Below are 56,716 nucleotides of genomic sequence, written 5' to 3' on the forward strand. Positions count from 1 at the left end.
ACGTTTGGTGGTTGGGGGCTTTGAACGGGTTTATGAAATTAACCGTAATTTCCGCAATGAGGGGATTTCAACTCGGCATAATCCTGAGTTCACCATGATTGAGTTTTATCAGGCTTATGCCGATTATAAAGACCTGATGGCATTAACCAATGCATTGTTTTCGGTTATTGCAGAGCAGCTAACGGATAATGGTATTGTTACGTATCTGGATCATGAGATTGACTTCTCTAAGCCCATTGCAGAAATGACGATGGATGAGGCCATACTGGAGCACCATCCTCAGCTGACAGCGGAGATATTGGCAGATGAGTCTGGGCTATTGGCGTATTTGAATACTCATAAAATTTCGTGTAAAGAAGGTTCAGTATTGGCACAGATGAAGTTGCAGCTGTTTGAGGATACGGTTGAAGAAAAGCTGATTCAGCCGGTGTTTATTACGGAGTATCCAGCGATTGTATCACCATTGGCCAGACGGAGTGATCATGATAATACGTTAACAGATCGCTTTGAGTTGTTCATTGCCGGGCAAGAGATTGCCAATGGCTTTTCTGAGTTAAATGATCCTGAGGATCAGGCGGAGCGATTTGCGCAGCAGATGGCTGAAAAAGAGAAGGGTGATCATGAGGCAATGCCTTATGATGAGGATTATATTCGCGCGCTTGAATATGGTTTGCCGCCAACAGCAGGGCAGGGGATCGGTATCGATCGTTTGGTGATGATTCTCACCAACACACCGACTATTCGAGATGTGATTTTATTCCCTACATTACGTCATAAGTCATTGGAAGAGTAATTAAATCTTTTCAATGGTTAATGTGTGGTAGGTGGTGCCATCAAAATGACAGTTGATGGCGCTAGAGATAGGGCTTTGATGGGTTTGGTATTGTATGATGCGTTTGCTACTGCCGCGAAACTGAGTGCGAGCAATGACTTCATAACCGATAAAACAACCTTTGTGAAATGATACCGCATCTATTAGATTTAGGATTTGAGGTGTGTAACGCCCTTTGATGTCAGCTGTTATGGTTGGTATGGTTTGTTGGATGAGAAACAGTGGCCAGCTATCATCGCCAGGTATGGGGGTGTTGCTGAATTGAAGTTGGGTATCTGCCCATATGGTCTGATCAGACTGTTGTAGGGTGAGTTCCTGAAAAGGGTCGTAGAATTGAATTGTTTTTAAGAGCTCAGGTATGTTTGTCTGTTCAATCCAAATATCAGTTTGCTGATTGTGGTGTTGGACCCAGAAGATGAGACAGACTTTGCCAGAAGCATTACAAATGGTGCTGAGCTTGGGGGTTGTGCATTGATGTAAGTCTTGAGTGATGAGGCGTTGTAGGGACGGGGTTGTATTGGGGTTGTGGATTGAGATCTTGCGCAGTGTTGTCTTCATATTGTCCTCGTAACGTGAGATACTACTGTAACAAATGATATAGGATGGGTGCAATAGGGGGTTGGGGTGTTTTGGTCTAAGAAAGCCGAGTTTTGTTCAGAAATAGCCAAGGCAGTGGGTGATCGTGTGCCATTGTTTTTTCCAGAAGGACGGGTAAATATTGTGGAGATATTACCAGAAGATTTGCACAAGAAATATATTATGGCATCATCAAAGCAGTATTGGGTTGATCAATTCATATCAATAAAGCCGGCAGATTGGTATGGTATTTATTTTGCCTCATTATGGGGTGCTGAAGAAGATCGGGTGATCAAAGCGTTGAAGCAAGCCATGCTATCAGGGAGTGTTTGTTGTTGGGTTGATGTCACGGATGATGCGAGTGGTGTGGCGATGTGCCATTGGGGTGATCGCTTAAAAGATAAGGTATTGATGCCTTGTGTGGTGGACCAGATTCCGTATCATGGATCTGTTGATTGGCTTCAGGGGAAGCAATTAATGTTTGCCTTGTTTTGGCATCAAGACAATAAGGTCAGGGTGCCTGTCGAACAGTGGGTGACCTACTAGTATTTTTTTCATGATCATGCTACTGTATTGTAAGGTTATATAGGAGTCAGATAGTGGCTAAAATCGATAAAGATCTAGAGGCCTTAAAAAGCCAGTTGAAAGAAAGCGGGAGTCAGTTGTTGGTATCTGAAGAAGCTAAGATGGCTTGGGATAATATGAACCCCTATTTGAAGATTTCTAATAAACCGAAGAATAAGCCTACAGGTGATGCTATTATGCCATGGGGTGATCAAGAGCCAACGAACTTTTCGACTGAGTCAGGCGGGCAGTTTGTGCATCACCCTGCTAAAGGTGGCATGGGAGCGTGGGCTGAAGTGAGTAATGCCGTAACAGCTAAGTTTGACCAGAGCGCCTCATTAACAAAATCTGCGATGGTGACAGTGGTTGAAGTTGTCGATGCGTTGTATGCTCAAGGATGGCGTGCATTTAAGATAGAGGCAGGTTCAAGCCACATGCAGCTTGCATGTTGGTCATACGTAAGTACGAAGAAGGATGTTAAGATAAGTGGTTTTAAACCTACTCAAGCGCATCAAGAGTGGCATGCGCGGGTTGAAGAGGAATGGTCTGAAGTGAAGCGTGATTTAGATGCATCCGTTGTTGATGTGAGTGCCAAATTGGACTCGTGATTGCATGGGGAATCAAGGCTGAGGTGTGGCTTTGGGAAAAAAAGTGCATTTTTTTAAAAAAAATCTTGTAACTCATCTATCTGTTGTATATTATACAGTAATTATGAAATCGTGTTTGATACAAAATAAGGGTGTAGATATGAGTAATCTCAAGACGTACCATGCAAAAAAGCAAGATGTAGAGTCTAAATGGTTGTTAGTTAGCGCTGAGGGCAAAAGCCTCGGTAGGTTGTCAACGTTGTTGGCGAGTAAATTGTTGGGTAAAGACAATCCTAGGTATACGCCAGGTGTTGATATCGCACCATGGATAGTGGTGATCAATTCTGACAAGGTAAAGCCTTCTCGTGATGATAAGAATTTTTATTGGCATACAGGCTACCCGGGTGGTATTAAGAGTGAAACAGTGGGGCAGCGTTTAGAAACAAAGTCTGATGAAGTCATATTGAAAGCTGTTGAACGCATGTTGCCAAAGAATTCGCATGGTAGAAAATTACTGACCAAGCTAAGAGTATTTAAAGGTAGCGAGCATACGCATGCTGCACAGCAACCTAAAGACATTAATGAAGAGAGTTAAAATGGCAGGTAAGAAACAAACGATTCAAAAAATTCATACAGTTGGTAGACGTAAGTCTGCTGTTGCTAGAGTCTACATGGCAGAAGGTAAAGGTTCTGTTGAGGTTAATGGTAAGGATATTAAAGATTATTTCGGACCAACCACATCATACCCAGCTGTTTCAGTTATGCCGTTAACCTTGGTTGAAATGGCATCTAATTTTGATGTAAGAGTCGTGGTAAAAGGCGGAGGATTGACAGGTCAGTCTGATGCTATTAGCTTGGCAATTGCTCGTGCGTTGTGTTTGTATGAGTTAAAGTTATTGCCTGCTGATGCTGTCGAGGTATCTGAAGAAGCTGATGAAGCAACTGGTGATGACGTTGTGGCGACTACACGACCTATTAAGGCTTTGTTAAAATTAAACAAGATGCTTACCCGTGATTCGCGTGCTGTTGAGCGTAAGAAGTATGGATTCCGTAAGGCTCGTAAGAAAGAGCAATACTCTAAGCGTTAATCGAGACATCAGGATCATTTATGATTTTATATTCACATCCAGATTGTATTAACAATCATAGGGTCAGGTTGGTTTTATGTGAAAAGGCGGTGTCCTCTTCTGTTGAGGTTGTCGATTTAAGTGATCCATCAGAAGCATTTTTGCAAGCAAACCCTTATGGGAATTTGCCAGCATTGGTGGACCGAGACTTGGTATTGAATCATCCAAACATTATTATGGAATATTTGGATGAGCGTTTTCCTCATCCGCCATTATTGCCTGTTTATCCCATTGCTAAAGCAAAGTCACGTTTGATGATTTATCGTATTGAGCAAGATTGGTACTCGTTGATTGACGAGATTGAAAAACCTGGTGCAGATAAAGAGAAACTTGCAAAGAAGATTATGAACTCCTTATTAAAGCTTGAGCCTGTTTTTGCTGAAATGGATTATTTCTTAAGCTCAGAGTTTTCTTTGGTAGATTGTTCAATTGCCCCTGTGTTGTGGAGGTTGCCAAAATATGGTGTTGATATTCCAGAAGATGCTGTGGCTATACAAGCGTATTGTAAGCGCATTTTCCGCAGAAATTCCTTTCAAGCGAGTCTCACAGATCAAGAGTGTTCCATCCGAGAAGACTATGACGATGAAGTCTACTAAGCCATATTTGTTTAGAGCCATGTACCAATGGATTGTTGATAGTCAGTGTACGCCATTGGTTTTAGCGCGTACCGATATTTTGGGTGCTGTTGTGCCTGAGGGTTATGCTAAAGATGGGCAAATTATGCTGGATATTGCTCAAGATTCCGTGAAAGACTTTTTGGTTGATGACCATGTGTTGTCGTTTAAAGCTGTATTTGGTGATGATGTGTGTCAAGTACGGTTCCCGATGGTTGCTATTTTAGCGATTTATGCTGCAGAAAATGGTAAAGGACTAGAGTTTGGTCCTGAAGAAGATGAGAACAGTGGCGATCAAGACCAGTCTGGTTCGCCAGAATTAAGAGTTTTATAAACGAGGCATATCTATGTTCGAGTATTTATTAGGAATCAGTGTTTTATCGGTAGCGTATGTTATCTATATTTACAATAGCTTGGTCAATTTGCGAGAAGCGGCGATTAATGACTCCAAAATGATAGGTGTTCAATTAGACCGTCGTTGGAAGGTATTGCAAAGTTTGATTAGTGCGGTGAGTAAGTATATGAGCTATGAAGAAACCGTATTGAAGGACGTGGTTTCATTAAGGTCACAGGCAGAATGTGCTGTAGAAGGTGGAGATCAGGTGAATCGTGTTGCTGCAGAGAATGCGATATCAAAAATCATTCCAGGGCTGAATGTGATGGTGGAAGCATATCCAGATCTTAAGGCCAATACAACGGTGATACAATTAATGGAAGAGATTGTTAGTACAGAGAATAAGTTGTCGTTTTCCAAACAGTCTTATAACGATAGTAGTGAGCGCTTTAATGCAAAAATACTTCAGTTTCCTGTTAATCTGGTTGTTGGGTTATTTGGGGAGCAGTTTAAAGCTTTTGCATACTGGCAGTTAGAAAAGGATGATGAAAAAGAAAAAGAGGACTTTATTGCAAAGCTTTAGTGCAATGCATGACCTTGAGTATTCATATCAGAGGTTTATATCATGAACTGGCGTCATCAACTTACCGTCAATAAAAGAAAGACAGTAATGATATTATTGTCTTTTTTTGTTTTGTATTTCTTGTTGGGCGCCTTTGTTGCGATTTTATTTCAGCCATATACCACACAATCATGGTGGACGATCCTGTTGACACCACAAAGCCGGTGGATTGTTATGATATTTTTGCTGGTATCATTAATGATTGTATTGACGGCGGTTTTTTTTGGTGGAAAGTTATCATTAGCTGGGACTAAGGCTGTTCGGGTCACCGAGGATAGTGAGGACCTTCGTGCAAAGCAGTTATACAATATTGTAGAAGAAATGAAGATTGCGGCGGGGCTACGGTATATGCCGGCCATTTATATCATGCCAGTGGGATATATGAATGCATTTGCATCAGGTTGGCATGAAAAAAATGCCGTACTTGCGGTAACACGGCCATTGTTGGAAGCATTAAATCGAGAAGAGCTGCAAGCAGTTATTGCGCATGAAATCAGCCATATACGACATCAAGATACCCGGGTGATGACACTGGTGTCTGTGTTGGCCAGTGTCTTGGTAATGATGATTGATATTATCTTTAGGAGTGTGCTTTATTCAAAACCAAGACGTGGGCGGCGAAATGATGCGAGTGGTTTATTGGTGATTGTGATTATGGTCATACGAATATTATTGCCAATTTTGACGGCTTTTATGGTCATGTATGTGAGTCGAAAGCGGGAGTTCTTAGCAGATGCAGGTTGTGTGGCTTTAACAAGAAATAATTTGGGATTGGCCAGTGCTTTAAGAAAAATTCATCAAGGGCATACAATGCATGAAAAGGACGTTCAGGAGGCGTATGAGCAAACCCCCAATGAAAGTGTGCGAAGCTTGGCATATATTTATTCACCTAGGAAATCTGGGATCAGAAACTTTTTGAATGTCCACGAGTGGTTTTCAACGCATCCACCGTTAAAAGAACGGTTAGAGGCTCTTGGAGTTAAAGATGGGGAAGATGCCTCTTAAGGCATGTTAAAATTCACTAGAGCCAAAAAGAAATCTGTGTTAAATTGCTCGAAGTTATAACTGAGAATATAGATGGAACGTGCTGTAGATACCCTCTGGGCTAAAAGTAAGTATTTAATGTCAAAAATAGGGAAGGGTTACAAGGCATCATATAATCACAAAAAAGATACAATTTTTGTGACTCTAGTGACAGCAACATCTTTTTTGTCTCTGCAAAAGTTTTTACCAGGGGTTCAGTTATTGAAACCCTTAAAGGCTGCAGGGGTGGGGTTCCATCCAACGAATAATGCTAAAGTACTGGATGGTTTGTATCATCAATATATTTTGTCTCATACACCTTTTAGTGAAGCGGTATATCTACCAGCAGATTATGAAGTAATCTCTCCAGGGGGCATATCACATTTAGAAACAGCCTCTGATCGAGTGGTGACTGAGGTGCTTAAAGGGAAGCACTATTTATCTTACGAACAGGTGAATGGGTGGGTCACACAGAATATCACGGATGTTGATCCCATATTGCTTTGCTTAAGTTCGGCATTGTATGAGATGGAAGGCAAAAAAGAGCAATCCTATGTGCGTTATGCATTGGCACAGCTTCGGTTTATTTTGGATGTACAAAAGTGTGAACACTTCAATGAGAATATTGATCTGTCTTTAGCTTGGTGTCGAGAAAAGGTACAGACCTTTTTGGGTGATCAATTTGAGGGTTGGTATATAAACATGCCAGAATTTGAGCCTTTGAAAAAGGCGGTGCTATTGAGTTCGAAGCTTTCAGGCAGCTATACGCCAACTTGGGTTTGTCAGCAAGGTTGGGCGCGGTCAGAGGGGTTTGTCGCACAGGAGCAATGGTCAGAGCAAGAAAGTGCATTGTTTGAAGCCTTAAAAGGAGCTAAAAGCCTGACTCAGTTAGAGGATGATGTTGCGGGCTGGGTGCGGCTGTAGATATGGCGCACAAAATTAAGATAAGGGATACGGTTATGAGTGGTTTTTTGAATAATTATGTAACTGAAAATGTTGTTATTTTTTTTCTCGCTATTGTGGTTCTTGTGGGGGATGTTGGTTATCTGCAAGAGGTTATGCATACAGTGTCTAACTATGCTTTTAGTCTGTTGCTGCTATTGAACGTTTCGGTATATCTTGATAATAACAAAAAGGCATTGGAGGTATTTAAATACAATGGGGTCTCTTATGTTCTCTATCGACTATTAACTGAGGTGAGTCATCATCATGTCATGGCTTGTTATCGGATAGTTGTCGTCACAACATTTTTGTATACAGCAACCATGTTGGGCAAGGTTTTTTGTGTTATAGAGAAAATGAGTAAGAGTCGTCATCAAGGCTTAAGGGAATCATTTTACCATTCGGGTGGCCCGGCTGTGAGCGAGGTGTCCATATACCCCAGTTACCGTTCATTGGTGGGAGCCATGACCTCTTTTCAAACAGGTCATTCAGGTAAATCTATTATCTGTCTTTTTGGTGTTGTTGTTGGTGTGGGGGATGTTTACTATCTGCAAGATCTGATGCATGTGCTGTCAAATATGGTTTTTTTCTCACTAATATTATCAAATATCTGGGTATATTTTGACGGTCACCAACCTGCTTTGGTTGTATTGCGAGACAATGGCACTTCTTATGTTGCATACCAAATATTCACAAAATTAAGCCATCATCACTACTTTATGCCGTTTTATCGGATGATGGTTGTCATGACATTTTTACATACAGCGACCATGGCAGGTAAGGTTTATTGTGCAATGGCGAAAATGTACAAGAATCATGATGGCAGTTTAGAGGTATCATTTCATCGTATAGGCGCTGGTCTTGCGAGTGTGGCGCCAATATTCCCTAGCTATCGCTTGTTGGTAAGTGCTAATGCATGTTATCAAAACGCTTATCTGTATAGAGGGCCACAGGAGCATATGGAAGAGGCTTTAAGTCATGGTTTTTGAAGGCGTTGAGGTATGTTATTTGTTGTTTTTATCATTTCTGATGATTTATCAGTGGGACTCAGTGGTTGATTGGTATTTTTTAATACACCAAACGTTACTGGTGAATGTGATGTACCAACAAGCAATATTTTTATATCCAGATATTGAACATAAATCCTTTCCTTGGAGCCTGGTTCTTTTATTCCGACCATTTACCATGAAACCCTATGTCATTGGTGCCAAAAGTATTCGTTTGGCGAGGCTTAAAAACGCAGTGTATTTATGTTACCGAGCCAATATTTTTTTTTGGTGTCTACTTGTGTTGTATGGAGGCTCAAGTGGTGGAGGAGTAAAGTTTAAAAAAGGGGCCTTATATTTTGTGAGTGGCTTGGGGTATTTAGAATCAGGATATGCGGCATCAAAGGTATTATATTTTAAGTCAATGGTTGCGGAAAATGAGTGCTTGTTTGAGTTTTTTACTCAGATTGGAAGTCATTCAAATGCATATGGTGACTTTATAGAAGACCCATCTGAGCGTCAATCTATAAGAAAATCGCTGTATTTGTCTGTAAAAATGTCCCCTAAAAGAAGTATTGAGCTGCCGATCAATTCGATGAAGTCAGCCTTTAGAACACTGAGTAGATCCATGGTTCTGGATATGTTATATTGAGCTTAATCAACAAAACCTTGGAGAAAATATGGATGATAGGTTGGCATCGATGATGTGGATGGTTGAGTACGTGGATACCAATAGAGTGAGTTTGTCACTAGTGATTATTGTATTCTATGGTATTTTAAAGCGGCTGATTGGTGTTGTTGTCCGTGGTATACACGCTAACTTTTCTGATCAGCAAGCGAGTGTTGTGGGTTTGCTGGGCAAGATAGCATCGGTGGTTTTATGGATCTTAACATTAATGTCATTACTGGGAACCTGGGGTGTTGATACGGCTCCATTAATTGCCAGTATTGGTCTTTCAGGGTTTGCATTAAGTTTTGCATTAAAGGATTTGATTGGTAATGTCCTTTCAGGTGTATTGCTGCTGTTACATCGGCCGTTTGCCCCTGGAGATATGATTGAAGTTGGTGGTATTACGGGCAAGATCCTAAGTATAGACTTGCGGTATACCATTTTATCGAATGAATCGGGAAAACACTTTTTTCCAAATTCACAGATGACGTCAATGCGCGTCACAGTGACAGAAGGTTAAGTTCTTTTTATCCCAAATCCAGGTTGTGAAAGTACTGGATTTTTGGGAGTGATAGCGCTAATGTTAAAGGAAGCAGATTAAGGAGTTATTCTATGTGGTTAAAGCAAGTTTCATGGTTTGATATGAGAAGCAATCTTTTATTGGAAGGAGAGGCGTTAGAAGAGGCTCTGTCTCAAAAGCAAGCCTACAAACCACATGCAACGCAAAGCAGATCTTTAGGTTGGGTGAGTCCTTTGGGAGAAGGTCATCCTCTGTGTGTAGAAAGCGGTTCTTATTTATGGTTGGCTGTTCGAATCGATCAAAAACTTTTGCCTGCGAATGTGGTTAAAGATGTTGTTGCTGAGAAGTTGGCTGAGCAAGAAGCGATGCAAGGTTACCCACCAACCAATAAACAACGTCGTGTTATGAAGGATGAAGTGACTTTAGATTTATTGCCGAAAGCCTTTGTGGTCAGTAAGAAGGTACAGGTTATTGTTGATCATGATAACAAATTATTGATGGTAGATAGTACGTCAGCTTCTGTGAAAGATGTGGTCATTGACCTACTTAGACAAACGGTTGGTAGCTTGCCTTTAACGCATTATATTGAACAAAGAACAGCCATAAGTCATGTGCTGAAAAACTGGGTAACAGAGCCCCCTGAAGGTATAGATATTGAGTCAGAGTATACATTGATTAACCCGAATGATGTGAATGCTAAGGCAAGGGTAACGGGGCTTGATGAGTCTGCTATACTAGGACATTTGTCTCAAGGGATGACAGTATCGCAACTGATGGTTCAGTACCATGCTCAGTTGAAGTTCCAAATGACTGACCAACTAGACTTTAGTCGAGTCAAGTTTCTAAACTTTGGTGAAGAAGAAAAGTTAGATGACCCAATCGCACAGGCTATGGCGGACTTTTCGTTGACAGTGCCGTATTTTACTCAGATAATCAAGGCATGTAAAACATGGTTCCCATTGGAACAGACAGAAGAAGAGGAGGCTGTGAATGTCATCGAGTAGTCTTGAGCAGTTACTATTAGGTACAGAGTCAAACTTACCAGAGGGTGAGCTTGAAAAATTATTGGCAGAAGCGCGTCCTTTAAAGGTAAAGGCGGGCTTTGATCCTACAGCTCAGGATTTGCATTTTGGTCACACGGTGCTGATTGAGAAACTTCGTCAATTTCAAGCTCATGGCCACGAAGTTATTTTCATTGTTGGTGATTATACGGCCATGATCGGGGATCCTTCTGGTCGTAACGCAACAAGGCCACCTTTAACAGAAGAACAAGTTCAAGCCCATGCTAAGACTTATACCGAGCAAGTCTTTAAGATCCTTGATCCTGAAAAAACAACGGTATGTTTTAATAATGATTGGTTGGGAAAGCTGACTAGTATGGATTTGGTCAAGCTGGCATCATCTCAAACAGTTGCAAGAATGCTTGAAAGGGATGACTTTGCAAAACGTTATAAAGACAATCAACCTATTAGTATTCATGAGTTTTTATATCCGCTATTACAAGGTTATGATTCCTATGCGATTGAAGCAGATATTGAGTTAGGTGGGACAGACCAGACTTTTAATTTGTTGATGGGGCGTGAAATTCAGAAAGCTCATGGGATGAAGCCACAAGCGATCTTGACGGTACCCTTATTGGAAGGTTTGGATGGGGTGAAAAAGATGTCAAAAAGCTATGGCAACTATATCGCACTGAATGATAGTCCTATCGATATGTATGGAAAAGTGATGTCAATTTCCGATGCCTTGATGTGGCGGTATTATGATTTGATATCAGGAAAGTCTATTCATGAGACCCAGGGGTTAAAGGACACGGTGAATGCTGGTGTGAATCCTAGAGATCTTAAGCGCCAGTTGGCGCATTTATTGGTGACTAGGTTCCATGATGCGTCTTTAGCAGACCAGGCTCAGGAAGCCTTTATACAGCAGTTTACCAAAGGCGGGGTTCCTGATGATATTGCCTCTGTTCGTTTATCCCAAGAACAATTGGCTATGCCATTGGGAGTCTTATTAAGAGACGTAGGTTTGGTGGCATCTTCCTCTGAAGGCAATCGTATGATAAAACAGGGGGCGGTCAGGCTAGATGCTCAGGTCATTGATGTGTTACCTGGTTTGACCGGTGAGCATGTCTTGCAGGTTGGGAAGCGTCGGTTAATAAAGATTATAGAAGCGTAGCCATTAGTAAATAATGATAATGTGAAAAATGAAGCGAGATGCTTTTGTAATTGTTAATATTTTTAATAAGATGTGTATTGGCTATAATAGGATTTTAATATCTTAGGCGTCAAGAGAAAATGATCTCTACAGGGGGGAATGGGCTTTCGGTATCATCGGTAACCATCTAGACCCCCAATTCTTAGCAAGGTTCTCCATGACTTCGAAAAAAGTATGGCGCAGTTATCAGCGGATGATACAGCAAAGAAAGGGTCTTTTGAGTTTGATGTCTGACGGGGTTGGGGTTTATCAACTCCCAGGGACTTTCCTGGTGCAAAATCAAGAAATGTTTTCTAATCCACCGCTGGCGACTTTGGGCTCGTGTCAATCAGCTGAGTCTATGCCGTAGCAGCCAGTAATATTAGGAAATCTCTTTAGTTAAGAGCGCTTGCATGCGTGGGGTCGTGTGCTGAGTGGCGATACTGTAGGATACGTACAAACATCAAAGAATCAGATACGCTGCTATCAACGGAATAGTCGACAGACACTGGCCAGTTGTTCAGTTTCTTTGCAAAATCTGCCTTATGCCTGCTATTTTATGAATAAAGGATTTTTGATCCGTTGCGGTAGGGCGCTTTATTGTTTCATAAGTCCCCACCAATATCATTGTAAATAGCCTAGGCATAGCGAATACCGACCTATATGAAGGCAATAAATTCCGTTTGTAACAGAAAGTTTTTGGGCCAGTCATGTTGCAAGAAATCCATTGGTTTTTTTATGGTGAGACGATCATGTCATTATGTGTGCACTAGTGTTCTATTGCGGAAAATCTATGCGGTAGTTTACGACTCATTCAGTTAGGATTTGGGTATTTACTGCGTGCTTATATTAAAAGACAGGGCCATGTTATGAGCGTGAAGAACTTTCATTTGCTGCGGGTTGAGAGTGATGGGGAGAGTATTCTCTTTAGAGAAGAAGTAAACGAAGTCCTTTCAAAAGGATTACAAGATATTTCAAAAAGGTATCTGGCCAGTGGCTAGGTTTTCGTTAGCGTCGTTGGTTAAAAAAAGTTTTGAGTTGCCTTTTGCAAATGTCTTGACAGATGTTTGCAACCACTTTAGGCTGGTGGTTAAATGAAAATTCGGCCAATTTATTTTGAGAAATAATGCCATTTTTCGGATCAGATGCACCAAATACGACATGTGTTATTCTGGCTTGGATAATGGCACCATAGCACATGATACAGGGCTCTAGGGTGATATATAGTGTTGTGTTTAATAGGCGATGGTTCCCCATTTTCTGCCCTGCATTTCGAATGCAACATATTTCAGCATGGGCAGATGGATCATTGTTTTGGATGGTTCGATTAAAACCTGTGGCAATTAATTGATCGTTTTGGATGATAATGGCCCCGATGGGTACTTCACCAGATTCTTCGGCGAGTTTTGCTTGCTCAATGGCTAGTAGCATCCACTTTTCGTGTGTCATTAATCTCTAAAGTTATTAAATTGTAAAGGCATATCAAAAGACTCTTCTTTAAGCATGTCCATAATGGTTCTCAAGTCATCAATCTTTTTGGCGGTGACTCTAACTTTGCTATCCATAATGCTACTTTGGGCTTTAATTTTGGCATCTTTGATCATTTTGTTGATCTTTTTACCTGTGGGTGTATCAATACCTTCAGTTAGCTTGTAGACCTTTTGGGCACTTCCTAAGGATGATGTTGCGTCACCGTCAGAGAGTACAGCCAGGTCAATGCCACGAGCGACAAGTCGTGTTTGCAGTACTTTCTCAACTTGGTCAACATGAAAAGATTCATTGGCATTGATGGTGATGCATTCTTTATCATGGGTAACTTTTGCGTTGCTGTCTTTTAAATCAAAACGATTACTAACTTCACGGTTTGCTTGGTCAACAGCATTGGTGACTTCATGGTGGTTTATTTCAGATACAGCGTCGAAGGATGGCATGGATTCTCTCGGTGGTTTTTATTGTTATAACGTCTATATGGTGATAAATCAAGAGAAAGTTAACTTGTAAATTTATATGATTAATATATACTTGATGCAGTTATAATGGGAATAAAGGTATGTCAGATCAAATGCTCACCCCGGGGAAAAATGCACCTCAAGAAGTCGATGTTATCATCGAGATATCACCTGCGCAAGGTCCGGTAAAATATGAAGTGTGTAAAGACAGTGGGCGTTTGCAGGTAGATCGGTTTTTACAAACATCAATGGTCTACCCATGTAATTATGGTTATATTCCATCAACACTGAGTGATGACGGTGACCCATGTGATGTATTGGTTATCAGTCCGTATGATATCATCCCTGGAGCTATCATTTCTGTACGACCTGTAGGCATGCTTGTTATGGAAGATGAAGCGGGTTTGGATAATAAGATCCTGGCTGTTCCAGTTGATGGTGTGGCGAAGCAGTACGCGTATATTCAGTCAATTGGTGACGTTGACTCAATGCTTAAAGATAAGATTGAGCATTTCTTCAAGCATTATAAAGATCTTGATAGTACGAAATGGGTAAAGCTCCAAGGTTGGCAAGACCGTGATGCTGCCATTGAGGAAATTACTAACAGCATCAATAGCTTCCAGTCCTAATTTAGGAACTTATCATCTTTGTCCAGCAGACCGCTTCTGATGGCTAGATGTAATAGTGCTACATCGCTCTCTATGTTGAGTTTTTCGAAAATTGATAGTCTGTGTTGTGTCACTGTATCTTCTGTTAGGTTCAACTTCTGTGAGATACTGGCTAGATTTCCCCCAAAGACCAATTGATAAGAGACTTTGAGTTCTTCAGGTGACAAACAATCAAATATTCTTTCACGGCCCAATAGGTGTTTATCTTTAATCTTTTGAGAGACTGAATGACAAATATACTGGTTGCCTTGGCTGACTTGTGTGATGGCTTCAATCATTTCTTGTGCGCTCACACCTTTGGTGATATAACCTTGTGCTCCTGCAGATAAGATTTGTGATGGATAGTGCTCATCACAATGGACTGACAACGCCAACACTTTAATGTTAGGATTCTTTGCTAGAATACGTCGGGTTGTTTCAATGCCGCCTTGCCCAGGCATTGAGATATCCATTAAAACCACATGAGGTTTTAAACTGGTTATCATTTCCTCAGATTCTTCGCCACTGCTGGCTTCACCAATGACATGCATTAATTGTTGCTCTGCAAGGATCTTGCTAAGTCCTGTACGGATGATGGCTTCATCATCAACAATTAATATATCGATTGGCTGTTGTTTAATTAGTGTTTTACATATTTCATCGGCTTTCACCGCATTGGTTTTTTGCTCAAAGTTTTCCATTTCCTGTCTCCATAACAATAACAATTGAGTTATATTAGCGGCATTTTTTATTTTGACAGAAATTTTTTACAATTATTAATTGTCGAAGAATAAATTGAGTGCAAAGTATTCTTGTGAGGTGTATTGGGCGCCAAGAGAAAACTTAGGGCTTACCTGAAATGAAAGACGTGAGGTAAAGCTATTTTTCTTCCCAAGGTTAGGGTGGACTGATACCCATATTTTATCATATAGCTGTTTGGATACATTGAATGTTGGGTTTTGCAAATTGGCAGACAAAGAGCGGCTACTGTCTAAGTTTGGCTCAAGCCGAATACCCGCTAAATTTAAATTATTAAGTGCTTGAAGTATTGTGAGAATGGTGGCATTTTTCTCTAGGCCAGAGATGATCTCAACCAAACGGTAATAAGGCTTTTTTGAATCGATGTGAGGACTGGTTAAGAATAGCTGGGTCAGTGCAGCAGCTTTATTTTGGTCACCAGGGTCAGTGTTTATATTAAAGGAGGGTAATTTAACGGGCCCATCGACGTTAATGATTATTTTGGTACTGCCTGACTGTGCTGACTCAGTGTAGCTGCTGATGTTTTTCTGTAGGCTTAGGTGAATAATACCATCCAGCCAACTTGATTGGTTAAAGGAGGCAGAGAGTTCATCAAGTTTAATTTGTCGCGTCAAAATATGAACCATCGGTTCTTTAAGAGACAGTTTGCCAGTGATGACTTCATCGCCATTTCTAGGTTGCATATAATGCAGGTTTCCTGAAATATTGCCGCTAAACCCTAATATGTTTGCAGGCGTGGCATTCATTCTGAGTAATAATTCTACTTCTTGATACGCGGTAGGATTCTCTGACATCATTCCGCCAGACATGTGTATGTCTCTTGGTAATACTTGATATGCCGATACTGGGTCAAACGAAAGTTGAAGGTCAAAGACATCAACTTCCCCGGTAGTTTTTGTAGGGCTATTTAGAATGCTGAAGGCGCATTGTATCTTATTGTCTTCATGTTCAAATGTTGTTGATTTACTGGTTAAAAAAGTGTCTGATCCATTGCTCGACAGCGTGATTTGTCCTTGGGGAGAGTTAAGAAGTCCTTGGATCTCACCGTCATGCCACACCAAATGACTCGCCTTGATGTGGTAATCAAGTGGGAAGTAAATATTTGTTAAGTTTGGTACGATATTGAGTAGCAATGCATCAATATCAGAAATCTGATAGTCCCCTAAGATTTTCAGTTCATTGTTCTTATAGTAGTGGTGGCTTTCTCCATTAACAACGCTATGATTCAAGATAATCTCAGTATCAGAGTCAACAATATTTTGACTATTGAGTCTCAATGTTAAATTATTGACCTTACTGTTGATCACCCAGGAGTGATCTAAGAAGTTATATTCTCCTGATAATGTCATAGATTCCTCAGAACTTTTTGATAGAGTGAGGCTAGGAACTTGGAGATGTTTTTTATTAAATATGGCAGGAGCCTTTTGTGATAAAGACCATTGTTGGTTCCGATTCTGGCCAATTAAGAATTTATTGGTCATGACTTCCCATTGCCCTGAACGATTGTTGATATTCAGCAAGAGTTGCTGCGGTATGTCATTTTGTAGACCCAGACCAGTTACATTATGCGTGGTACCGTTTTGTTGTATCTTTAAGCTGGGATTATCAATGGCCAGCAAAGGATTTCTTAGCTGTGTGGCGGACACATAAAGCCAGTCTTTAGCGTGGCTGTCATAGGACAGCTGCAGATCAGTGAGCTTCATAATGGGCAATGTCAGTTCAGGTGCGTAGGCATAAAGTTTATACTGTCCATCCTGAATCTGAAGATTGATATCACTATTGCCTTTTAAGTGAGGAGAAATTTTTTCCAAGTTGTCTAGGCTTGCTGAGATGATGGTGTTTCCTTCCGATATCGTTCGAGACTTTAACGTCGAATCAATATACTTGGCTTCAATATTATATTGTTGTTGTTCAGAGTTAAGTTTACCACTGAGTTGAAAAGGCCCTTGATAGGTCGATAGGTAAATGCTGCGAATGTCTGCTGAGACTGCAGGTGTGCTCAGGTTTGCCGATATGTCAAAGTCCAGAATCTCTGTTCCAATATGCTTAATGGAAGCGCTTAATAGTGCGCTAGTGGGGTTGTAGGAGGCTTCAATGTTTTTGATGTGAGAATCAGCCATCGATGAAATCTGGTAGTCATTACCGGTATTTCGAATGAACAAATTGGTTGCGATATCATTTAGCGTTATGGTGAGCTTATATGCTGGGTTCATGGGCTCATATTGTAGCCCAATGTGCTGGTTATGAGCCTGTAGGTTGAGCGTATAGAGGCTATTTTGTTGCAAGAGCTTAAGGTGTTGAATGGTGATCGGTGAGATACCTGTTGCGATATCAATGCTCACTTGATCGATTTGAAGGCTTCTGGGTAAGGTTGGTAGACTGCTATCGTCTTTCCTGGAGCTAAAGTTGAGGTTTTGTAAAGAGAGCTTTCCTATCTGTATGTGACTTTTATTGGCTGTTAGAGGGTGACGGATGTGAATATTTTCGATGAGGACTGGCTTGGTGTCCTGGGTTTTAATTGTTAATATATGAATTTGGTTAGACCACAGGCTGCCCGAGACACCTGTTATATCCAGTTCATAAAAATACCCTAGTATATAACATGAGGCTTTGGTTCCCCATGGAGATAGTATCACCAGTACCGATATAACAAGTATCGAGATGGTAGAAAGTATTATTCGGCTGATCTGAGAGGTCATAATAAGTCTTCTCCAGGTTCGGCGCTAATATGGAAGATCCATGTTTGGCTATCAGCTTCTCGGCCAATGGAGAGCTCGAAATTTCCTAGGCCAGTAATATATGAGAATAAAAGACCATTAGAGGGGTGAAATGAGTTGTGTGTCGCATTTTCATCATTAATGCATGAGCCAGCATCAAGAAATAAACCAACATACAGGCTTTTCAATGTTTGCACTTGGATGCTGTTGCGGTTTAAGATCAAACTATTGCCTTCATCGATTTGGTGGCGTTCCATGCCTCTATTGGAGTCTGGGCCGCCAAGGGTGTATTGCATCGATAATGGGTAGAGACTAAAGGAAGATGTCCATATCTTTCCAACCGAGAGTTGGCTTCTTAATATCAGGCGTTTAAAATTAAATTGTGAGTTAAAATCTAAGAAGCCTTGAAAAAAGTTTAGGTCAGACCCTAATGATTCTAAACCACCTTTAAAGGAAGATTGCAATTGGATAAAGTAAGATTTTTTATTGAGCCGGCCATTAATGTTGTATTCAGGATATGCCAATTGTGTTATATAAGTTCTATTATCGTTCAGTGTGGATTCTTCAATAGTGATATTGCCAGATAATTGGTGCTCAAGTGCAAACAATTGTCGCTGCATCATCGCGGATACCTGCCAAAGTTTACTATTGTCCTCATCTTTTGTAAGGTCGCTATTAAAGTTGAATCCAATACTGCTAAAGTCATTGGGGCCACTGGGAGATGGGATGATAAGTTCACTGGCTATTTGGCTGTTGTTGCTAGAAGACTTAATTAGGCTATTTAAGTAAATGCCACAGCCGCCAAGGTTGTTTAACCTGATATTCAGTTGCGCATTAGGGGAGAACTTATCATTATCTAAGTTGGATTCTATTCCAACACCAAAGAACAGTTGAACAGGTTTGTTATACAGATATTCAACAATAATGTCCTTAATGTCTGGCTGAAATTTCCGGGAAACTGTTGAAATATTTGCATATCGAAACAACCCCGAGTTTAACATATTCTTTTGAAATTCCCGTCGCTTACCATCATTGAATTTTTCGCCTTCTTGAATGTTGTGGTAGCGTTTTAAGCATTTGGCATGGGCCATGTTTTCGGTGATGATCTTTCCATACGTATTGATTTTGTTAGGAGTGATGCGAAATGTGATGTTGACCTGATTGGTAATTGGATCATATGAGGCGTGCTCTCGGCTGACCAGCGCACTGGTGTAGCCATTAGTTACTGCGGTGGCTTTTATATGATTGGTTAGCGTATTTAAATCATTTAAGGTGAAAGGGGTGAAGCGGTAGTTAGCAACAGTATGTTGAATTTGTAGCTTGAGACTAGCATCTGCTGTTTCAGTTGGGTAAAGTGTGGATATTTGGTGAAAGTAAGCCTGACTATTAAGGTCAATTTTGATACTAATATCCCCAGTCTCATCCGTAGTAACAGAGGTGCTTGGACGAAAGTACCCAAATGGCTTGGTGGCTTCAGTGACTTCATGCTCTATTTGGTCAGTGAGTTGCTCAGTGATGCTGAGGTTGTTAAGCTGACGCATTTTATACTGTAGGCGTTTTTCCACATTGTTTTGTATATGCTTGGGTGCACCGCTTATTGAAAAGTTAGCAGAGGCATAATAGAATGTCAGTAGCAGTATGTGGATAATGTATCTAAGCATTTCATGTACAATTTATTACATAATAACGGAAGTTTGTTAAAAAACCTAGTATATTATACATGTTATATAATCGGGAAGCTATGAGAGAGTATTGTTTATTATTGATGGGGTTAGAGGATTATCAGTCCACGGCTAGTGGACTCTCTGTGCTCCAGAAAGATTTAGAGTTATTGTGTGAGGCTTTAGGCGTTTCAGTCTTTGTTAATGGAGCGGCATTGTCTGTTTCGGGGAAGGTTGTGGGTCACAAGCTCTCAGCTTTGGAGAAAAAAAGTGTATTGGCTCGTGTGATGGAGATCATAGATGACAAATAATGCGTTGGCCAATTTGGCTAAAATTGATCAGGATGTTGCAATCATTTTGGCTGCAGAATATGAACGGCAATCTTCTGGTATACAGCTCATTGCTTCAGAAAACTTTGCATCAAAAGCCGTCTTAATGGCCCAAGGTTCCATTGCTACAAATAAGTATGCAGAAGGCTTGCCTGGAAGACGTTATTATGGAGGTTGTGAACATGTGGATGCGATTGAAACTTTGGCCATTGCGCGTGCAAAGGAGTTGTTTCAAGCAGATTTTGTCAATGTCCAGCCACATTCAGGGAGCAGTGCAAATTTTGCGGTATTTCAAGCATTGTTAAAGCCTGGTGATCAAATATTGGGGATGGATTTGAATGCAGGCGGTCATTTAACGCATGGTCATAGCGTTAATCAATCCGGGAAAATTTACCAGGCAGCAAGTTATGGGGTTAATCAAAATGGGTTCATTGATTATGATGAAGTGGAATCATTGGCTAAGGCTACTCAACCAAAGCTGATCATTGCAGGGTTCTCAGCATACTCTCAAATCATAGACTGGGATGCATTTGCGCAAATTGCAAAAAAAGTAAATGCGTATCTGTTGGCAGATATGGCACATGTTTCCGGGTTGGTTGCAGCAGGGGTTTATCCTTCCCCGGTTCCTTACGCAGATATTGTTACCAGCACAACGCATAAAACGCTTCGTGGACCAAGGGGAGGGATGATCCTAGCTAAGGATGGTGTTTTGGCAAAGCAATTAAACCGTTCAGTGTTTCCAGGCATGCAGGGTGGACCATTGATGCATGTGATTGCTGCAAAAGCAGTCTGTTATCATGAAGCAATGCAAGAAGCGTTCCAGGAGTATCAAAAGCAAGTGGTGAAGAATGCTCAAGCAATGGCCGGCTATTTTATTCAGCAAGGCTATGATGTTGTTTCTAATGGCACTGAGTGTCACATGTTTTTACTGGCGTTGACCGGGAGTGGGATCAATGGTGCAGAAGCTCAAAAGGCATTAGAAGATGCAGGGATTGTTGTTAATAAAAATAGTATTCCTAATGATCCACTACCAGCAAATAAAACCAGTGGAATTCGTATTGGGAGTCAAGCCATGACCAGTCGTGGCGTCTCAGAGTCCGGTGCTATTAAGATTGCCGAAATGGTTGTATCTATTTTAAAGGACCCAACTGCCCTAAATATACAGCAAGTTAGGCGTCAAGTTGATGCATTTGTAGCGACGTTATTCCCTGTACCTAGGCTGGGGGAATAAATATGTTATGCCCTGCATGTGGTTCTAAAGATTTAAGAGTATTGGATTCTCGTCCAATGTTGGAAAGTAATCAAATAAAAAGAAGGCGCCAGTGTTCTGACTGTGAGTTTCGTTTCTCAACCATTGAGATTGTTGATGCTGGGATGCCAAAAATCGTTAAGCGTTCAGGATCATTGGCAGAGTTTGACGTTCGTAAAGTTCGTTCAGGAATCATGAGGGCGGTTGAGAAACGTCCACTAACTATGGGGCAGTTAGAGAATCTTATAGAAAGAATAGTGCAAAAAATTAATAAGATGCAGGTAAAACACTTGCGTTCTGAGCAAGTTGGATATATTATTATGGAAGAGATGAAAGATGTGGATTTGGTGTCAATGATCCGTTTTGCATCAGTATATCATGCTTTTCAGGATGCTGAATCCTTTAAAGTGTTTATTGACAACCTTGTGTCAAGCAGTGAGATGAATTGATGAATAAGAATAGATCTAGAAAGCGCACACGTGTTTATGCGATGGAAATTGTATATCAGTGGATGCATACGAAAACAGCTGTTGACGAGCTGTTAAACCGTTATCAAGAAAAACCAGCTGTTGATATGCCATATCTTGAAGACTTGATTCAGGGAGCTTTATCCAAAAAAACTGAGATTGAAAAAAAGTTGGTTCCATTTTTGGTGGATAGATCGCTCGATGAAGTGACCGATATTGAGTATGCCATTTTAGTGGTAGGGTCATATGAGCTCATGTTTCAGTATGATGTGCCATACCGTGTTATTATCAATGAAGCGATTAATTTGGCAAAGTCTTATGGTGCACAAGATGCATATCGATTTGTGAACTCAGTATTGGACCAGGTTGCTAAGCAGGAACGTGGTTTAGAATATAGAGATTAACGGTCGGGTTTATATGATTTCTTTTAAGTCTCTTATCCCTATGATCAAATCAGTATGTTGTGGCTTCTTAACCATCTATGCACATGGCTTTGGTACAGGGTATTTGCCATTGATGCCAGGGACCTGGGGCACACTTCCAGCCTTAGCGGTAGCATGGTTGCTGTATGATCAGTCTCTGATGATACAAGTCATGGTATATGCATGGGCTTTGGTTTTGGCCTATCTCGCTGCAGATATCGCGGGCAAGAAGCTTGGAGATAGTGATCATAAAAGTATCGTATGTGATGAAATTATTGGTATTTTGCCAGTACTTTTGATAACACCTATGAGTCAGTGGTTTGTGGCATTTTTGCTGTTTCGGATTTTGGATATTGTTAAGCCATGGCCCATATCTTGGGTGGATAAAGATATTAAGGGTGCCAGCGGGTGCTTGCTGGATGATATCGTAGCGGGATTTTTTTCATACGTAATAATGGCCTTATGGTTTTGATATATTGATATAATCTATAATGTATGTTAAAGTTATAAAAGATAAAAAAGTGGTTGTGATGATAAAAAATAAAATAAAAGAAATCTTTTCACGAATTTTTAAAAGTTCTGGAACAACGCCCATTAATTACCGTTGCTATGATATGGGGGCTTATTCGATTGGTGGTATGGCTAAGCCAACACCAAAAATATTAAGAAACTTGACGAAAAAGCATGGCATAGTGATTTCATTGTTAGATCAATCTCATTCTGATCGTATTATAACGCAGTATCGCTCAGCACTTCCAGATGAGACAGTACTGTATCATTTCCATGCTGAAGATTTTTCAGCACCAAGTATTAAAGATTTTGATGCGTTCAATGCATTGGTATCAGAGTACTCGGATAGAAACCCTTTGGTGCATTGCGGGGCTGGGAATGGCCGGACTGGAACCTATATTGCCAGTGTCATCCTTAAAGATTTGATAGACCGTCAGGATGAAAGCCTAGATGGTGAGAAAGTTATTTATGAACCCCAGCTAAGTGTTTTTGATAACCGAGAAAAATTTGCGCCTAAATCATTTTTGATGAAGATAATTCAAAAAGTTTTCTTATGGTTTTTTCCACTTCCAGAGGTTCTGAAAGGGAATGCAGAGGATAAGCCTGTTGCGCCTGTTGTGATTAAAGCGCTGGAGATTGCGCGAGCTTTGGGCTCAGAGTCAGTTGAGACCTTTCAACAGTTGTTGGCATTGGATCGTTATGCAGAAGGGCTTCAAAACCCAGAAGGGCAAAGAAATGTTAGCTTCGAAAACAGTGGTTTGTTTGTCTTCAATGATGATCTGGGTGCGCCTCAACCAAGACGTTATATGGGCTAGCTTGTCGTCGGACGCAGTAGATCATTGATCTGTGTTTTGGTCCGTGTTTGTGCATCAGCATATTTTACGATAATGGCAGCATAAATATGGTGGCTCTGGTCAGGCGCAGGGATGGTTCCTGGGACAACAACTGCGTTTTCTGGGATTTCACCATAGCTGGTTTCTTGAGTCATGCGATTGTAAATACGGGTTGATTGTGAAATAAACATCCCGCTGGACAGAACAGCGCCTTGTCTCACAATCATGCCTTCGGAGACCTCTGAGCGTGCACCAATAAAGCAGTTGTCTTCAATAATGGTTGGCAGTGCTTGCATAGGCTCTAAAACACCGCCAATCCCGGCACCTGCAGAAATGTGGACATTCTTGCCGATTTGGGCACCAGAGCCAACACTGGCAAATGAATCAACCATGCTGCCATCGTCAATATATGCACCAATATTAATAAAGCTCGGCATAATCACAGATTTTTTGCCAATATAGGCACCATAGCGTATGTGACTTGGTGGTACAATTCTGGTACATGGACGAATGGGGCTTATAGAGTATTTATACGGTGTATGGTCACGGTAGGGGACTTTGTAGTCAGCCATTTCATCAGGTTGTTTGTAATGAATATAGGCGACGATGGCTTGTTTGATCCATTGGTTTACCTGCCAGTTATCGTTCTGGAATTCACTAACTCGAATCAATCCTTTGTCTAGCAAAGCAATCACGTCATCAAGATATGCCAGCTGGTCTGCACTGGGGTTTTTGCCATCGAGCATGTTTTGATAAATGATCGGACATTCTTTTGTGAGTGTTGCAATATGCTGTTCCATGTGTTGTAAATCCTTTGACAAACAGGTTTTAATGGTGCCTGAAAAGAGTATGGAAATCTAGCCTTATCTTATGCTCATCGTGAATGGATAGTGCATCTAAAGGGTAAATATATTGCAAAAATAGATAGTAATAACGGGTTTGAGGTTAGTTTTATCCCATGGAAACTAAAAAAAACTTGTATTTTAGGTATATTTGTTATATTTTCGTTATGTATTTATCGGGGTATAGCGCAGTCTGGTAGCGCGCCTGCTTTGGGAGCAGGATGTCGGGGGTTCAAATCCCTCTACCCCGAATATAATGCGCCTGTAGCTCAACTGGATAGAGCATCGGCCTTCTAAGCCGAGGGTTGTAGGTTCGAGTCCTACCAGGCGCGATTTTAAGATTGTGGTGAGCGTAGCTCAGTTGGTAGAGCCCCGGATTGTGGTTCCGGTTGTCGTGGGTTCGAGTCCCATCGTTCACCCACCCCTTGTCTAGTGCTCAAACATTTCAGTTTGTAGAGATCAAAGATGAATAAATGACCTGGAAAATTGGCATAAAAACAAAGGAGTATAACGATGTATGATATAAAATTAAGAGTATATCAACACTATGCACAAGTGCTGCAAGAAATCGATGGAACATGGCACATTCAAAATGTTTAGTATGATGAGCGCACGAAGTCTGCTATCAAAACATTTATCGACAATTCTGAAGAAGCGTCTTGTGTTGAATTTATTGGGTTTATAGTTCATGGTCTTGAGGATTTTCAGATTATCCAAATACAGCTTGATAAAGCTCTGAAATCAAAAATCAGCCCTTTGCATGAGAGAGCATTAGAGGCATTGCCATCGGTAGTTGTGGGCGGAGACTTTATTGGTCTTGCGCCGGATCAAACAGCAAAATTTAATACGCTACAAGGTTTGTCTCAAGAAATGTTGCTTAAGGTTATGTCTTATCTGACTATTCCAGAGTTAATGCCCTTAGCATTAACATCAAGATATATGAATAAGCAGCTGGTGATGAATGCTGGTCGGATTGTTGGTCATATGTTGCCATTGAATACCCAGCTCCATCACCTTATTTTTAGTCATCCGATGTTATATTTCTTACTTGATAGTCACAGAAAAAACCAAATTTTAGAGAGGGCACTGGCTTTTAAGACGGATAAGTTCAAGCGCTGGGTATTGGAAAAAAGCAATACCGGGCAGGCATTATTTACTGTGAAAGATGTGATGGCTTTTCATATGTTAAATGTTTCGCAAGCAAGTGAGGTGATTAAAGCTATTGCTGAGAAGAAGTATGCTTTTGAGCAGTGGCAGCAACTGTCGCCAGTGACGAAAGAGGTTGTTATTCAGTCATTAATCACGCCAGGTATGGTGGTTTATCATCCTCAGGCGGGCTTAAGGCTTTGATCAAACGAAGGGTTATACTTTTGTGACAGAGAGTGGGGGGCAGTATGTCATCAGCTTAGAGTGCCTGAAGCACATTATGGTGTGTTCACAGGTGTTACAGATATGTTTTCAGTTAAAAGTAAGAGGACCTGGAGTAATCATAATGCTTTATTAAAGAAAAGAGATACTATTTTTGGTCAGAACTTTTTTACCAATGAAGGGCTTACCCGTTTTGCCGATGCTTCGGTATTTCCACTAAGTTTATCAGGGCGAAATGGAGCGGACTCACGGCCTGATATGACTGGCTTTAATCGTCCAAGCATCAAAGAGAGTCCGCGGATGACAGTGGCAGAGTATTTTATTGAGGGTTACGATCCAGAGACTACCCTATTACAGCTGTCAGAAGTGATAAAAGATGCCTCAGATGTGGAGCTGTTATCCCTCGTTAAGGCCGTTTATCAGCGTTATCTGCAAGTGTTGCAGTATCAGTCTGTTAATGGCAGGCCGGTTCATATTGAGAAGAGTGATGGTCTGTTTGGTGTCGGACTAGTCTCTAGAATGTTGATAAGTAGAAAGGGGGTCTCAAAGACGCTTACTGCGGCGATAAGGTTGGTTTTAGATATGCTGCCAGGAGTGATTATGTCCGCAGGCTATAGCTCAATGTCCTCCGATGAATTTACTGCATGGCAGGTTAACTTAGCTGAGTTCCTGATTCAGGGGCTAGATGTTGATGAGATCTTTCTTGCATCATTTGATCAGTGGCCAGCAATCAGATATCGTAAGGATAGCCTTTATGATAACAGAGTCACTTTATTGGCACATGTTCTCAGAAAGAATATGGCGCTTATTAATAAGTTTAACCAAGCAAACATGTTGGGGGTGAGCTTGCTCCAGGTTCTATCAGCAAAGATGTTGAAAAACCGAGATGGTTCTAACTATCTCTATCCTGCTGAGGAAGAATTGCGTGCCAACGTTCGTACTTTCTTCTCTGTGGGAGACAGTGTGTTGCAATTACCCGAAATTGCAGGCAACTGGGTGTGTAAAGATGTATTGGGATATTATGTAAATGTGTTCCTGGAAAGGCGCCCTGGTGAGGAGAAAGCGCTGGTTGAGTCTTTGATAAGGATGAGCAGGGTGGTCAATAGGGTCTTGCTGTCTAAGCAGCTCGAAGATTTATTGCAAAGATCGCCTGAAATTTTTAGGCATTTTCCTATGAATTTTCGGAGAAATGATCGTTTTTGTGAAGTGTTTCTCAACTCCGCTATTAAGAAGGGGATCTTGAATGAGTATTATTTTAAAAACATAGCTTCAGTACCAATCATTATCAGATTGTTGCGCCATGAGGAAGATAAGCCTAACTTTGTTTTTAAGGGTAAAATCGCTCAATTTGATGCTTTGAAAAATTATAGAAGTACTAAAATGCTGCTTCAGCATGACCCAAGAGTAGAGGCATATTTCAAAGAAGTATCTATAGCCTATTTAGGAGCTATTGAGGATATTGCAGTTTTTCTGGCAGCATCTGCGGAAACCTTAACCACCTTGATAAATCGTGGTGTTATCAGTACGGGCAGGCCGCAACTTGTCTCAGTAATTCGGACAGCCATTTCTTATCATCGATTTGGGCCTTCTGAGAGCTTTATCAAGACATCAGATATGCATGGTATATTGACTCAGAAAATTGCTGCTGACCGAATATTGCAGCTTGATAAGAGCCACTTTAAGCTATTATCAAGTTCGAGGAAAGATAGCATTGTGGAGATGATGAACGAGTCAAAGTTTAATAAGTCGAAGCTAGCGAATACGTCAGAGGCCGTTGTTAGTTATTTATATTCTCATGATAAAAAAGGCAAACTGGATAGTCGAATCACAATGATTTTAAAAGACAAGCCAGGGTTTATTTTGTCACTACATGAGCCTTTGCCTAAGTATGTTGATGCAGCTTTATGTAAAAATCCGTCTTTAGTATGTTCGCTGAGTGTTTCTCAGGTGGCGCTGTGGCTTGATGAAATGAGAAGCGTTGATAGAAGGGTCAGTATTATAAGATGGGAAAAGTATCAGAAGATGTTTGGTAGCATTGAAGATGCAGTGAAGACTGCATCCCCTAATATTGTTGCATCCTCGAGTGTATTGGGTGAGCTTGTATCTTTGCATAAAGGTTTAAAGGAGTGTGTTGTTGGGAAGGTTTGTGAGCTGATTCAAAGTAGCACTAATGTAGAATCACTTAGCGATAAGGACTTTGCCTTCTTTGGTTCGCCACTAATGGCGGAGACATTGATTCGTAAGGTAATATTGAGCAAAGGTGTGGGCTTTTTACCATTGTTTGTAAAGTACAAAGTCATATTGAGTCACGAGGATTATCAGTTGGCTACGGATATGTTGATGGCTGAGATCCAAAAGCATCCTGAAAAGCAGCAGGCGTTGCATACATACTGCTTGGATGATCAGCAGAAGGATATGACGGATGATGCATTATTGAAAGTGAGTCCTACGTATTATCCACAGTGTTGTAAGCATTACCGAAGCCAGGTGCGATACTTGTTAAAGGCGCTAGGAGACACAAGGGTAAAAACATTTGCGTTATTTTCTCAGATGATTCAGGCAGCGATGCCAGCATGTTTTCAAGATTTAGAGGCGCTTCGGTCATTGAAGAAAATTGCAATATCCGGTGGTTATTTGGATAGCCTAAAAAGTGCAAAATTGCGTTCTGAGCTGGTATATCAAGTGGCATTGTATGTAGATGATGACTATCAAGTGCACATGCTGGAAAGTAGTGAAGAGAGCTTGGGTGCTCCAGCATCTAAGGGTCTAGGGGGTTGTTAACTTCGTTGATCCATGATCATGTTCTGAAAGCCTGATATGGAATTTTGGGGTGGTGTGGGGGAGTGATTCTCCCCCCACATAGTTTACTCTAAGTATGCGCTTTTGATATAGTCAGGTTCTTGTACCGCCCCAGAGCCAGGTGCGCCACGTTTAATGGAGTCAACGATGTCCATACCTTCAGTCACTTTACCAAAGACAGAGTATTGTTTGTCTAAGAAGGAGGCATCGCCAAAGCAGATAAAGAACTGACTGTTACCAGAGTCAGGGTTGCTTGAGCGCGCCATGGAAACAACGCCACGCTGGTGTGACACTGGGTTGAACTCTGCTGGAATGTTGGGAAGGTCAGACTGTCCAGTCCCCACCATTTGGTAGTTTAAACTGTCAATGTGACCATGCTTGACATCACCGGTTTGGGCCATAAAGCCATCAATGACTCGATGAAAGACAATGCCATCGTAGGCTTTTTCTGCAACAAGTTTTTGAATTTGTGCAACGTGCTTTGGTGCCACATCAGGCATGAGTTCTATTTTGACAGTGCCTAAATTCAATACCAGGACAAGTGTTGTCATTGTGCTCATATGTTCTCCAGATTAAATAATAAAGAGACTAGCACACTTAATGTGGCATTAAAAGAAATGCTGGCGATCTAGACATGAATATGCTAAATTTGAGAAAAGAGAACTATTAAAGTTTTAGTGGCTGATAAAGACAGTCATTTAAGGAGAAATAATCAGGAGGGCGTCATAAGTGGCTTTTGCATCAGATAATAGATTTACTATATATACAGAGTATGATGCGAGAGGTGAGCCAAGTTTTGTTCAGGATTATCTCAGGATCAAACCCAATAGCCACCCATCGAGGATTCCACTGTCTTCTGAAAGGGTCGTCTATCCGTGTAATGTTGAAGATATTCAGGGGCTGATAGAGTTCCAGGCCAGAAACTTCACGTCTGCTGTTATTGAGAAATTTAACGCTGAAGGTGCGACTAGAGGTTATGATATTCTGAAAATGTTTTTTGAATTTGATAAAGAAGGTCATCTGCAAGAAAAAACATCAACGGGCTTTCTAGAAAAGGACAAGATTGATTTAGAGCCATGGCAACAATCTGCTATCACTGAGCTACTCAAGAATCCTATATCATTTTTGTTTGTAGATCCATACAGTTGCTATGATGAAGAGGATCCTCCAGTGTTCCCTGAAGTAGCAACTGAAAGAATCTGGATTCATGACAGTCTTAGCAATGCTTTTAAAGCTGTTCAGGTCACTAGAGTGACATTGATCAAATTAATCTACCCAAACTATGAGAGCAAATTTAGAAAAGACATTCTGTTGGGGGCGCTTAATGCTTTAAAAGGAAGTGGTCAAGACATAGATAAACAGAATTCAGAGACAGGTTTGAAATGCTTGCAGCAGTGCTTGGGCGACAGCAGCAACGTTTTGACTCTTCAAGATTCGCTAGGGTTAGCTACCCTTTCTGTCAGAAGAAGCTTGTGGGGTTATTGCTACCATCGCCTGTCTCGCAATATGAGAGAGATGAAGGAAGAGGTGCTTAACTGGTTTGGCTTGATAGTCGATCAATTCCGTAAAGCTCTGAATAGTTGTGGCATAAGGTATAAGTTAGATCAAGAACTGTTTTCGGATTTTCTTTTTGCAAGGATTGGTCTTGTTCTTGCTGAGATAATGCTATGCTCTCTACCGTTCTATTCTATTCTGTTATTGTTTCAGTCTGTAGAGCAGGTTTGTCTCGCTGTTTCTGTCATGCGATTCTCTTATAGTATTGCATGTAAACTTTTAGCTATGTGTGCTAATTGCTCTTACTTCTTATGGGCAATGAGTTATGCTAATGTTTTAGAGGTTGTTTTTTATATCTTGAAGGTAACGGACAACTTATTGTTTGGTTATCCTGTAGTGGTTTTTTATATTGTATTTAAGCTATTTAGGGTGCCATTTATCTTGGTGGGTGCCGTGATAGAATACTGGACTGAAAACCCATGGTGTTGTTTGCTGGCTCAAATGTTATTGTTCTCACTCAAATGCTATTTGCCATGGGCTAATTTGTTCAGGGCTACAATTTTGTTTTTGTCTAGGGAGGTGAAATTCATAGCAGTAGTTAACGTCACATTAGCGGCAGTAGTTTTGGCCAAGGTGTTGACTCATGTTGTTTTTTTGTTTCCCGTTGCGGTCTGTCAATATTTGCGCGATCTGGGGTGGGGTGGAACCAAAACACTTATTCAGCAATCATTTTATAATCATAGTATAACCGGAGCAATATACCGCTGGTGGTCGCCTGAGCTCAACCATTCAGTGCGGGAAACAGGAACATTATATGATGAGAATCATTTCAGTGCGGCAGTTTTTCGGCTTGACGGCAGTGTAGACGAAGATTTTCTTCTAGATATTGAGGCTAATTTAGGTTTAGGTTAACAATGCCTTAAAGGGTGGAAAGAAAATACTTGACTGATGCCGTACTGTGCTATAGTCTGTGCGTGATATTGAGCGAAAGTGGCGGAATTGGTAGACGCGCTGGATTTAGGTTCCAGTGGGGTTAAACCCGTGAGAGTTCGAGTCTCTCCTTTCGCAAGTTTTTCATACCCTTAAAGGTTATATTAGTTATGAGTCAAGATAATAAGCAAGTTTCCCAGAAAGGATTAAACGTCAGTGTAAAGATAACCTTGCCGGTTGCAGAAGTTGGTCAGGCCTATCAGAAGCATTTGGCAAAAGTAGCATCTCAAGTGAACTTAAAAGGGTTTCGTCGTAGTGCACGTGATTTAAAGATGAAAGAGTTGGAAAGAACTCGTGGTGCTTATGTGCGGTCTGAAGCAGTCGATCAGTTATTACAAGAAAAGCTTGAAGAAGTGATTAAAGCAGAAAAGCATTCATTAGCGGCGCGTCCTGAAGTTGTAAATACGAAGGGAGACGGTGTTGCAGAAGATTTAGAGTGTCAGCTGGCCTATGAGGTTTTTGCTGAGTTCCCAGAAGTTGATTTGGCAAAGTTGAAAGTCACTTCAGTCAAAGCGGCAGTTTCTTCTGAGAATGTTGCCAGTGAGATCACCAAGCTCCAAGAGCATCATGGTGGTTGGGGTGACGTTGATCGTGCCAGTAAAAAAGGTGATAAATTAAAGATTGACTTTGTTGGTCGGTTGGATGATGAGATCTTTGAAGGTGGTAGCGCGACGGGGCAAGAAATTGAGTTGGGAGAAGGGAAGTACCTACCAGACTTTGAGAAGAGTTTGTTAAAGCGTAAGGCAGGGGATGAAGTAACGTTTCCAGTATCCTTCCCGAAAGATTATCAAAGTGAGCAGTTGGCTGGTAAAACCGCGACATTTGAAGCGAAGATCCATACGGTCAGTGAAAAAACGCCAATGGCCCTGGGTGAAAATCTCTATGAAGCTTCAGGATCTGAAGCCAAACAAAAACCAGAGTTTGAAAAAGAAATTACGTCTCGTTTAGAGTCAGATGCCAAAAAATTGGCACAGGCGATTAATCGTAAGCGGTTAATCAAGGTGCTGAAAGATAAGATTAGTTTGGCCTTGCCTGAAGTCACAGTGAATGAAGAAGTGGCTGCGTTAAAGGAGAAGAATGACTCGTTGTCAGATAAAGAAGCGAATAAGCAAGCTACTGAAACTTTGCGATTGGCCTTGATCTTAAGACACTATATTCAGGAACTTTCAGTGAAGGCATCCAAAGATGATATTAAGGATTATATTGCGATTGGTGCACCAGAAGGGATTGATGCAGAGATGTTTTACGATTGGTATGCACAAGACCAGAAGCGCTTAGAGCAAGTTAGAGGTGCCGTTATGGAGCAGAACGTTTTAGATGCTATTTTGGATAAAGTAACGGTGAAAGAAGTGAGTGCTTCGATCAATGAGATTGAAAAGGAATTGCAGGAGGCAGCATAGATGAATGTGAATCAATTGGTACCGATGGTTGTAGAGTCTTCACCACGAGGTGAAAGAGCTTATGATATTTATTCTCGTCTACTAAAAGAGAGAATTATCTTTATCGTAGGGCCAATTGAACCTCATATGGCAAATCTTGTTGTTGCACAGTTGTTGTTTTTAGAGTCTGAAAATCCAGAAAAGGATATCTCGTTATATATTAATTCACCAGGTGGTGTTGTGAGTGCGGGATTGGCAATTTATGACACCATGCAATTTATCAAGCCAGATGTCTCAACGCTTTGTTTGGGAATGGCTGCGAGTGCTGCATCATTATTGTTAACAGCTGGTGCTAAGGGTAAAAGGAGAGCGTTACCAAACGCGACCGTGATGATTCACCAAGTTTTGGGTGGTTACCAAGGACAGAACTCCGATATTCAAATTCATGCTCAGGAAACGCTCAGAATTAGTGCTGTTGTGAATAAGATCTTGGCTGATCATACGGGACAAAGCATGAAAGTTATCGAGAAGGATACCGATAGGGATAACTTTATGACAGCTGAGCAATCTATTGAATATGGGTTAATTGACGAAATAGTTACTGAAAGAACCTAGAAATATTGCCTATATAGCCTTACATTGAAAATGAATCATGCTTTTTTTGAAAAAGCGGTTATAAGTTAATGATAAGAGGTTTTAGATATGGTCGATGTAAGTATTCACAAATGCTCATTTTGTGGTAAAACTCAAGATGAGGTCAAAAAGCTGGTTGCTGGGCCAAACGTATATATTTGTAATGAATGTATTAAACTGTGTAATGATATTTTACACCAGCAATTGGGCGAGGATATTGCCGAAGGCGATGAGGTTAATTTATTAACGCCGAAAGAAACCAAAGAATATTTAGATAAGCATGTTATTGGTCAAGAAGATGCTAAAAAAGTGTTGGCTGTGGCGATGTATAATCATTACAAGCGGCTTCTTTCAGTAGAATCTCCTAAAGTCAAAATGAATAAAAGTAATATTTTGTTACTAGGGCCAACGGGTTGTGGTAAAACGCTTCTGGCACAATCTTTAGCAGATTTGCTTCATGTGCCATTTACAATTGTTGATGCAACATCATTAACAGAAGCTGGCTATGTCGGTGAAGATGTTGAAACCATTATTCAAAAATTACTTCAAACCTGTGATTTTGATGTTGAGAAAGCGCAACGTGGTATTATCTATATTGATGAGATTGATAAAATAGCCCGTCGTGGTGCCAGTGCTTCAATTACCCGTGATGTTTCCGGTGAAGGAGTCCAGCAAGCTTTATTAAAACTGATTGAAGGCAGTGTGGTGAATGTCCCACTACAAGGTTCACGTAAACATCCTGGAAAAGAGTCTATTCAGGTTGATACCTCACAGATATTGTTTATTTGTGCGGGGGCTTTTGTTGGTTTGGAAGAGATCATACGTGAAAGGACTGAGAAAGCAGGTATTGGTTTTGGTGCCCATGTCAAGCAGTTGTCAACGTCTGATTCTTTGTTGAGCCGGGTTGAAACAGAGGATTTGGTTAGGTTTGGTATGATTGCTGAATTAATGGGAAGGGTTCCTGTTCATGCGGTGCTATCAAGTTTGAGTCAAAAAGATCTTGAGCGCGTCTTGGTTGAACCTGAAAATTCGTTGATTAAGCAATACCAGCATTTATTTGATTTGGTTGATAATGTTGAAGTTGTGTTTGAAGAATCTGCAATATCAAAGTTAGCCAAGAATGCCGTTCGTACCAAAACCGGTGCGAGGGGCTTGCGCGGTGTGACCGAGCGCTTGTTGATGGATACAATGTATCATTTGCCGTCGATGAAAGGATTAGAAAAGGTGATTATTGATGCTGATGTGATTGATGGAAAGTCAGACCCAATTTTGGTGTATAAGCAAGATAGTAAAAAACGTTCTGGAGAATAATGATGGCAAGTTTAGATGATGTGAAAAAAAGACGGGTGGTTGCCGTCCGTGAGGTGGTAATTTTTCCTGGAACTGTGATTCCTTTGTATGTAGGGAGGAAGCCATCATTAGCAGCGATAGAGGAAGCATTGTCTGACGATGGGATTGTGCTGTGTGTGACGCAAAAAGACCCAGAAAAAGAAGAGGTATCGGCTAGAGATTTATACCGTTATGGAACATTGGTTAAAGTCTTGCAGGCGGTTCAAATGCCTGATGGTAGCTTAAAAGTTTTGGTTGAAGGTGTCGCACGGGCAAGCATTACCAAGCTTGAGAAAACGAAGGACGCTGTAACAGCACATTATAAAGAGGTTGTGGCACCAAAGGTATCAGGGTCATTATCTGAAACATTGCTAAGAGTGTTGCAGGATAAATTCAGTGATTATCTCAAGACTTCAGAGCACACAATGATGGACATTGTGACCCAGATGGCCACCAGTGCAGGTGTTTCTGATTATGCAGATTTAATAGCAGCGCATTTGCCATTGAAGACAAAAATTAAACAGAATATATTGGAAACTGTTGATATTGAGGCTCGGGTAAAAATGATCCTAGTGGCGTTGGAGCAGGAGCTTAACTGGCAAGACAAAGAAAAAGAAATGCTTGAAAAGGTTCGGGATGAGATCAATGAGGACCAGCAAAGTTACTTTATTCGTAAAAAGATGAAAGTTTATGAAGAAGAGCTTAAAAAGATGGGAGATGATTCGATCTCCGATGCGGCCAGCTACGATGATAAAATTAAGAAGTTAAAACTTCCTAAGGAATTGGAACAAAAGTTACTACATGAATCAGGTAAACTGAAATTCATGCCTGACATGTCAGCAGAGTCTACGGTAGTTAGGAATTATTTAGATACGGTTTTGGGTTTGCCTTGGGGGAAAGCGTCTAAGATTAACAGTGATTTGGATTTGGCTGCTAAGCTACTTGAGGACAATCACTATGGGCTAAAGAAGGTAAAAGAACGGATATTGGAAGCATTAGCGGTGTCACTTCGTGTCAAGAAGGTGAAAGCACCGATTTTATGTTTAATGGGGCCACCGGGTGTGGGTAAAACATCATTGGGACGCTCAATAGCTGAAGCCATGGGACGGCCTTTTGTGCGGGTTGCATTGGGTGGTGTTAGAGATGAGTCTGAGATCAGAGGGCATCGACGTACTTATGTTGGCGCCATGCCAGGACAAATTATTCGTGCATTGACTCGATCTAAATCTATGAACCCATTGATCATGCTGGATGAGGTAGACAAGATGGGAATGGATTTCAGAGGCGATCCCGCTTCTGCATTATTAGAGGTTTTAGATCCTGAGCAGAATGATAAATTTGTGGATCATTATGTAGAGTCAGAAGTGGATCTATCTGGGGTATTGTTTATAACAACAGCCAATACCATGGATGTGCCACCAGCATTATTAGATCGGATGGAAATGATTGAGCTGAGTGGATATACTGAAGATGAAAAGATGCATATTGCTAAAGAGCACTTGATGTCAAAATGTCTTAAAGAGAATGGTTTGACGAAAAAAGAGTTATCTGTGGGGCAAGATGCGATCCAAGAGATTATCCAATCATATACCCGTGAGGCCGGTGTGCGTGAGTTGGATCGTCATATTTCAAAAGTGTGCCGGAAAGTGGTTAAAGAGATCCATGTTGCAAAGCGTAAGCCAACAAAAGCCAAAGTTATTCAGAAAAAGGATTTACAAAAGTATTTAGAGTCGGCGCCTTATGAGTTATTGGATGTGGCTAAAGAATCGAGGGTTGGTATTGTCAACGGGCTCGCGTGGACACCTTCTGGAGGAGAGTTACTCAATATTGAAGCCTTATTAATTCCAGGTAAAGGGGAGTTGGTGTATACGGGGTCTTTAGGTGAAGTGATGCAAGAGTCTATTCGGGCAGCCCATACGGTTGTGCGTTCTGTTGCTAGTAGGCATAAGATCAAAGACGATGTCTTTACCGATAAAGATTTTCATATTCATGTACCAGAAGGAGCCACACCAAAAGATGGCCCGAGTGCTGGCATTGGGATGGCAACAGCGATTCTATCAGTTGCCACAAGGCGTAAAGTGAAAAACAAGCTTGCGATGACTGGTGAGTTAACACTACGTGGTGATGTCTTGCCGATTGGTGGTTTGAAAGAAAAGATTCTTGCAGCGATTCGTTCTGGTGCTGATGAGGTTGTGATACCTAAGGGGAATAAAAAGGATTTAAAGGATTTCCAAAAAGACATTGAGGGTAAGATTCAGGTTCATTTGGTCGCTACAGTCACAGATGTGTTTAAACATGCGTTTGTTGAGTAGCCAATCAGCGAGACCCTCTCGCTTTGCGCCATACCGGTTGCTCAAGCCAATTCTGGTACAATACCGTTGGCAGTTGGTTCAGGCTTTGTTTGCCTTATTGGCTGCTGCAGGTTTTACCTTGGCATTCCCAATCATTATTCGGATGATTGGTGATGCAGGTAGTGCTGCAAATATCATACTCATGCAACAGGGATTTCTATTTTTGTTTGTGTGTGCGGTGTTTTTGGGGCTGACAACGGCTTGCCGTTTCTATATGGTCTCTTGGTTGGGTGAAAGGGTAGTGAGTGATGTTCGTAAGAGGCTCTTTTCACATTTATTGAAGTTACCCAATGCATTTTATGATCAAAACCAAACGGGTGAATTGTTAAGTCGTTTAACAACAGATACCACATTGGTAGAACGGGTTGTGGGTACGAGTGTCTCTTTGGCATTACGAAACAGTCTGTTGTTAGTGGGATCATTGGCGATGCTGTTGTATACCAGTGTGAAGATGACCTTATGGGTATTGGTAATGACCCCAGTGGCAATTATTCCTGTGGTGATGTTTGCAAGAAAGTACCGTTTGTTGTCTAAAGAAAGCCAAGAATATGTTGCCAAATCGAGTGCTTATGCGGCTCAAGTGTTGGGGGCTATGGATGTCACCAAGTCGTATCAATATGAAGCAACGGCAAGAAAACATTTTGATGTCGTGGTTGAGGATGGCTTTGATATTTCCAAGAAACGGATCATGGCACGTTCCTACTTAACGGTATTTATCTTTGTGCTCATGGTGGGAGCCATGGTTGGTGTGATGTGGTTGGGTGCTCTAGAGGTACTGAGTGCCAATGCGACATTGACGTCTGGGCAGCTGGCTCAGTTTTTTGGTTATGCGGTTTTTGTTGCAACGTCTGCTGGATCACTGTCGGAAGTTTGGGGAGACTTAATGCGAGCATCCGGCGCTTTACAAAGAATTATTGCGCTACTGGCAGAAATTGAGCAAAGTGATCAAGGAAGCCAGAAATCATCGGGCTATAATATTTCATTTAAAGATGTGTCTTTTGCTTATCCCAACCGTTTGCATATGAAGACCTTGCAAGGAATCTCCTTTGAAGTTCCAGAAGGCACGGTGACTGCTTTGGTTGGTCCTTCAGGGGCGGGGAAAAGTACCATTTTCAAAATGCTCATGCGTTACTATGAGCATGCTTCAGGAGAGATTGCTGTTGGCGGGGTGAATGCCACGAAAATGTCACTGAAGCACTTACGAGAAAAGATTGCCTTTGTGGGTCATGATTGTGGGATTTTTCCAACATCTGTTCGAGACAATTTATCCATGGGAGAAGTCTATACCGATGAAGCACTACATAATGCGTGTATGAAAGCCAATATAGCCGGTTTTATTGAGAGTCTACCAGATGGTTATGAGACACTATTGGGTGAGAGAGGGGTACTGTTGTCAGAAGGACAGCGTCAGAGAATCGCTCTTGCTCGTGCTATCCTAAGAGATGCGCCAATAGTATTACTGGATGAAGCAACCAATGCTTTGGATGCCATTACGGAAGAAGCTATTAGTCATGCGATTTCTGATGCATTCAAGGATAAAACAGTCTTGGTTATTGCGCACCGTTTGTCAACGGTGGTAAATGCGGATCAAATCGTGGTGATTGATCAAGGTGCGATAGAGTCTATTGGTACGCATAAATCCCTTCGTAAAGGCTCGAGTATTTACGCAAAATTGGCACAGATTCAGTTGTTAACATAATCCTCAAGGAGTGAGCATGGGATATTTGAATAAAGGACAGTGGGTTGTCGGAGACTTCCCGATTAAATCAGGGGCATTTGTCAGAGAAGCCGCAGGCTTTCGGGGGAAGATTGATCCTTTAGAGATTCAAGAAGACCCCAACCGTTTTGAATTGTATGTATCACATGCCTGTCCTTGGGCACACCGGACACTCATCTTTCGTGAGCTCTTGGGACTAGAGTCTTATATCCCAGTTCATGTGGTGGATCCATATATGTCAGAGGAGGGGTGGTCTTTTGAGAAGCCAGAGCCTAATTTGGGGGGCAGTTACTTGCGTGATATTTATGCTGTCCATCAAGACTATGTAGGTCGGGTCACGGTTCCAGTATTGTGGGATCGTAAGAAACAAGAGATTCGAAACAATGAATCATCAGAGATCATTGCCATGCTCAATTCCTGTTGGCGTGACGTACATCCATCATCATTCAATCTGATTCCAGAAGACCAATTAGATCAAATTATTGAATTAAATGAATGGATTTATCAGCATATCAACAATGCGGTTTACCGTACCGGCTTTGCAACAGAGCAAGAGATTTATGAGACGGAATGTCAGGCGTTGTTCCAAGCGCTTGATATTCTAGATGAGCGCCTGGGTAAGAGTGAATATCTGTTAGGCTCTGAGATATTAGAGCCAGATATCCGATTGTTTGTGACGTTAATCCGCTTTGATTGGGTGTATGTGGGACACTTTAAGTGTAATATTCGTCGTATTAAAGATTATCCCAACTTATCTTTATATGTTGATAAAATGCACCAATTGCTTTCAACAACAGTGAATAAAGATCATATCAAACAGCACTATTATATGTCGCACCCCAAGATCAATCCCAACCAGATTATACCGTTAGGACCTATTGATGATTAAAATAGTTTTCTAGGTGGTGAAAAAAGAACTTCTCTTTCAGCGGCACTCCGAACATGAGGTAATCTTTCAGTTGGTCTTTTGCTCAAGCCTGCAACGCAGCTTGCTGGTTTTTTATTTAGGATTGCTATAATTTATATCATTTTCAGTGTCTTGATGTTATCACGCTTGTGTGTCAGCTATTAAGGGGAAAGCGGTTTGTTAAAAAAAGATGAAGGGATGCTTTTTATTCTCAGTCAAAGCCATTATAGTACTATAAGTATCAATGGAGAGATGAATGGACATTATGCGTGGGTTGGGGATAGCTGTTTACTTTTTATTGGCAGATGCGGTATGGATTACGCAGTTTGCAACAAAGCAGTATCGGGATGCTTTGGGAGAGTTCTTGGTGATGCCAACAGGAATGCCACTGGCAGTGGGGCTATGCCTTGTGTATGGCTTGCTTTTATTGGGATTGTTTTACTTTGTCTTGGTAGAAGGCTCAGGGTTAATGAGTGCGATTATTTTTGGTTTTGTGGTCTATGGGGTGTATGGGTTAACCAATTGGTTGATTTTGGATCGCTGGACGGCAAGTCTGGTATTACTGGACTTTTTATGGGGAGGGTTCCTCTATGGGTCATCATGGTATCTTGCATCGGTGATCAATTACTTAAAATAACTGGGAGAGAAAAATGGATATTCAAGTTACATTTCATCAGATGGAGTCGTCTGATGCGATTAAAGACTATTGTCAAAAGAAGATGGATAAGCTTGTGAAGTATTATTCAAGAATATCCAGCGCAAAGATTGTGTTGGAGATCATTAAGCTTGAGCATCATGTCTCAGTGGTATTGGGTTTGCCTCAAAAGAAAGTGGTGAAGGCTTCAGCCAATGAGAAAAATGATATGTATGCAGCGATTGATGCAGTCATAGACAAGCTTGAGCGCCAGCTCACAGACTTTAAAGAGCAGCACTAACCTTTATTAACAGAAGGGATGACAAGCCGGTCTTGAGGGTGAATAATATTACTCTTAAGCTGGTTTGCATCCTTTAATGCTTTTAAGGAGACACGATGGTCTCTGGCTATTTTGGTTAATGAGTCATTAACCTTGACTGTGTAGAAGTGTGCGGTATCTGCAGGGGTGTATTTCCAGACCACAATGGTTTGGTTCGGTCTGATTGCAGGGGACTCGAGGTTGTTCCAGGCGACGATATTGTCGATATCCACATGGTATTTCTGTGAGATATGATACAAGGTTTCTTTCTTCTTAACCGTATGGACAATTCTTTGAGGTTCTGGACTGAATTGGTTGATTGAACCGATGGTTTCTTTTGGTGCTGAACGGTGGGTGTGCTCAGGGATCAAGAGTTTTTGATTGACTCGTATGATGTCATTTTTAAGATGGTTGACCCGTTTTATTTCAGCCACAGAGGTGTCAAAGTTATGGGCGATAACACTGAGGCTTTCGTTGGGGGATACAATATGATAGTTCCAGTTGGATTTGGAGACTTGGCGCAGTTTGGATGCATCATGAGTGATGGTTTTCAAGGCTTTGTAATCAGTGCTTTGCACAAGGATCTGGTGTGGGCCATCAGGGTCTGATAAATGTCGTTTAAACCCAGAGTTGATTTCTTCTAGTGACAAAGGATCAATTTCTGCAACTTTGGCCAGTTGATCAATCTCTAGTTGACCTGGGAAGTCAACGTGTTTAACCGTGATGGTTTCATCGAGTTTGTCTTGGTTGTGACGATACACTTGTAAGACCGCTTGTAACTTGGTGGTATAGGCTTTGGCATCAGCATCAATAGGCAGAGCATCAAGGCTAATGTCTTTGCCCATTCGTTTGTTGGTATTCACTGCATCAAGAACCGGTTGTAGTCCGGTATGGTAAGCTGTGAGTGCTAGCGTCCAATCATTACCTAAAGTGGTATGCAGAAACTGCATATAAGCAATGACAGCGTCTGTTGATTGCTGGAGGTCTTGTCTTGCATCAAACCAATAGCCATTGGTGAGAGATAAGTTTTGTGCCATGGTGGGGCTTAATTGCCAGATACCCGTATTGTTATTCGTCGTTAAGGTATTTTGGTATTGGGAGTCCAATAAAGGAATCAATGCAATGTCTGATGGTACCTTTGCTGCTTGGCAAGCTGCCATGACATAGTGGAGCATATGCTGCTTTTGAATCAGTGCTTGCGAGATGGCTTGATGGTCTATTTGAGTGAGGTATTCATTTGAGGCAGTTAAATGAAACTCAGAATCAACATAGGCCGCTGTTGGACAAGATTGGCTATCAGCAGCGTGCTCTTGGGGTTCATTAAAATAAGACCCACATCCTGATAAAGTCGATAAGCTGATCCCTAGGCATAATAAGGTTTGATATCGTTGCATCGTCCATCTCCGCTATAATCTTTTTGCAGTATTACATAGAATACATAGGCTTAGCAAGTGCTATCCACTAAAATTAAAAAAAAGTTAAAATAGGGGTTGAAGATGGTGTTGAAAGCCGTTATATTAAATTTAAGTTTATTTATTAGGGTCTGATTATGACAAAGTTACTTAAAGCAAGTTTATTACTAGCAACTCCTTTACTATTCGCTTATGGCGATAACGACAACCGTTCTATGGACGATGGCATGACTTTGAGCCTAGGTTTTGAAGGTTCAGCGGGTATTTTAGAGCAGAGCTGGGGTACGGCTAGTACTGCTACTCCTACAGCAGGTGATGCATTGGGTGGGACTTTATCGCATGCTTTTAACAAAACAACGTTCCGTTATGGCGAGTCTAATGAAAAGCTTCCGAACTACAATTTTGGTGGTTCCGCTATTGTTAGAACACAGTTGGCAGAAGATTTCAAATTGATGCTTCGTTTCGGAATTTCAACAGGTGCTGATGACGCGAAAATGTTTGGTACAGCTGCAATAGGGGCTGCAGTTAGTGATGGTGCTAATCCAACTGTTGCTAGTGAGTCAACATGGAAGTCAAAAATGGCACTGGCACCAGCAGCTTTCTTAGGTTATGACTGTCTCTATGTGGGTGCTGAGTACTTCATGCAAGAGTTTGAGATCTCAGGCCATGGCGTTGCTTTTGAAAAGAGTGCAGGGTTCAAAGAAAACCAAATCCTATTCGGTCTTCGTGGTGAAATGAACTATGACATGGAAGACATCAGCTTGATCGTATCGGTTGAAGCCATGTCAAACTTCAGTGCGAAATCTGACAGTGAAGCAGATTCTTATTATAAGAATCTTATAACAAATCAGCAAGAATCTACAGGTCATATTGATTCTGTAAAATATGATGTTGCTGCTACTGCTAATGCTGCTGATATAGCGCACAGCTCTACGCATACAAACATCACGAGAGTTTCAGTGAACATTGGTATGATGTTTGTTGACTTCTAGTCCGCTTCGCATGGTGCCTTCCTAAGGATGGGAACGCCATGTCAAGTTAAAAGGGGCCCTTATGGGCCTCTTTTTATTTGGGTGAAATTTAGGGAGATCAGTTTTGATGTTAGCACTAATGTTGAGATGAAGCTTCCCCAGTGTTAGGTCGTATTAGATGATTGCTATATAGTGTGTGATGCGGTGTTCAGGCTAGGTAGGGTATATAACACGCTTAGGGCTGAGTGCCGTTATATCTTGTTATGGTGTTATGTGTTATCTTTGGTCAGCACTGTATGGGGTTGTATGTGCGTGTGGTCGGTGGGGGCAAGACATGCTGGTCTGGTATTGTCAGCCCATGTCTTGTGGTTTAGGCTTTGTGGTTGGTTATTTGATGCGGAAGGGGATGATGCATGGGGTATTGGCTTGATGGGCCAAATAGCCGGGTTTTTCTTGTTGTAGGTAAGGCTCATGGTTCTTGGCGCCGGAGAGTTCTGATAGGGTGTAGAATAATAACATGGGGCCGATGAAAGCGATTAGGGAGAAGGCTGTTAGGGCTTTGCTGGATGCAATGAGAGCCATGCCAAACCAGAGTAGGATTTCACCGAAGTAATTTGGGTGGCGGGAGTATTGCCATAAGCCAGTTTTTAAGAACTCATGATGGGCGTGTGATTTTTTGAACGTGTACATTTGAAAGTCTGCGATGCTTTCATAGATGAGTCCAGTGATGAAGAGGATGCAGCCTAGTGCGAGAAGTACGTATTGGATCTCGTGGGTGAATTGGATGGTTTGGTAGTAACTGATGTGGATGGGGGTTGCAAAGATGAGGAGAAAGAGGCCTTGGATCATGAAGGGTTGAAAATAGCTGAACCACCAAAATCTGTCTTTGCCGTATTTTTCTCTGAAGCGTTGATAGCGTTTTTCTTCACCGATGCCATAGTTTTTTAATCCGATATACCCGCTGAGGCGGAGGGCCCATAGGCTTGTGGTGGCGAATAATATTTGGCTGATGATGTCGATATTGGGGGCAAATAACCCGTAGGCCACATGGATTAGGATGAAGTTGAGGCCGTATATGGTGTCAACAATGGATACGTTGCGAATAAGGGTTGAGATGATCCAGAAGAATGACATCCAGGCCCAGACAAAGAGTATTGCGTATTCGATCATGACATCTCCATTTGTCGATACAATGTAACTTATATTGTACTCGCTATTGGGGGTATTGCAATGGTTGTTGCTCAATTGACAGTCAGTATGATATTTTTATCGGGTAGCAGGGAATATTGTCAATGTATCCTTGATACTCTTTATGATCGGTGTAGAATAAAATATCAGGTTTGAGTGGAGCAATTGTGGAGATAGAAGCGTTAAGGGTATTAGACACCAACTACACTTATGTTATCAGTTGTGTGGGTGGGTGTATCGTTATTGATCCTGGTGAGTTTGAGCCTTTGGATGATTATTTAAGGGCACACGATCTGAATGTGGTGGCTACTTTGCTGACTCATAAGCATTGGGATCATACTGCAGGTCTTCAGGATTTATTGGCGGCATATCCACATGAGGTTTATGGTGGGGCTGTAGAAGATTTTGATGTGCCTGTTGATCATTTATTGTCTCATGGTGAGGTTGTTGATATTCAAGGAGTGGTGATTGAGTGCATTCATTTGCCAGGGCATACCATGGGGGCTTGTGGGTTTAAAATTGCAGACAATCTATTTACAGGTGATGTGTTGTTTGGTGCAGGGTGTGGTCGGATTTTTGAGGGAACCGTGGATGATATGCTGCTTAGTATGGACCGTATTTTACAATATCCTGATGAGACAAAGATCTATCCAGGGCATGAATATACCGCTGGGAATTTGAAGTTTGCGGCATATGTTGAGCCAAATAATCCTGATATAAAAGAGCGGATGACGCATTCAGATTTGCTGCCGTCAACGCTTGCTGTAGAGCGGAAAACCAATCCTTTTTTACGAGTGAATCATGAAGAGATACAGCAGGCTTTGGCGTTGAAAGGGGTTGTGGTGACAGACCGAGCCAGTGTCTTAGGGGCTTTAAGGTCTTGGAAGAGTGATTTTGATCAGGAGGGGGTATGAGTATCTATGCTGATTTTAGAGATTGGCAAAGCCAGGCAACAGGGGATGCGATTCATGCCAATAGCAAAGCGTATGTGGATAAGATGCTACAATCACATAAGCCGGGGTTGGTGGTGCAGTTAGAAGGTAGACCGTTATTGGATCATTATCCTGATACGGTGGATTACTATCATGTGTCTGAAGATGCTGTGGTAGAAGCGCATGGTTATACCGTTGAGGCAGAGCAGGCATTTATGCCATTCCCAGATCAGTCGGTTGAGTTATTACTGGTGGCTCATGCGTTGGAACTGTATCAGAATATGCCAGCGCTTTGTTGTGAGTTTGAAAGGGTTTTGGCGCCGAAGGGGAGTATTATAGTGACCACATTGGTAAGCTCATGGATTGGGGGGAGTATTCCAGCGACGTACCATCCGTTAGGTGGTTTAAAGGTGGCGCCTAGGACATTGAGGCGGATTAAGCTTTGTTTGGCTAGGGTTGGTTTGGAAGTGGTGTCAGAGTTTTCGTTAATGTCAGATCCCAATGCTGTGATGATGGGAGATCGGGTGAGAGAAACCATTGTTTCGCCTATTGGGTTAGAGGTTGTAAGGGCAAAGCCAGTTTGGTCTGGTATGGTGGGTGTTGCAAAATGAGTCAAAAGGTTCGGTTATATACAGATGGTAGTTGTTTGGGGAATCCTGGTCGTGGTGGTTGGGCGGCACTATTGGTTTTGGGGGAGCATGAGAAGTTGTTGTCAGGTGCGGCGTATGACACAACCAATAACAGAATGGAGCTGTTGGCAGCAGTAAAAGGGTTGGCGGCGCTGAAGCGGCATACCAAAGTTGAAGTTTGGACAGACTCTCAGTATGTACGGCGGGGGATGATAGAATGGTTGCCAGGTTGGGTGAGGAATAACTGGCGGAATTCTCAGAAAAAGCCAGTGAAGAATCAAGATTTGTGGCAAATGTTGGTTGCAGAGGCCGATAAGCATGAGATAGAGTGGCATTGGGTAAAGGGTCATTCGGGGCATGTTGAGAATGAACGGGTCGATGAGGCGGCAAGATTGGCGGCGGAGAAGTTAAGTGAGTAAATTGATTTTTGTGGATACGGAAACAACGGGTATCAGTCGTAAGACAGAGCGGATACTTGAAGTAGCATGTATTGAGGTGGATAATCGACATCGTACAGGGCGGCAGCTGCACCAGTATATCAATCCTGAAAAAGCGGTTGAGGCAGGGGCGTTTAAAGTTCATGGGATCAGTTGGGAAAAGGTCAAACATGAACCGGTGTTTGCGGATGTGGCAGAGTCGATTATTGATATGCTAAAAGGTGGGGTGTTTGTAGCACATAATGCACCGTTTGATATGGGATTCTTGAATGAAGAGTTCAAGCGAGCAGGTTTTGACTTTCAAATTGGTCGAGATGTTGAAGTGTTGGATACATTAAAGTTAGCAAAGGAGATGTATCCAGGACAGAAGAACAGTCTTGATGCCTTGTGTAACCGTTTGTCGATTGATCGTTCTAGTCGTGTTTTGCATGGTGCCTTACTGGATACTGAATTGTTGATACAGGTGTATATAGCGATGACTCAGAAGCAAGAGCGTTTCGCGTATGCGGGTAAAAAAGACCAGCATAAATCTTTGCGGCCGGTGTCATATCATGCGTGCGTTCTTGATGATGACGAAGCAAGGGCGCATGATGAGTACATAAGCGCATTAAGGTAATTATAGGCTTAATATTACGAAGTCTTGTGCGGTGACACTAAAAATATTTTATTTTGGGAGAAAAAATAACAATAAGGGTTGACAAGGGCGCTAATATATAACAAAATTCGATCATTGGTGGGATTCCCGAGCGGTCAAAGGGATCAGACTGTAAATCTGACGGCTTCGCCTTCGAAGGTTCGAATCCTTCTCCCACCATATGCGGGTGTAGTTCAATGGTAGAACCTCAGCCTTCCAAGCTGATGGTGTGGGTTCGATCCCCATCACCCGCTCCAGGGTTTAAATGGGTACGCCCACATAGCTCAGTTCGGTAGAGCACTTCCTTGGTAAGGAAGAGGTCACCGGTTCAAGTCCGGTTGTGGGCTCAGGTAATAGTAAATGGTGGAGAAATTCATGTCAAAAGTACACGTGAATGTGGGAACCATTGGTCACGTAGACCATGGTAAAACAACATTAACAGCGGCGTTGGTTCGTCAGAAAGGTGCGGAAGGCGGTATATCTGTAAAAGATATTGACCGTGCGCCAGAAGAATCTGCGCGTGGAATAACAATTAATACTGCTCACGTTGAGTATGAGACAGACAATAGACATTATGCACACGTTGACTGTCCAGGGCACAAAGATTACGTAAAGAATATGATCACGGGTGCTGCTCAAATGGATGGTGCTATCCTTGTTGTGTCAGCAAACGATGGTCCTATGCCTCAAACAAAAGAGCATATTTTGCTTGCGCGTCAGGTCGGTGTTCCTCAGATCGTCGTATTCATGAACAAGTGTGACATGGTCGATGATGAAGAGCTATTAGAGCTGGTTGAGATGGATATTAGAGATCTATTGGGCCAACATGGCTTTGATGGTGATAATGCGCCTGTTATTCGCGGTTCAGCACTGAAAGCTGTTGAAGGTGAAGCGGGTGATCTTGGGGCTGGTGCGATTGATAAGCTGGCTGAGGCTTTGGATACGTTTATTTCTGATCCAGTGCGTGATTTGGATAAGCCAGTGTTGGTGCCAATTGAGAACGTGATGACCATTTCAGGTCGTGGTTCTGTTGCAACAGGTCGTATCGATCAAGGTATCTTGAAGGTCGGCGATGAAGTAGAGATCATTGGTATTCGAGACACTCAGAAGACAACTTGTACTGGTGTTGAAATGTTCCGTAAGGAATTAAAGCAAGGTCAGGCTGGTGATAACGTAGGTGTTCTCCTAAGAGGGCTGAAGCGTGAAGATATTGAGCGTGGTCAGGTTATTGCAACCCCAGGTTCTATTACACCTCATACCAAGTTTGTTGCTGAGGTATATATCTTGACAAGCAAAGAAGGTGGTCGTCATACGCCATTCTTTAAAGGTTACAGACCGCAGTTCTATTTCAGAACAACTGATGTAACGGGTGCTGTTGAGTTGCCAGAAGGTGTAGAGATGGTCATGCCGGGTGATAACATCACCATTACGGTTGAGTTGATTGCGCCGATTGCGATGGAAGACGGTCTACGTTTTGCGATCCGTGAAGGTGGTAGAACAGTAGGTTCTGGTGTGATTGCATCAATCATCGAATAGGTAAAAAGTTTAGGCCAGTAGCTCAATTGGCAGAGCAGCGGTCTCCAAAACCGCAGGTTGGGGGTTCGACTCCCTCCTGGCCTGATTTTAAAGTGCTGATTATTAACAATAATCGGCATTTTTTTTGAAAAAAGTTCATTTTATTGTAAATAGTTGTATTTTTTTGTTGCTAAATAGTAAGTTGTATATTAAGGTTGGTGCAAAGTGCATGATTTATTGCAAAAATATTTAAGGTATTACCCATGAGTCTTAAAGTAAAAGATAGGTTTTTTTCGGCATTGCTCGGAGCCGCTTCTGCGTATGCGGTTTATGTGCAGTATTTCGCACCGATACAAATCCGTCAGCAGGTACCATATGTATGGGGTTTGGTTCTTGTTGTGGTGTTTTTGTTTTTGCGAATGAGCCAGCCAGGTCAAGATTTTATTGTATATGTTAAACAGGCGCGTGCTGAATTGCGCAAGGTTGTTTGGCCTCAGTCATCAGAAGTTATGTCTGCAACAACGGCAGTGGGTATCGCGGTTGCAATCTTTTCAATATTGGTGTCATTATTGGATTCAATGTTAAGTGGCCTATTGGCAAAAATTATAGGGTAATGATCATGTCGAGTGAAGAAAAACAGTTAAGTTGGTATGCCGTACAGGTTGCAACGGGTTTTGAAAGCAAAATGATTCAAGAAATTGCATCTAAGATCTCTCTTGAGGGTTTGGGTGAGTCTTTTGGTGATATGGTTGTGCCAACTGAAGAGGTGATAGAGCTTAAAAACGGTAAGAAGCGTAAAGTAGTCAAGAAGCTAATTCCTGGCTATATCTTTATTCAAATGGATATGAATGATGAAGCGTGGTTTTTGGTTCGTAACGCAACAAAAGTGCTGGGCTTCCTAGGGGCGAAGAAAGGAAAGAAACCTTTGCCAATGCCAGCCAACGAAGTCGAAAATATGCTGAATCGTGATAAGAAGGCAGAAGAAGATAAGCCAAGGTTGAGTGTGGTATTTGATTACGGCGAACTTGTTCGGGTGTCTTCGGGGCCTTTTGCAGACTTTCAAGGGTCTGTGGAGGATATCATTCACGAGAAACAGCGTTTGGTCGTCTCGGTGATGATTTTTGGTCGCTCAACACCAGTTGAACTGGAGTTTGGGCAAGTAGAGAAAATAACATAATATTGTAAGGGTGTAGATAATGGCAGAGGATAACATACAGATTGTTAAGTTGCAGGTTGAGGCTGGAAAAGCAAACCCAGGTTCTGTTGGTGCTGTATTGGGTCAATACGGTGTCCAGTTGATGGATTTTTGTAAGAAGTTTAATGATGAAAGTTCGAAGTTTGATGTAAAGCCAGGTGCGAAGCTACCGGTAACATTGCATGTGAACAAGAAAGACCGTTCATTCACCATGAAGATTTCTCAGCAGCCAGTTGCGCATATGATTAAAGACATTATCGGTTGCAAAGGTAGTGGTGAGCCCAATAAAAATAAGGTGGGTAAGCTTGCGATGAAAGATATCATGGCAATTATAGAGAAGAAGCGTGAAGAGTTAACAGGTGTTTCTGACCAAGCGCTTATTAATACAGTAGCTGGTACTGCAAGAAGTATGGGTGTAGAGGTTGAGATCGGGGAGAATAAAGATGGTCAGTAAGAGAATGAAAGAAGCGCATGACGCATATGACAAATCCAAGGTATTGCCATTACAGGAAGCCATTGCTTTAGCGCAAAAGCTGTCTACTGAAAAATGTTCACCTGCGGTGGATATCGTCATGAGCTTAGGTTTGCCAAAAGGTGAAAGTGTTCGCGGTGCGTTAAGTCCTGAGGACGGTATTGGTAAAAGTAAGCGAGTTGCTGTATTGGCACAAGGTGATCAAGTTGCGAAGGCAACAGATGCCGGTGCTGACATTGTGGGTTCTGATGATCTGATTGAGATGATTCAAAAAGGTGATATGAATTTTGATGTATTGATTGCAACGCCAGACATGATGCCAAAGGTTGGTAAAGTCGGCCGTATATTGGGTCCTAAAGGTTTGATGCCAAACTTGAAGTTAGGTACGGTAACTACAGATGTGGCTCAAGCGGTTAAAAATGCTAAGAGTGGTCAGATTTTCTTCAGAAGTGACAATGCAGGTTCTTTGCATGCACGATTGGGGCCGGTTGCATTTAAGCCAGAGCAGTTGATAAATACTGTGCAAACATTGGTAGCAGAGTTGAAGCGATTGAAGCCAGCTCGTGCGAAAGGACAGTATATACGTTCATGCTTTGTATCAACAACCATGGGTCCAGGTATCCGTGTTGATATTCATACATTAGACTAGGGGATAAAAAATGGCTATTTCAAAAGAGAAAAAACAGCAACAGGTTGCGGTTATAAAAGAGTTGGCTGACAAAGCACATGCAGTAACGATTGCAGTAAATCATGGTGTCGAGTCAAATGATATGAATGCACTGCGTGTTAAAGCAAGAGAAAACAATGTTGTTTTAATGGTTGCAAAGAATAATTTAACCAGACGAGTTTTTAATGACTCTGAACAGTTTAACGTGGTTTGTGAAGACTTAAAGAACCCAGTGATGTTAGGATTTTCAATGGAAGATCTGTCATCAAGTACGAAGGTATTGGGTGAGTTTTCAAAGGTTAATGACAAGCTTACAGTTCAAGCTGCAGCGATCGAAGGTATTCGATATGGTGCAGACAACATTAAGTATGTTATGAATTTGCCGAACAGAGAGCAAGCAATTTGCATGGTTGTTCTGGGCGTCAAATCTCCTTTAGTACAGTTTTCCGGTGTGCTACAGGAGTTATATGGTCAATTTGCTAGAGTTCTACACGCTGTGTCTGAACAAAAGCAAGGTTGAGTTTAGATAAATTGGAGATAAATAATGAGTGAAAAAGTCAAAGTTGATGATTTATTAAATAGTATTGATAGTTTAACGGTTGCTCAGTTGGTTGAGTTGGTTGAAGCTATTAAAGAAAAGTACGGTGTTGATCCTCAGCCTGCTGCTGTTGCTGTTGCTGCTGCTCCAGCTGGTGGTGAAGCTGCTGCTGAACAAACTGAGTTTAACTTGGTTCTGAAAGGTGCCGGTTCTAGTAAAATTGCTGTGATTAAAGTGGTTAAAGAAGCACTTGGTCTTGGTATTAAAGACGCAAAAGAAAAAGTTGATTCTGCGCCAGTTGCATTGCTAGAAGGTGCTGATAAAGCTAAGGCAGAAGAGTTAGCTGCACAGCTAAAAGAAGCAGGTGCTGACGTATCAGTTGAATAATACTGTTTCATCGTTAATGCATTCATTAAATATTATATAGGGTAAAGAGCATGACAGTTAAAACATTAACAGTTTGTGAGAAAAGACCGCGTTTGGATCTAGGGACAAAGAAGGGGCTTGAGTACCCACACTTAACCAGGTTACAACCACAGTCTTATATTGACGAATTTTTACAGTTAGGTGTTGAGCCTAGCAAGCGTTTGGATATAGGCTTACATGCTGAATTACAGTCATCTTTTCCTATTAGTTCATCTGCAGCACAAGTTGTGCTGGAGTATGATTCATATACCGTTGGTGAGCCCAGCTTCCATGAGCACGAATGCAAGGTGCGAGGATTAACTTACTCAGCACCGCTCAGGGCAAAACTGCGTTTGGTATATTATGATAAGGATGTTGGAAAGTTTAAAAAGATTAAGGAAGTTAAAGAGCAAGATGTCTATATAGGTGACATCCCATTAATGACTGAGACGGGAAGTTTCATTGTTAATGGTACAGAAAGAGTGATTGTATCGCAGTTGTATCGGTCGCCAGGTGTTGCGATTGAGCATGATCGTGGTAAGACCCACTCTTCGGGTAAGTTGCTATATTCTGCGCGTATTATTCCTTATAGAGGGGCGTGGATTGATATTGAGTTTGATGCAAAAGACATCATTAGTGTTCGTATCGATCGCCGTAAAAAATTGCCAGTTACTGTGCTTTTAAAAGCCATGGGTTATGATGACCAGCAGATTATTGATTCATTCTATGAGAAGGACACCTTTACTTTTGATGAGGGTCGTTTATCGTTTGAGATGATTCCTGATCGTATGAAGGGTGTTATTGCTTCTCAAGATTTGATTGATGAGAAAGGCAATGTTGTTATTGAAAAAGGGACGCGTATCTGGGTTAAACAGATCCGTGAGCTGAAGAAATCTAAAATTGATCGGGTCTTTGTTGACCCAAGTTTTGCAGTGGGCCGTGTGACTGCTGAACCAATTATTGATCAAGAAACAGGTGAGATTATTGCGCCTGTGAATGCGGTGATTACTGAAGAGTTAATGGAAAAAGTGGCAGCCACTGGTGTGCAGTCATTTAAAGTGATCTATGTGAATGATCTTGAAAGAGGTTCATATATTTCAGATACCATGATGTTGGATACCTGTCAATCTCAAGTAGATGCATGGGTTGAAATTTATCATGTTCTTCGTCCAGGTGAGCCGCCAACAGTAGATGCGGCAAAGAATTTGTTTGAGTCATTGTTTTATGATGCCTCAAGGTACGATCTATCTCATATTGGTCGTATGAAGTTAAACGAGCGTTTTGGAAAAGGTAAGCCAGAATCGCATGGTGTGCTAGATCCTGATGATGTCATGGATGTGGTGCAGTCATTGGTAGATACCCGTGATGGTATGAATGGCCATATCGTTGATGATATCGATAATCTTAGTAACCGTCGTGTACGTTGTGTCGGTGAAATGGTTGTTAACCAATTTAGAATTGCCATGACAAAAGTGGCTAGGTCCACACAAGATAGAATGGTACAGCCTGAAATTGAAGGTAAACTACCACAAGATTTCTTTAATTCAAAGCCGATTGTATCTGCATGGCGTGAACTCTTTAGTTCCAGTCAGCTATCTCAGTATATGGAGCGCGGCAATCCTTTGGCATTAATTACCCACTTAAGGCGTGTGTCTGCTCTGGGGCAAGGTGGTCTTGATCGTGCGAGAGCAACGATTGATGTTCGTGATGTTCACCCATCGCATTATGGCCGTATTTGTCCTATCGAAACACCGGAAGGGCAAAATATTGGTTTGATTAACTCATTAGCTGTTTATTCAGACTTGAATAAATATGGTTTTATGGTAACGCCGTTTTATGTTGTTGAGGAAGGAAAGGTTACGTCTAAAGTTGAATATTTGTCAGCGCATGATGAGTATGATTCATATATTGCTCAGGCAACAATTCCTGTTGATGAAGACGGCGTTATTCAAAGTGATATGGTAGCGTGTCGCTATAATGGTGAGTATACTTCTGCCAAACCAAAGCAATTAAAGTACATTGAAGTGGCTGCTAACCAGCCAGTATCGGTTGCGGCTTCGTTGATTCCATTCTTGGAGCATGATGATGCAAACCGTGCTTTGATGGGATCAAACATGCAACGTCAAGCGGTACCAACGATTGTGGCAGATAAGCCATTGGTCGGAACGGGTATGGAGCGCACAGTAGCGTCTGACTCAGGGGTCTCGATGGTTGCCAAGCGTAGTGGTGTTGTTGAGTTTGTAGATTCATCAAGAATTGTGATACGTACTGATGAAAGCAGTGATGAAGAAGGTGTGGGAGTTGATATCTATCGTACCACCAAGTTCTTTAGGTCGAATCAAAACACTTGTGTGAACCAGCGTCCGATCGTTTCATTGGGTGATGTGGTTAAGAAAGGTGATATCATCACTGACGGGTCTGGTACCGATCTTGGGGAATTGGCATTGGGGCAGAACATGTTAGTCGCCTTCATGTCATGGAATGGTTATAACTTTGAAGATTCCATTATTCTTTCTGAGAGAGTGGCTGCAGAGAACCGTTTCACGTCAATTCATATTCAAGAATTGCAGTGTATTGCTCGGGATACCAAATTGGGTCCTGAAGAGGTTACGGCAGATATTCCAAATGTTGGTGAAGGTGCGCTTTCTAAACTTGATGAATCTGGAATTGCATACATTGGTGCTAAAGTAAAAGCTGGGGATATTTTGGTGGGTAAAGTCACACCAAAAGGTGAAAGCCAGTTAACACCAGAAGAAAAGTTGTTAAGAGCAATCTTTGGTGAAAAGGCATCCGATGTGAAAGATACGTCACTCAGAGTGAAGTCCAGTTCAGAAGGTACGGTTGTAGACGTAAAAGTCTTTACACGAGACGGTACTCAAAAAGACTCAAGAGCGTTAGCGATTGAAGCAGAGCAGTTAGAGCTCGCGCGTCGAGATCTCTCAGATGAGTTCAAGCTGAAGTCTGGTTTGTTGTATGATAAAATTAAGGGTCTTTTGAAAGGTCATGTATACCAGTCTGGTATCAAAGGTATTAAGAAAGGCGTTAAGATAACAGCGGCATGGCTTGACAGTCAATCAGCAAAGTCTTTGGCAAGCGTTCTGACTGATGATGTTGAAGTCAATGACAAGGTTGCAGAGGTTGCGGTTGTTCTAGAGACGTTAGAAAAAACTTTTGAGGAGAAGCTCGAAAAGCGTCGTGCTCAAATCCAAATGGGTGATGAGTTAACGCCTGGTGTGATTAAGGTTGTGAAGATCTTTTTGGCAACAACGTTGCATATTCAGCCTGGTGATAAAATGGCAGGTCGCCATGGTAACAAAGGTGTGATCTCAAAAGTTGTTCCGGTAGAAGATATGCCATATATGGAAGACGGTACGTCAATTGATGTGATTCTTAACCCGTTGGGTGTTCCATCAAGGATGAACGTAGGTCAGATTTTGGAGATGCACTTAGGACTTGCTGCAAAAGGGATTGGTAAAAAGATCCAAGGGATGATGAAAGATCACCCTGTTGCAAAATTACGAACGTATTTGCAGAAGGTTTATAAGGTCTCTAAGGTAAGTGATATTGATTTAATAGCCTATACCGATGAGCAGGTATTAGAACTGGCAAAGAACTTGGTGGCAGGTGTTCCAATGGCATCTCCGGTATTTGATGGTGCGAATATTGAAACCATTAAATCATTGCTAGAAATGGCAGGTATGCCTCAAAGTGGTCAGGCTCAATTATATGATGGTCGAACTGGTTTGCCATTCGATAAGAAGAGTACCGTAGGTTATATGTATATTTTGAAACTGAACCATTTGGTTGATGATAAAATGCATGCCAGATCTACAGGATCCTATAGTCTAGTCACTCAGCAGCCACTCAGTGGTAAAGCACAGTTTGGTGGTCAGAGATTTGGTGAGATGGAAGTATGGGCGTTAGAGGCATATGGTGCTGCGTATACATTGCAAGAGATGCTAACAGTTAAATCAGATGATGTTATGGGTCGAAGCAAGATGTATAAGAACATTGTTGACGGTAATTATAAGATTCAAGCGAACTTGCCTGAATCATTTAATGTACTCGTCAAAGAGATTATGGCGTTGGGTATTAACGTAACTATGAACAAACAGTAGGAGTAACTGATGCAATTCAAACCATTTTCAACAACAAGTAAGAAAAGAGATTTGTTTTCTACTGTGCCGTCGCATTTAGAAGATAAGGACCCACAGCAGCTAAAGTCTGTATCCTTGTCAATTTTATCGCCTGAAGAAATTAAAGCACGTTCTCGTGGTGAAGTGCGTAACTCTGAAACTGTGAACTACAGAACACTTGGTCCAGTTCGTGGCGGTTTGCTATGTGCGGAGATCTTTGGTCCGATTAAAGACTGGGAGTGTCAGTGTGGTAAGTACAAACGTCTCAAGCACCGCGGTGTTGTTTGTGAGAAATGTGGCGTAGAAGTTACTTATAGTAAAGTTCGTCGTGAGAGAATGGGGCATATTGATCTTGCAACCCCAATTGCACATATCTGGTTCTTGAAGTCATTACCATCTCGTATTAGTTGGTTGTTGGATTTAAAACGTAAAGAAGTAGAGCGGGTGTTATACTTTGAGTCCTATATTGTGATTGACGGTGGGATGACAGATCTTGAGCGAGGTCAATTGTTATCTGAAGAAGAGTATCATGAGTGTGTGCTTAATTATGGTGATGACTTTGATGCTAAAATGGGTGGTGAAGCCATTCGTAAAATGTTAGAAACGACAGACATTGATGAAGAAATTGCAATTATTAAAGAAGCAGTTCCATCAACATCATCTGATGCCAAGTTGAAAAAAATGTTAAAGCGTCTGCAAATGCTTGAGGCTTTTAAGAACTCTGATAACAAGCCAGAAAATATGGTGATGACGGTATTGCCAGTGTTGCCTCCTGATTTGCGTCCTTTGGTACCATTACCAGGTGGTCGGTTTGCAACATCAGATTTGAATGATCTTTACCGTCGTGTTATTAATAGAAACAATCGTTTGAAGAGATTGTTAGAGATTGGTGCGCCTGGCATTATTGTCAATAATGAAAAACGTATGTTGCAAGAAGCGGTTGATGCGTTGTTTGATAACGGTCGACGTGGCAAGCCTGTTACCGGGACCAATAAGCGTGAGTATCACTCGTTTACAAAAGGGTTAACTGGTAAGCGTGGTCGATTTAGACAAAATCTATTGGGTAAGCGCGTTGATTATTCAGCACGTTCTGTGATTGTGGTAGGTCCTACCTTAAAGCTACACCAGTGTGGAATTCCTAAGAAGATGGCTCTTGAGCTATTTAAGCCATTTGTTTATGGACGCCTTCAGCGTTTGGGGCTTGCTAGCACTATTAAGGCTGCTAAGAAAATGGTAGAAAAAGAAGAGGCTGTCGTATGGGATGTGTTAGAGCATGCGATTCATGAGCATCCAATTCTACTGAATAGGGCGCCAACACTACATAGATTGGGTATTCAAGCGTTTGAACCAAAACTTGTTGAAGGTAAAGCCATTCAATTGCACCCATTGGCGTGTGCATCGTTTAATGCTGACTTTGATGGTGATACAATGTCAGTCCACTTGCCATTGACGTATGAAGCGCAGCTTGAAGCAAGATGTTTGATGATGTCAACCAATAATATCTTATCACCAGCAAATGGTAATCCAGTGGTTGATCCACAATTGGATATTGTTTTGGGACTGTATTACTTAACCCGTATGCATATTGCAGAGAAGGGCGAAGGCATGGAGTTCTCGAATACTGATGAGTTAAAACGTGCATATGATCAAGGCTATGTATCCTTGCATGCGAAGATTAAGGTTCGTATGA

At 41.7% G+C, this 56,716-nt stretch carries 59 protein-coding genes and 8 tRNA genes (2 of these 67 only partly in view); 57 read left to right on the top strand and 10 right to left on the bottom strand.

Going from position 1 to position 56,716, the window contains the following annotated elements; translation table 11 throughout:
- Positions 1–793, top strand: the 3' portion of a protein-coding gene (gene lysS / locus MKS91_RS03860) for a lysine--tRNA ligase (RefSeq protein WP_258569528.1). 677 nt of this gene lie to the left of the window's left edge; only the last 793 of its 1,470 coding nucleotides appear in the window; its start codon lies beyond the left edge, outside the window; the stop codon is at positions 791–793.
- Here lysS and MKS91_RS03865 read toward each other — a convergent pair whose 3' ends face one another.
- Entirely contained in the window at positions 794–1,390 is a 597-nt protein-coding gene (locus MKS91_RS03865; protein WP_258569529.1) for a folate-binding protein YgfZ, read from the bottom strand.
- Positions 1,391–1,456: 66 nt separating this feature from the next.
- Between MKS91_RS03865 and MKS91_RS03870 the strand changes: the two genes are divergently transcribed.
- The 16 genes from MKS91_RS03870 to MKS91_RS03945 all read left to right on the top strand — a co-directional run bounded on the left by MKS91_RS03870 (position 1,457) and on the right by MKS91_RS03945 (position 12,591).
- Positions 1,457–1,954, top strand: coding sequence for a hypothetical protein (locus tag MKS91_RS03870; RefSeq protein ID WP_258569530.1), 498 nt, complete (start codon positions 1,457–1,459; stop codon positions 1,952–1,954).
- A 53-nt stretch (positions 1,955–2,007) separates the two neighbouring features.
- Entirely contained in the window at positions 2,008–2,580 is a 573-nt protein-coding gene (locus MKS91_RS03875) for a hypothetical protein (RefSeq protein ID WP_258569531.1), read from the top strand.
- Between the two features lie 139 nt (positions 2,581–2,719).
- Positions 2,720–3,154 carry a 50S ribosomal protein L13 gene (gene rplM, locus MKS91_RS03880; protein ID WP_258569532.1) on the top strand — a complete coding sequence of 145 codons (435 nt, stop codon included), beginning with the start codon at positions 2,720–2,722 and terminating at the stop codon, positions 3,152–3,154.
- Positions 3,155–3,176: 22 nt separating this feature from the next.
- Positions 3,177–3,647, top strand: a complete 471-nt coding sequence (rpsI, locus tag MKS91_RS03885) for a 30S ribosomal protein S9 (RefSeq protein WP_258569786.1) — start codon at positions 3,177–3,179, stop codon at positions 3,645–3,647.
- Between the two features lie 20 nt (positions 3,648–3,667).
- Positions 3,668–4,282 carry a glutathione S-transferase N-terminal domain-containing protein gene (locus tag MKS91_RS03890; protein ID WP_258569533.1) on the top strand — a complete coding sequence of 205 codons (615 nt, stop codon included), beginning with the start codon at positions 3,668–3,670 and terminating at the stop codon, positions 4,280–4,282.
- Positions 4,263–4,634, top strand: a complete 372-nt coding sequence (locus MKS91_RS03895; protein ID WP_258569534.1) for a stringent starvation protein B — start codon at positions 4,263–4,265, stop codon at positions 4,632–4,634. Before MKS91_RS03890 ends, MKS91_RS03895 begins: the two co-directional genes overlap by 20 nt.
- A 13-nt stretch (positions 4,635–4,647) precedes the next feature.
- On the top strand, positions 4,648–5,217 hold the full coding sequence (locus tag MKS91_RS03900) for a LemA family protein (protein WP_258569535.1): 570 nt from the start codon (positions 4,648–4,650) through the stop codon (positions 5,215–5,217).
- Positions 5,218–5,259: 42 nt separating this feature from the next.
- Positions 5,260–6,261, top strand: coding sequence for a zinc metalloprotease HtpX (gene htpX, locus MKS91_RS03905; RefSeq protein WP_258569536.1), 1,002 nt, complete (start codon positions 5,260–5,262; stop codon positions 6,259–6,261).
- Between the two features lie 72 nt (positions 6,262–6,333).
- Entirely contained in the window at positions 6,334–7,203 is an 870-nt protein-coding gene (locus MKS91_RS03910) for a hypothetical protein (RefSeq protein ID WP_258569537.1), read from the top strand.
- A gap of 35 nt (positions 7,204–7,238) precedes the next feature.
- Positions 7,239–8,210, top strand: coding sequence for a hypothetical protein (locus tag MKS91_RS03915; RefSeq protein WP_258569538.1), 972 nt, complete (start codon positions 7,239–7,241; stop codon positions 8,208–8,210).
- 40 nt (positions 8,211–8,250) lie between these two features.
- A complete protein-coding gene (locus MKS91_RS03920) occupies positions 8,251–8,859 on the top strand; it encodes a hypothetical protein (protein ID WP_258569539.1) in 609 nt (202 codons plus the stop codon).
- A gap of 28 nt (positions 8,860–8,887) precedes the next feature.
- The gene (locus MKS91_RS03925) at positions 8,888–9,397 is read left to right on the top strand and encodes a mechanosensitive ion channel family protein (RefSeq protein WP_258569540.1); all 510 of its coding nucleotides are present in this window, start codon (positions 8,888–8,890) and stop codon (positions 9,395–9,397) included.
- 92 nt (positions 9,398–9,489) lie between these two features.
- Positions 9,490–10,401, top strand: a complete 912-nt coding sequence (locus MKS91_RS03930; RefSeq protein WP_258569541.1) for a recombination-associated protein RdgC — start codon at positions 9,490–9,492, stop codon at positions 10,399–10,401.
- Positions 10,388–11,572, top strand: coding sequence for a tyrosine--tRNA ligase (gene tyrS / locus MKS91_RS03935; protein ID WP_258569542.1), 1,185 nt, complete (start codon positions 10,388–10,390; stop codon positions 11,570–11,572). The genes MKS91_RS03930 and tyrS overlap by 14 nt, the downstream gene beginning before the upstream one ends.
- A gap of 196 nt (positions 11,573–11,768) precedes the next feature.
- Positions 11,769–11,960, top strand: coding sequence for a hypothetical protein (locus tag MKS91_RS03940; protein WP_258569543.1), 192 nt, complete (start codon positions 11,769–11,771; stop codon positions 11,958–11,960).
- 499 nt (positions 11,961–12,459) lie between these two features.
- Positions 12,460–12,591, top strand: coding sequence for a hypothetical protein (locus MKS91_RS03945; protein WP_258569544.1), 132 nt, complete (start codon positions 12,460–12,462; stop codon positions 12,589–12,591).
- Between the two features lie 7 nt (positions 12,592–12,598).
- On the opposite strand, the gene tadA is transcribed toward MKS91_RS03945, so the two are convergent.
- Together tadA and MKS91_RS03955 are read right to left on the bottom strand one after the other, a co-directional pair.
- Positions 12,599–13,039, bottom strand: coding sequence for a tRNA adenosine(34) deaminase TadA (tadA, locus tag MKS91_RS03950; RefSeq protein WP_258569545.1), 441 nt, complete (start codon positions 13,037–13,039; stop codon positions 12,599–12,601).
- Positions 13,039–13,521, bottom strand: coding sequence for a YajQ family cyclic di-GMP-binding protein (locus tag MKS91_RS03955; RefSeq protein WP_258569546.1), 483 nt, complete (start codon positions 13,519–13,521; stop codon positions 13,039–13,041). Before MKS91_RS03955 ends, tadA begins: the two co-directional genes overlap by 1 nt.
- Positions 13,522–13,640: 119 nt before the next feature.
- Here MKS91_RS03955 and ppa point away from each other — a divergent pair, with 119 nt between their 5' ends.
- Positions 13,641–14,168, top strand: a complete 528-nt coding sequence (ppa, locus tag MKS91_RS03960; protein ID WP_258569547.1) for an inorganic diphosphatase — start codon at positions 13,641–13,643, stop codon at positions 14,166–14,168.
- Here the strand turns inward: ppa and MKS91_RS03965 are convergent.
- The 3 genes from MKS91_RS03965 to MKS91_RS03975 all read right to left on the bottom strand — a co-directional run bounded on the left by MKS91_RS03965 (position 14,165) and on the right by MKS91_RS03975 (position 19,323).
- Positions 14,165–14,887, bottom strand: coding sequence for a response regulator (locus tag MKS91_RS03965; RefSeq protein WP_258569548.1), 723 nt, complete (start codon positions 14,885–14,887; stop codon positions 14,165–14,167). The genes ppa and MKS91_RS03965 overlap by 4 nt on opposite strands.
- 75 nt (positions 14,888–14,962) lie before the next feature.
- Positions 14,963–17,644, bottom strand: coding sequence for a translocation/assembly module TamB (locus MKS91_RS03970; protein ID WP_258569549.1), 2,682 nt, complete (start codon positions 17,642–17,644; stop codon positions 14,963–14,965).
- Complete coding sequence (locus tag MKS91_RS03975) at positions 17,641–19,323, bottom strand: POTRA domain-containing protein (RefSeq protein WP_258569550.1); 1,683 nt, start codon at positions 19,321–19,323, stop codon at positions 17,641–17,643. The genes MKS91_RS03970 and MKS91_RS03975 overlap by 4 nt, the downstream gene beginning before the upstream one ends.
- Positions 19,324–19,382: 59 nt before the next feature.
- On the opposite strand from MKS91_RS03975, the gene MKS91_RS03980 reads away from it, so the two are divergent.
- From MKS91_RS03980 to MKS91_RS04005, 6 genes are read left to right on the top strand one after another with little or no spacing between them, the layout of a single operon-like run.
- Positions 19,383–19,634: a hypothetical protein gene (locus tag MKS91_RS03980; RefSeq protein ID WP_258569551.1), complete on the top strand. Its 252-nt coding sequence runs from the start codon at positions 19,383–19,385 to the stop codon at positions 19,632–19,634.
- Positions 19,624–20,883 (top strand): serine hydroxymethyltransferase, encoded by a 1,260-nt coding sequence (glyA, locus tag MKS91_RS03985; protein WP_258569552.1) that lies wholly within the window; start codon positions 19,624–19,626, stop codon positions 20,881–20,883. The genes MKS91_RS03980 and glyA overlap by 11 nt, the downstream gene beginning before the upstream one ends.
- 2 nt (positions 20,884–20,885) lie before the next feature.
- Positions 20,886–21,350: a transcriptional regulator NrdR gene (gene nrdR / locus MKS91_RS03990; protein WP_258569553.1), complete on the top strand. Its 465-nt coding sequence runs from the start codon at positions 20,886–20,888 to the stop codon at positions 21,348–21,350.
- Positions 21,350–21,772 (top strand): transcription antitermination factor NusB, encoded by a 423-nt coding sequence (gene nusB, locus MKS91_RS03995; protein WP_258569554.1) that lies wholly within the window; start codon positions 21,350–21,352, stop codon positions 21,770–21,772. Before nrdR ends, nusB begins: the two co-directional genes overlap by 1 nt.
- Before the next feature lie 40 nt (positions 21,773–21,812).
- On the top strand, positions 21,813–22,262 hold the full coding sequence (locus MKS91_RS04000; RefSeq protein WP_258569555.1) for a phosphatidylglycerophosphatase A family protein: 450 nt from the start codon (positions 21,813–21,815) through the stop codon (positions 22,260–22,262).
- A gap of 19 nt (positions 22,263–22,281) precedes the next feature.
- Positions 22,282–23,115, top strand: coding sequence for a phosphatase domain-containing putative toxin (locus tag MKS91_RS04005; RefSeq protein WP_258569556.1), 834 nt, complete (start codon positions 22,282–22,284; stop codon positions 23,113–23,115).
- Here the strand turns inward: MKS91_RS04005 and MKS91_RS04010 are convergent.
- Positions 23,112–23,933: a 2,3,4,5-tetrahydropyridine-2,6-dicarboxylate N-succinyltransferase gene (locus MKS91_RS04010; protein ID WP_258569557.1), complete on the bottom strand. Its 822-nt coding sequence runs from the start codon at positions 23,931–23,933 to the stop codon at positions 23,112–23,114. The genes MKS91_RS04005 and MKS91_RS04010 overlap by 4 nt on opposite strands.
- A 219-nt stretch (positions 23,934–24,152) precedes the next feature.
- Here MKS91_RS04010 and MKS91_RS04015 point away from each other — a divergent pair.
- The 5 genes from MKS91_RS04015 (at position 24,153) to MKS91_RS04035 (ending at position 28,124) form a co-directional block, all read left to right on the top strand.
- Positions 24,153–24,226, top strand: a tRNA-Pro gene (locus MKS91_RS04015).
- Positions 24,227–24,233: 7 nt separating this feature from the next.
- Positions 24,234–24,307: transfer RNA gene (locus MKS91_RS04020), tRNA-Arg, on the top strand.
- 14 nt (positions 24,308–24,321) lie between these two features.
- Positions 24,322–24,394: transfer RNA gene (locus tag MKS91_RS04025), tRNA-His, on the top strand.
- Between the two features lie 337 nt (positions 24,395–24,731).
- On the top strand, positions 24,732–25,325 hold the full coding sequence (locus tag MKS91_RS04030; protein ID WP_258569558.1) for an F-box protein: 594 nt from the start codon (positions 24,732–24,734) through the stop codon (positions 25,323–25,325).
- A 102-nt stretch (positions 25,326–25,427) separates the two neighbouring features.
- Entirely contained in the window at positions 25,428–28,124 is a 2,697-nt protein-coding gene (locus tag MKS91_RS04035) for a hypothetical protein (protein WP_258569559.1), read from the top strand.
- Positions 28,125–28,207: 83 nt separating this feature from the next.
- Here MKS91_RS04035 and MKS91_RS04040 read toward each other — a convergent pair whose 3' ends face one another.
- Positions 28,208–28,702, bottom strand: a complete 495-nt coding sequence (locus MKS91_RS04040) for a peptidylprolyl isomerase (RefSeq protein ID WP_258569560.1) — start codon at positions 28,700–28,702, stop codon at positions 28,208–28,210.
- Between the two features lie 169 nt (positions 28,703–28,871).
- Between MKS91_RS04040 and MKS91_RS04045 the strand changes: the two genes are divergently transcribed.
- The 10 genes from MKS91_RS04045 (at position 28,872) to hpf (ending at position 39,877) form a co-directional block, all read left to right on the top strand.
- Positions 28,872–30,548, top strand: a complete 1,677-nt coding sequence (locus MKS91_RS04045) for a hypothetical protein (RefSeq protein ID WP_258569561.1) — start codon at positions 28,872–28,874, stop codon at positions 30,546–30,548.
- Positions 30,549–30,620: 72 nt separating this feature from the next.
- Positions 30,621–30,704, top strand: a tRNA-Leu gene (locus tag MKS91_RS04050).
- Positions 30,705–30,736: 32 nt separating this feature from the next.
- Complete coding sequence (gene tig / locus MKS91_RS04055; protein ID WP_258569562.1) at positions 30,737–32,026, top strand: trigger factor; 1,290 nt, start codon at positions 30,737–30,739, stop codon at positions 32,024–32,026.
- A complete protein-coding gene (gene clpP, locus MKS91_RS04060; RefSeq protein ID WP_258569563.1) occupies positions 32,027–32,620 on the top strand; it encodes an ATP-dependent Clp endopeptidase proteolytic subunit ClpP in 594 nt (197 codons plus the stop codon). It abuts the gene before it with no gap.
- A gap of 87 nt (positions 32,621–32,707) precedes the next feature.
- Positions 32,708–33,949, top strand: a complete 1,242-nt coding sequence (gene clpX / locus MKS91_RS04065) for an ATP-dependent Clp protease ATP-binding subunit ClpX (protein WP_258569564.1) — start codon at positions 32,708–32,710, stop codon at positions 33,947–33,949.
- Positions 33,949–36,279 (top strand): endopeptidase La, encoded by a 2,331-nt coding sequence (lon, locus tag MKS91_RS04070; RefSeq protein WP_258569565.1) that lies wholly within the window; start codon positions 33,949–33,951, stop codon positions 36,277–36,279. Before clpX ends, lon begins: the two co-directional genes overlap by 1 nt.
- On the top strand, positions 36,251–38,017 hold the full coding sequence (locus MKS91_RS04075) for an ABC transporter transmembrane domain-containing protein (protein WP_258569566.1): 1,767 nt from the start codon (positions 36,251–36,253) through the stop codon (positions 38,015–38,017). Before lon ends, MKS91_RS04075 begins: the two co-directional genes overlap by 29 nt.
- 16 nt (positions 38,018–38,033) lie before the next feature.
- A complete protein-coding gene (locus tag MKS91_RS04080; RefSeq protein WP_258569567.1) occupies positions 38,034–38,924 on the top strand; it encodes a glutathione S-transferase family protein in 891 nt (296 codons plus the stop codon).
- Positions 38,925–39,198: 274 nt separating this feature from the next.
- Positions 39,199–39,579: a DUF2177 family protein gene (locus tag MKS91_RS04085; RefSeq protein ID WP_258569568.1), complete on the top strand. Its 381-nt coding sequence runs from the start codon at positions 39,199–39,201 to the stop codon at positions 39,577–39,579.
- Positions 39,580–39,592: 13 nt separating this feature from the next.
- A complete protein-coding gene (gene hpf / locus MKS91_RS04090) occupies positions 39,593–39,877 on the top strand; it encodes a ribosome hibernation-promoting factor, HPF/YfiA family (protein WP_258569569.1) in 285 nt (94 codons plus the stop codon).
- On the opposite strand, the gene MKS91_RS04095 is transcribed toward hpf, so the two are convergent.
- The gene (locus MKS91_RS04095; RefSeq protein WP_258569570.1) at positions 39,874–41,289 is read right to left on the bottom strand and encodes a lytic transglycosylase; all 1,416 of its coding nucleotides are present in this window, start codon (positions 41,287–41,289) and stop codon (positions 39,874–39,876) included. The genes hpf and MKS91_RS04095 overlap by 4 nt on opposite strands.
- A gap of 155 nt (positions 41,290–41,444) precedes the next feature.
- On the opposite strand from MKS91_RS04095, the gene MKS91_RS04100 reads away from it, so the two are divergent.
- Positions 41,445–42,299 (top strand): hypothetical protein, encoded by an 855-nt coding sequence (locus MKS91_RS04100; RefSeq protein WP_258569571.1) that lies wholly within the window; start codon positions 41,445–41,447, stop codon positions 42,297–42,299.
- Between the two features lie 366 nt (positions 42,300–42,665).
- On the opposite strand, the gene MKS91_RS04105 is transcribed toward MKS91_RS04100, so the two are convergent.
- Positions 42,666–43,448, bottom strand: a complete 783-nt coding sequence (locus MKS91_RS04105) for a DUF1295 domain-containing protein (protein ID WP_258569572.1) — start codon at positions 43,446–43,448, stop codon at positions 42,666–42,668.
- 185 nt (positions 43,449–43,633) lie between these two features.
- Here MKS91_RS04105 and gloB point away from each other — a divergent pair, with 185 nt between their 5' ends.
- The 17 genes from gloB to rpoC all read left to right on the top strand — a co-directional run.
- A complete protein-coding gene (gene gloB / locus MKS91_RS04110) occupies positions 43,634–44,380 on the top strand; it encodes a hydroxyacylglutathione hydrolase (protein ID WP_258569573.1) in 747 nt (248 codons plus the stop codon).
- A complete protein-coding gene (locus MKS91_RS04115; protein WP_258569574.1) occupies positions 44,377–45,009 on the top strand; it encodes a class I SAM-dependent methyltransferase in 633 nt (210 codons plus the stop codon). Before gloB ends, MKS91_RS04115 begins: the two co-directional genes overlap by 4 nt.
- Positions 45,006–45,446, top strand: a complete 441-nt coding sequence (rnhA, locus tag MKS91_RS04120) for a ribonuclease HI (protein ID WP_258569575.1) — start codon at positions 45,006–45,008, stop codon at positions 45,444–45,446. Before MKS91_RS04115 ends, rnhA begins: the two co-directional genes overlap by 4 nt.
- Positions 45,439–46,080 carry a DNA polymerase III subunit epsilon gene (gene dnaQ, locus MKS91_RS04125; protein ID WP_258569576.1) on the top strand — a complete coding sequence of 214 codons (642 nt, stop codon included), beginning with the start codon at positions 45,439–45,441 and terminating at the stop codon, positions 46,078–46,080. The genes rnhA and dnaQ overlap by 8 nt, the downstream gene beginning before the upstream one ends.
- 116 nt (positions 46,081–46,196) lie before the next feature.
- Positions 46,197–46,278, top strand: a tRNA-Tyr gene (locus MKS91_RS04130).
- Between the two features lie 3 nt (positions 46,279–46,281).
- Positions 46,282–46,355 (top strand) — tRNA-Gly (locus tag MKS91_RS04135).
- 16 nt (positions 46,356–46,371) lie between these two features.
- Positions 46,372–46,445: transfer RNA gene (locus MKS91_RS04140), tRNA-Thr, on the top strand.
- A 13-nt stretch (positions 46,446–46,458) separates the two neighbouring features.
- Positions 46,459–47,634: an elongation factor Tu gene (gene tuf / locus MKS91_RS04145; RefSeq protein WP_258569577.1), complete on the top strand. Its 1,176-nt coding sequence runs from the start codon at positions 46,459–46,461 to the stop codon at positions 47,632–47,634.
- An 11-nt stretch (positions 47,635–47,645) separates the two neighbouring features.
- A tRNA-Trp gene (locus MKS91_RS04150) sits at positions 47,646–47,718 on the top strand.
- 158 nt (positions 47,719–47,876) lie between these two features.
- A complete protein-coding gene (gene secE, locus MKS91_RS04155) occupies positions 47,877–48,227 on the top strand; it encodes a preprotein translocase subunit SecE (protein WP_258569578.1) in 351 nt (116 codons plus the stop codon).
- 5 nt (positions 48,228–48,232) lie between these two features.
- Entirely contained in the window at positions 48,233–48,790 is a 558-nt protein-coding gene (nusG, locus tag MKS91_RS04160) for a transcription termination/antitermination protein NusG (protein ID WP_258569579.1), read from the top strand.
- Positions 48,791–48,809: 19 nt separating this feature from the next.
- On the top strand, positions 48,810–49,262 hold the full coding sequence (locus MKS91_RS04165) for an uL11 family ribosomal protein (protein WP_258569580.1): 453 nt from the start codon (positions 48,810–48,812) through the stop codon (positions 49,260–49,262).
- Positions 49,246–49,929, top strand: a complete 684-nt coding sequence (gene rplA / locus MKS91_RS04170; RefSeq protein WP_336604807.1) for a 50S ribosomal protein L1 — start codon at positions 49,246–49,248, stop codon at positions 49,927–49,929. Before MKS91_RS04165 ends, rplA begins: the two co-directional genes overlap by 17 nt.
- A gap of 10 nt (positions 49,930–49,939) precedes the next feature.
- The gene (gene rplJ, locus MKS91_RS04175; protein WP_258569582.1) at positions 49,940–50,467 is read left to right on the top strand and encodes a 50S ribosomal protein L10; all 528 of its coding nucleotides are present in this window, start codon (positions 49,940–49,942) and stop codon (positions 50,465–50,467) included.
- A 24-nt stretch (positions 50,468–50,491) separates the two neighbouring features.
- Positions 50,492–50,872 (top strand): 50S ribosomal protein L7/L12, encoded by a 381-nt coding sequence (gene rplL, locus MKS91_RS04180; protein ID WP_258569583.1) that lies wholly within the window; start codon positions 50,492–50,494, stop codon positions 50,870–50,872.
- A 50-nt stretch (positions 50,873–50,922) separates the two neighbouring features.
- Positions 50,923–55,008 carry a DNA-directed RNA polymerase subunit beta gene (rpoB, locus tag MKS91_RS04185; protein WP_258569584.1) on the top strand — a complete coding sequence of 1,362 codons (4,086 nt, stop codon included), beginning with the start codon at positions 50,923–50,925 and terminating at the stop codon, positions 55,006–55,008.
- Positions 55,009–55,017: 9 nt separating this feature from the next.
- Positions 55,018–56,716, top strand: partial view of a DNA-directed RNA polymerase subunit beta' gene (gene rpoC, locus MKS91_RS04190; RefSeq protein ID WP_258569585.1) — the beginning only. Its footprint extends 2,513 nt past the window's final position; only the first 1,699 of its 4,212 coding nucleotides appear in the window; its start codon is at positions 55,018–55,020; its stop codon lies beyond the right edge, outside the window.

This window comes from Candidatus Synchoanobacter obligatus, assembly GCF_024259865.1.
Classification (GTDB): Bacteria; Pseudomonadota; Gammaproteobacteria; order Comchoanobacterales; family Comchoanobacteraceae; genus Synchoanobacter; species Synchoanobacter obligatus.

What these genes read in the sequence shown, in the direction of transcription:
- MKS91_RS03865 (WP_258569529.1), bottom strand. Translation starts at nt 1,390, where the DNA reads ATGAAGACAACACTGCGCAAGATCTCAATCCACAACCCCAATACAACC.
- rplM (WP_258569532.1), top strand. Translation starts at nt 2,720, where the DNA reads ATGAGTAATCTCAAGACGTACCATGCAAAAAAGCAAGATGTAGAGTCT.
- MKS91_RS03890 (WP_258569533.1), top strand. Translation starts at nt 3,668, where the DNA reads ATGATTTTATATTCACATCCAGATTGTATTAACAATCATAGGGTCAGG.
- MKS91_RS03895 (WP_258569534.1), top strand. Translation starts at nt 4,263, where the DNA reads ATGACGATGAAGTCTACTAAGCCATATTTGTTTAGAGCCATGTACCAA.
- MKS91_RS03900 (WP_258569535.1), top strand. Translation starts at nt 4,648, where the DNA reads ATGTTCGAGTATTTATTAGGAATCAGTGTTTTATCGGTAGCGTATGTT.
- htpX (WP_258569536.1), top strand. Translation starts at nt 5,260, where the DNA reads ATGAACTGGCGTCATCAACTTACCGTCAATAAAAGAAAGACAGTAATG.
- MKS91_RS03910 (WP_258569537.1), top strand. Translation starts at nt 6,334, where the DNA reads ATGGAACGTGCTGTAGATACCCTCTGGGCTAAAAGTAAGTATTTAATG.
- MKS91_RS03915 (WP_258569538.1), top strand. Translation starts at nt 7,239, where the DNA reads ATGAGTGGTTTTTTGAATAATTATGTAACTGAAAATGTTGTTATTTTT.
- MKS91_RS03920 (WP_258569539.1), top strand. Translation starts at nt 8,251, where the DNA reads ATGATTTATCAGTGGGACTCAGTGGTTGATTGGTATTTTTTAATACAC.
- MKS91_RS03925 (WP_258569540.1), top strand. Translation starts at nt 8,888, where the DNA reads ATGGATGATAGGTTGGCATCGATGATGTGGATGGTTGAGTACGTGGAT.
- MKS91_RS03930 (WP_258569541.1), top strand. Translation starts at nt 9,490, where the DNA reads ATGTGGTTAAAGCAAGTTTCATGGTTTGATATGAGAAGCAATCTTTTA.
- tyrS (WP_258569542.1), top strand. Translation starts at nt 10,388, where the DNA reads ATGTCATCGAGTAGTCTTGAGCAGTTACTATTAGGTACAGAGTCAAAC.
- MKS91_RS03940 (WP_258569543.1), top strand. Translation starts at nt 11,769, where the DNA reads ATGACTTCGAAAAAAGTATGGCGCAGTTATCAGCGGATGATACAGCAA.
- MKS91_RS03945 (WP_258569544.1), top strand. Translation starts at nt 12,460, where the DNA reads ATGAGCGTGAAGAACTTTCATTTGCTGCGGGTTGAGAGTGATGGGGAG.
- tadA (WP_258569545.1), bottom strand. Translation starts at nt 13,039, where the DNA reads ATGACACACGAAAAGTGGATGCTACTAGCCATTGAGCAAGCAAAACTC.
- MKS91_RS03955 (WP_258569546.1), bottom strand. Translation starts at nt 13,521, where the DNA reads ATGCCATCCTTCGACGCTGTATCTGAAATAAACCACCATGAAGTCACC.
- ppa (WP_258569547.1), top strand. Translation starts at nt 13,641, where the DNA reads ATGTCAGATCAAATGCTCACCCCGGGGAAAAATGCACCTCAAGAAGTC.
- MKS91_RS03965 (WP_258569548.1), bottom strand. Translation starts at nt 14,887, where the DNA reads ATGGAAAACTTTGAGCAAAAAACCAATGCGGTGAAAGCCGATGAAATA.
- MKS91_RS03970 (WP_258569549.1), bottom strand. Translation starts at nt 17,644, where the DNA reads ATGACCTCTCAGATCAGCCGAATAATACTTTCTACCATCTCGATACTT.
- MKS91_RS03975 (WP_258569550.1), bottom strand. Translation starts at nt 19,323, where the DNA reads ATGCTTAGATACATTATCCACATACTGCTACTGACATTCTATTATGCC.
- MKS91_RS03980 (WP_258569551.1), top strand. Translation starts at nt 19,383, where the DNA reads ATGTTATATAATCGGGAAGCTATGAGAGAGTATTGTTTATTATTGATG.
- glyA (WP_258569552.1), top strand. Translation starts at nt 19,624, where the DNA reads ATGACAAATAATGCGTTGGCCAATTTGGCTAAAATTGATCAGGATGTT.
- nrdR (WP_258569553.1), top strand. Translation starts at nt 20,886, where the DNA reads ATGTTATGCCCTGCATGTGGTTCTAAAGATTTAAGAGTATTGGATTCT.
- nusB (WP_258569554.1), top strand. Translation starts at nt 21,350, where the DNA reads ATGAATAAGAATAGATCTAGAAAGCGCACACGTGTTTATGCGATGGAA.
- MKS91_RS04000 (WP_258569555.1), top strand. Translation starts at nt 21,813, where the DNA reads ATGATCAAATCAGTATGTTGTGGCTTCTTAACCATCTATGCACATGGC.
- MKS91_RS04005 (WP_258569556.1), top strand. Translation starts at nt 22,282, where the DNA reads ATGTATGTTAAAGTTATAAAAGATAAAAAAGTGGTTGTGATGATAAAA.
- MKS91_RS04010 (WP_258569557.1), bottom strand. Translation starts at nt 23,933, where the DNA reads ATGGAACAGCATATTGCAACACTCACAAAAGAATGTCCGATCATTTAT.
- MKS91_RS04035 (WP_258569559.1), top strand. Translation starts at nt 25,428, where the DNA reads ATGTTTTCAGTTAAAAGTAAGAGGACCTGGAGTAATCATAATGCTTTA.
- MKS91_RS04040 (WP_258569560.1), bottom strand. Translation starts at nt 28,702, where the DNA reads ATGAGCACAATGACAACACTTGTCCTGGTATTGAATTTAGGCACTGTC.
- tig (WP_258569562.1), top strand. Translation starts at nt 30,737, where the DNA reads ATGAGTCAAGATAATAAGCAAGTTTCCCAGAAAGGATTAAACGTCAGT.
- clpP (WP_258569563.1), top strand. Translation starts at nt 32,027, where the DNA reads ATGAATGTGAATCAATTGGTACCGATGGTTGTAGAGTCTTCACCACGA.
- clpX (WP_258569564.1), top strand. Translation starts at nt 32,708, where the DNA reads ATGGTCGATGTAAGTATTCACAAATGCTCATTTTGTGGTAAAACTCAA.
- lon (WP_258569565.1), top strand. Translation starts at nt 33,949, where the DNA reads ATGATGGCAAGTTTAGATGATGTGAAAAAAAGACGGGTGGTTGCCGTC.
- MKS91_RS04075 (WP_258569566.1), top strand. Translation starts at nt 36,251, where the DNA reads ATGTGTTTAAACATGCGTTTGTTGAGTAGCCAATCAGCGAGACCCTCT.
- MKS91_RS04080 (WP_258569567.1), top strand. Translation starts at nt 38,034, where the DNA reads ATGGGATATTTGAATAAAGGACAGTGGGTTGTCGGAGACTTCCCGATT.
- MKS91_RS04085 (WP_258569568.1), top strand. Translation starts at nt 39,199, where the DNA reads ATGGACATTATGCGTGGGTTGGGGATAGCTGTTTACTTTTTATTGGCA.
- hpf (WP_258569569.1), top strand. Translation starts at nt 39,593, where the DNA reads ATGGATATTCAAGTTACATTTCATCAGATGGAGTCGTCTGATGCGATT.
- MKS91_RS04095 (WP_258569570.1), bottom strand. Translation starts at nt 41,289, where the DNA reads ATGCAACGATATCAAACCTTATTATGCCTAGGGATCAGCTTATCGACT.
- MKS91_RS04100 (WP_258569571.1), top strand. Translation starts at nt 41,445, where the DNA reads ATGACAAAGTTACTTAAAGCAAGTTTATTACTAGCAACTCCTTTACTA.
- MKS91_RS04105 (WP_258569572.1), bottom strand. Translation starts at nt 43,448, where the DNA reads ATGATCGAATACGCAATACTCTTTGTCTGGGCCTGGATGTCATTCTTC.
- MKS91_RS04115 (WP_258569574.1), top strand. Translation starts at nt 44,377, where the DNA reads ATGAGTATCTATGCTGATTTTAGAGATTGGCAAAGCCAGGCAACAGGG.
- rnhA (WP_258569575.1), top strand. Translation starts at nt 45,006, where the DNA reads ATGAGTCAAAAGGTTCGGTTATATACAGATGGTAGTTGTTTGGGGAAT.
- tuf (WP_258569577.1), top strand. Translation starts at nt 46,459, where the DNA reads ATGGTGGAGAAATTCATGTCAAAAGTACACGTGAATGTGGGAACCATT.
- secE (WP_258569578.1), top strand. Translation starts at nt 47,877, where the DNA reads ATGAGTCTTAAAGTAAAAGATAGGTTTTTTTCGGCATTGCTCGGAGCC.
- nusG (WP_258569579.1), top strand. Translation starts at nt 48,233, where the DNA reads ATGTCGAGTGAAGAAAAACAGTTAAGTTGGTATGCCGTACAGGTTGCA.
- MKS91_RS04165 (WP_258569580.1), top strand. Translation starts at nt 48,810, where the DNA reads ATGGCAGAGGATAACATACAGATTGTTAAGTTGCAGGTTGAGGCTGGA.
- rplJ (WP_258569582.1), top strand. Translation starts at nt 49,940, where the DNA reads ATGGCTATTTCAAAAGAGAAAAAACAGCAACAGGTTGCGGTTATAAAA.
- rplL (WP_258569583.1), top strand. Translation starts at nt 50,492, where the DNA reads ATGAGTGAAAAAGTCAAAGTTGATGATTTATTAAATAGTATTGATAGT.
- rpoB (WP_258569584.1), top strand. Translation starts at nt 50,923, where the DNA reads ATGACAGTTAAAACATTAACAGTTTGTGAGAAAAGACCGCGTTTGGAT.